Below are 55,780 nucleotides of genomic sequence, written 5' to 3'. Positions count from 1 at the left end.
TAGATCTTGGCCGGCAACTGGCGCAGGCGCGCCTGAAGGCCGCCGAAGATCAGTCCACGGTCGAAGGCGAGGGTGGTCGACCCCACCGCGAGGCCATAGATCACCCCGGCCAGCGGCGAGGCACCGTTGGCGAACAGCAGGTCGTAGAGGAGCCCGGCGCCGCTGCAGGCGACGAGAATGAGGATCCAGAACCAGCGGTGCGGCGGCAGCATCAGACACCACCCCGGTCTGGCTCGTCACGAAGACGATGGCGTCGCGCGGGGAGAAGCAAGGCGTGGCATCCTTCGGAAGGCCATCGTCGGAGGGCGCGGACGAGGAACCGCGCCGAGACGACCGGCCCACCCTGAACAACGGTCCATGATGGCGCGATTAAGGCCATGGGCCGTTAAGCCTGCCCTCGAAATTCATTGACCGCCCGGAAGACCGTGAGATCTCCGTAACCGGGTACGCTTTAGGCTCGTTGTCAGACAGGCAGACCTCACCGCTGCAATGCGGCTCAACCGCTTCAGAAGGCGCGCATCGCGATGAGCATGACCAGTGCGAACTCAGACCCGACCGCTTCCGGGACGCCGGCCATACGCCCGCTGGTCGCCCCGCGCGACATCCGCGCCATCGCGCGCGACCTCGGCTATTCGCCCGACTGGAACTGGAGCTGGGAGAACTACAAGAACACGATCGTCGCCCTCACCAACGAGTACGGCCTTCGCGACCATCTCGAGATCGGCGGCGGGCGCGACCCGGTCTTCCAGCCCCCGGAACTGGTCCGGCATGGCATCAAGGTGACGATCAACGACATCTCGCAGAAGGAGCTCGACCTCGCGCCGCCCGAATTCGCGAAACTCTGCTGCGACATCGCCTCGCCCTCCACCATCGACGCCATCGGCCGCAACCGGTTCGACTTCGCCTATTGCTCGATGGTGATGGAGCATGTGCCGGACGTGGCGCAGATGTGGCGCAACATCCATGGCCTCCTCGCGCCGGGCGGCGCGGCATTGAGCTTCTTTCCCACCCTGTTCGCCCCGCCCTTCGTCGCCAACCAGCTCATGCCGGAGGCCCTGTCGCGCGCCGTGCTCCACACCCTGTTCCCGGACCGCAGGGACGATGGCGGCAACCCGAAATTCCCGGCGCATTACAATTACTGCCGGGGCAGCGAGGCGGTGATCGTGCCGCTCCTGAAGGAGATCGGCTTTCGCGAGATCGTCGTGCTGCCGTTCTACGGCTACAGCTACTTCCACAAGCTGCCCGGCCTGCGCCAGATCGACGACGCGTTCACCCGCCTCGCCCGGAGCCGGGACTGGCGGACCTTCACGAGCTTCGCCTTCGTCATCGCCCGTAAATGACCATCACCCGGTCCGATGCGGTCATGAATGTCATCATCGTCGCCGATCACGCCTTCATCAACGGCGGGCAGGCGAAGGTCGCCATCGAGAGCGCGCTGGGCCTCGCCGGGCGTGGCCATCGGGTCGTGTTCTTCGCAGCCGTCGGCCCGGCCGATCCGCGTCTCGCGGCCGCCGACATCGCGGTGATCGTGCTTGGCCAGACCGACGTGGCGCTCACCACCTCGCTCGCCAGTTTCGGCGTGCAATGGCTCTGGAACCGGCCGGCGGCGCTCCGCCTCCAAGCGCTCCTCTCCGGCTACGATCCGGAAGACAGCGTCGTCCACGTCCATGGCTGGGCCAAGGCCCTGTCGCCCTCCATCGGACCGGTGCTGAAGGCGACGAGGGTGCCGGTGGTGTTCACCATGCACGAATACTATCTCGCCTGCCCCAATGGCGGCTTCTACGATTACCCGATCTCGGCCGCCTGCCACCGGACCCCGCTCTCGCCCGCCTGCATCGCCTACAATTGCGATTCCCGGAGCTACGCCCGCAAACTGATGCGGGTCGGCCGTCATGCGTTGATGCGGGGGTCGGGGCTGGTGGGCAGCGCGGCCACCGTCATCACCATCAGCCGGCTGCAGAAGACCGTTCTCGCCCCCTACCTGCCGAAACGGACGCGCTATTTCGAGGTCTCGAACCCGGTCGACGCGGAGCCCCTCGGGCGGAAGGCGGATCGGCCGCTGGGCGACATCGTCTTCGTCGGGCGGGTCTCGCCCGAGAAGGGCGCGAACGTCTTCGCCGAGGCCGCCCGCCTCGCCGGGCAGACGGCCGTCTTCATCGGCGACGGCCCGCAGCGGGCGCAGCTGGAGTCGGACTATCCGGAGGCCCGCTTCCTCGGCTGGAAGAACCCGGCCGAGGTCAAGGCGCTCATGCGCGCGGCCCGCGCCCTCGTCTTCCCCTCGGTCTGGTACGAGGGCCAGCCCCTCACCGTGCTCGAATCCCTGGCGGCGGGGACGCCGGTGATCGTCAGCGACATCTGCGCCGGGCGGGAAGCGGTGGAGGACGGCGTCAACGGTCTCTGGTTCGCGTCCGGCAAACCAGATTCCCTCGCCGCCGCCCTCATGCGTCTTTCCGACGACGCGGAGGCGCGCCGGATGTCGGATGCGGCCTACGACCTGTTCTGGGCCGATCCGCTGACCCTCGACCGGCATCTCGACGGGATCGAGGCGGTCTACCGAAGCAGCCTCGCTTACGCGCGCTCCCCCTCGACCATCCGGGCCATCCACGCCTGAACCGCCGTGACGTCGGCCTGGCCGAGCCCGTGCCCCGCCGGCTGGATGTCGTGCGCCACATCCGCCCCGGCCCGGCCGAGGATTCCGGCGAGACGCGCGGCGTTCTCGGCCGGCACGATCGGATCGGCCATGCCCGACAGCATCAGCACGGGCGTGCCGGTCAGGTCGGGAACGGGCGGTTCCGCCAGCGGCATCATCGGCCGGAGCAGCGCCGCTCCCGCCAGCACGCCCGGATGGAGCAGGAGAAGGGCGGCGGCGATGTTGGCGCCGTTGGAGAAGCCGAGCGCCACCGGTGCGGCGATGCCGTAAGCCTCACGGGCCTCCGCGATGAAATCCGCGAGCTCCCGCGCACGGCGCCGGAGGTCGGCCTCGTCGAAGACCCCCTCGGCGAGACGCCGGAAGAAGCGCGGCATGCCGTTCTCCGGGACGGGTCCGCGCGGCGACAGCAGGGCGGAGCCCGGCGAGACGGCGCGACCCAGGGGCAGTAGGTCGCTCTCGTCGCCGCCGGTGCCGTGGAGCAGCAGGAGCGGAGGGGAGCCGGCCACGGTCGCGGGCTCGAAACGGTGAGTGAAGGACAGCTTGGTCATGACGGCCTCGCGAAGAGTGCGTGGGAACCGCCCCTCCTCGCGAAGGGGCGGCCGTGTCAGGCGATGACGGGGAGAACCTCCTCGATCCGCGCGCGGTGCGCTTCGAGGAAGGCGGGGAGCTTGAGCGCCTCGCCCAGGGCCTCGGCCGGCTCGTCGACGGCAAAGCCCGGGATGTCGGTGGCGATCTCGAACAGCACACCGCCGGGCTCGCGGAAGTAGACCGAGCGGAAATAGGCGCGGTCGCGCTGCTCGGTCACCTGCAGGCCGTGGGTGCCGGTGAGATCGGCCACCATGGACGCCTGCTCGGCATCGTCCTTCGCCCGGAAGGCGATGTGATGGACCGAGCCGGCTCCGGGCCGGCCGCGCAGGAACTCGCCCACCGCCCGGAGGGTGACGAACCCGCCGAGAGCACCGCCATTGGCGTAGCGGGTCATCGCACCGTCGCGTCCGGCCTCGGAGAAGCCGAACACCCCGGTGAGGATCCGCGCCGTCGGCTCCGCCTCTTTGAGGAGCAGGGTGACGCCGTGGAAGCCCCGGATGGCGTGCTCGGCCGGAACCTCGGCACCGGTCCGGGAAGGCGCCCCCTCGGTGGCCTCGTCGACCCCGACCAGGGCCAGCACCATCCCGTCGGGATCGCGCAGGCGGAGGACCGGCTCGCCGAAGAGTTGAACCAGGGCGTCGTGGTCGACGCCCTTCTCGATCAGCCGGTGGGTCCACCAGCCGATGGAGGCGCGGGGAACGCGGAAGGCGGTCTCCTGCGTCTCGCCGATCCCGACCCGTCCCCGCGCGGCATGGGCGACGGGAAAGAACGTCAGGATCGTGCCGGGCCGGCCGGCCTCGTCGCCGTAATAGAGGTGATAGGTCGAGGGATCGTCGAAGTTGACGGTCTTCTTCACCAGGCGCAGGCCGAGGACGCGCCGGTAGAAATCGAGGTTGCGCTGGATGTCTCCGGCATAGGCGGTGACGTGGTGCAGGCCGTTATCGGACATGATCGTGTCTCCCGGACGCGCTGGCCGGTGGATGGCCACCGCGCCGCTTCGTGATGACGACAATCTGGGGCTTGGCATGCCGCATGAAAACAGAAACGATGGAAACCTATCGTTTCTGGAAATGCGCCTATGAAACTGCCGGATTTCGAAGCCTGGGCGATCTTCGCCAAAGTCGCGGAGACGGGTGCATTCGGGCGGGCGGCGGATGAACTCGGCCTGTCGAAGGCCACGGTCTCCAAGGCGATCACCCGCCTCGAAGGCCGGATCGGCGGCCGCCTGTTCCATCGGACCTCACGCAAGATCGCCCTGACGGAACTTGGCCATGCGGCGCGGGAGGGGGCCGCGCGCATCCTCGCGGAGGGTGAAGCGGCGGAAGCCCAGGCCACGGCCTCGTCATCGGTTCCGCGCGGCATGGTGAGGCTCGCCGCCCCCATGTCGTTCGGGATCCTCCACGTCGCCCCGATCCTTCCGGATTTCCTGGGCCAGTATCCGGAAGTCTCGGTGGATCTCCATCTCAGCGATGCGTTGGTCGATCTCGTGGGCGGGGGCTTCGATATCGGCCTGCGCATCGCCGCGCTGGCGGATTCCTCCCTGCGGGCGCGGCGCCTCTGCCTCGTGAACCGCGCCCTCGTGGCATCGCCGGATTATCTCGACCGGCATGGCCGGCCGGAGCATCCGCGCGACCTCGCCCGCCATCCCTGCCTCGGCTACGCCTACCTGCCGAGCCCAGACCGCTGGATCTTCACCAGCCGCGAGGGCGAGGAAGCGGCCATCGTCCCTGCCGGGCCGCTGCGGGCCAACAATGCCGACGCCCTGACCCCCGCCCTTCGCGCCGGACTCGGTTTCGCCGTCCAACCGGATTTCATGGTCTGGGAGGATCTTCGGGCTGGGCGGCTCGAACGGGTGCTGCACGGTTGGGACCTGCCGCCCATCGCCCTGCATCTGGTCACGCCGCCGGGCGACCCGCGCCCCGCCCGCGTCCTCGCACTCATTGCCTTCCTGGCGGCCCGGTTCGCGGCGGCCCCCTGGTCGAACGGAGCCGCCGTACAGCCCTGAGGCCGCGATCAGAGCACGACATGCGGGCCGACCGCGTCCGCGTGGAGCGGCGAGAGGAAGGCCGCGCCGATGCCGTTGTCGAACCGGCGGGCGACCTTGGCCCTGGTCCTGCCGATGACGATCAGCGTGCCGACGTCGAGGGGTTCTTCCATGGAGACGGCGACCCCCGATGCCGAGATGTTGATGACACGGCCCGGCAGCATCGATCCGGCCTCGGTCGTGACCAGCACGTCCTGGATTTCCGGCACGATGCGCGGAAAGGCGCGTGTCACCAGGGGTGGGGGATTTTGCGATTTCGCGACGCTGAGGAGGCTCTGCACCACGAGCCCGAGGGGATGGTCGGCGCTCAGAACCCGTATGGCGAAAGCGGATGTCTCCGCTCGCACGACGATGGCTTCGATAGATCCGGCATGGCGGATACTGCAGGTCAGTCGCTCATCGACGGCGGGCACGACCGAGGATTTGAAACGAATTCCGTCCGAGGAGAGATCGTCGGTGACCGCATAGAAATTCTGCCGATGCCGCCCCCAGCAAAGAGCTGGCAGGATGACCTTGTATCGCGCCTCCGACCGCCTGTCGCTCATCGCATTCCTTGTTGCGTCGAGCCTTCCTATGCTGGCGAGTCTTCAGGCGAAGCTTTCACGATCGAGAGAATTCGATTCAATATCCTGCATCAACAACTCGGTCCACAGCCATTACACGCAAGGCGAGTGAGGCGGATCGGATCAGGCTCCGCCGCCCGACCGGCCGACCCCCGTCAGGCCATGCACTTTGATGCGGGAGGCGAGCGTCGTCGGCTTGACGCCGAGCAGTTCGGCCGCCCCTCCGGCCCCGAAGACGCGGCCCTTGCTCAAGACCAGGGCGGCCGAGATGTCGGCCCGGTCGCGTGCCCTCCGCTCGGCCTCGGTGGCAGGGGTGGCGCCGGTCACGACCTCGCCCTGCGGGCGCCGCCCCTCGACGGGACCGCTGCCCTCGGCTTCGGGCAGGTCGAACCGCAACCGCCCGCGCACGGCCAGGATCGCCGCCCGCTCGACGATGTTCTCCAGCTCGCGGACATTGCCGGGCCAGTCGTAGCGCGCGAGGCGGCGGACATCGCCTTCCGTGAGACGCAGGTCGGGCATGGCGAGGCGCCGGGCCACGCCCTTCAGGAAGTGCTGGGCGATGAGGGGAATATCCTCGGGCCGCTCGCGCAGGGGCACGGCCGCGATGGGGAAGACGTTGAGGCGGAAGTAGAGATCCTCGCGGAAGCGCCCCCGCTTCACCTCAGCCTTGAGGTCGCGGTTGGTGGCGGCCACGAGGCGAACGTCGACGAGGCGGGTCCGCTCCTCGCCGACCCTCTCGAATTGCCGCTCCTGCAGCACGCGCAGGAGCTTGCCCTGCAGGTCGATGGGGATTTCCCCGACCTCGTCGAGAAACAGGGTGCCGCCATCGGCGAGCTCGAACCGCCCGACCCGGTCGCGCAGGGCGCCGGTGAAGGCGCCCTTGGCGTGGCCGAAGAACTCGCTCTCGAACAGCTCGCGCGGGATCGCCGCGCAGTTCACCCGGATCAGGGGTCGGTCCCGGCGGCGGCTCGCCTCGTGGATGGCGCGGGCGATGAGCTCCTTGCCGGTGCCGGATTCGCCGGTGACGAGGACGGTGGCGTCGGTGCCGGCCACGAGGTCGATCTGCCGGAGGGTCGCCTCGATGGCCGGAGAACGGCCGATGATGCCCTGGTGGTGCCCGCCCTCGCGGATTTCCTCGCGCAGATAGGCGTTCTCGAGCTCCAGGCGCTGGCGCAGGGAATCGACCTCCGCCAGTGCCTGGCGCAGGCGCTCGTCGGCCTCCCGCCGCTGGCTGATGTCGCGGAACACGATGACCGCGCCGAGGAGCCGGCCCCGGTCGCGGATCGGCGTCGAGGTGTATTCCACGAAGATCGGGGCGCCGTCCCGGCGCCAGAACACCTCGGTGTCGACCTGATGCACGGCCCCGTCGCGGAAGGCGGCGTAGATCGGGCAATCCTGGTGCGGGTAATGGCAGCCATCCGGGTGGCTGTGGTGGACGGTGGCATGCATGTCGCGCCCGACGAGATCGGCCGCGTCCCAGCCCAGCATCCGCTCGGCCGCCGGGTTGATGAAGGTGGTGATGCCCTCGGCATTGACCCCGTAGATGCCCTCGCCGGCCGCGCGCAGGATCAGCTGGTTCTCGCGCTCGATATCGCGAAAGATCCGCTCCATCCGCTGCCACTCGGACAGGCCGGCCCGCATATGCGCATCGGCCTCCGTATCCACGAGGCGGCGGCGACGCTCGTCGAGGTCGAACAGGCTGACGAGGAGGAGCGCCGGCTCACCCGGCAGGATCGTCCCGCTATATTCCACATGGAGGCCGTGCCCCTCGGCGTGCCTCGGCGAGAGGGCGTGGGTCCAGTCGCGGCCCCGCGCCTGCACGGCCTGGGTGAAGACGATCAGCGTCGGCACCTGGTCGGGATGGAGGCCGGTGACGCGCATGCCCCGCAGGACATCGGGATCGTAGCCGAGCAGGCGCGCGGCGGCCGGGTTGGCGTCCCGGATCTCGTCGGCCACCGGATCGAGCACCAGCATCGCCTCCGCCGCCCTGTCGAAGGCGGGGCCATAAGGCGAGGCGGGCGGCGCGACTGATCTTTCCATCGCGATATTTCGTAGCACAGGTCACGAAAAACCGTAATCGACGATATTTCGTAGCGTGCGTCTTTATCTCAAACCTTTGTTTAGGCTACGCTTTTTATCGGAATTGCGGCTGGCACAGCGTTTGCCATGAAGAGAGCGTCTCCGCAGAAAGGTCCGCGACATGGCGCTCTTCGACGATCCGTTCAACGCCCGGCTGACCTTGAAGCGCGGCGGCTGCTCCTGCGGAAACCATCGCGATCAAGCCGCGCACGACGCCGAAGCCTTGTCCGGCGACGCCGCGATCACGCGGGCCGTCGAAGGCGCGGTGATGCGGGCCCTGTTCCCCGAGGATGCCCAGCGGCGCGCCTTCCTCAGGAGCGTCGGCGCGGCGACGGCGCTGGCCGCCGTCAGCCAGTTCTTGCCCACGAAATTCGTGGCCGAGGCCTTCGCGCAAGGGGCGAAGCCCGAGAAGACCGATCTCAAGGTCGGCTTCATCCCGATCACCTGCGCCACGCCGATCATCATGGCGAAACCCATGGGCTTCTACGAGAAGCAGGGGCTGAACGTGGAGGTGGTGAAGACCGCCGGCTGGGCGGTGATCCGCGACAAGACCCTGAACAAGGAATACGACGCCGCCCACATGCTGGCGCCGATGCCCATCGCCATCTCGCTCGGCGTCGGATCGAACCCCGTTCCCTACACGATGCCGGCGGTGGAGAACGTCAACGGCCAGGCGATCACCCTGGCGATGAAGCACAAGGACCGGCGCGACCCGAAAAGCTGGAAGGGCTTCAAGCTCGCGGTGCCCTTCGACTATTCGATGCACAATTACCTGCTGCGCTACTACCTCGCGGAAGCCGGGATCGACCCCGATACCGACGTGCAGATCCGCGCCGTCCCGCCGCCGGACATGGTCGCGAACCTGCGGGCCGACAACATCGACGGGTTCCTCGCCCCCGACCCGGTGAACCAGCGCGCGGTCTATGATGGCGTCGGCTTCATCCACATCCTGTCGAAGGAGATCTGGGACCGGCACCCGTGCTGCGCCTTCGCGGCCTCGCAGGATTTCGTCACCCAGACCCCGAACACCTACGCCGCCCTCCTCCGCGCCGTGATCGAGGCGACGGCCTACGCCTCGAAGATCGAGAACCGCAAGGAGATCGCCGCGCAGATCGCGCCGGCCAACTACCTCAACCAGCCGGTGACGGTGGTGGAACAGGTGCTCACCGGAACCTTCGCCGACGGCCTCGGTAATGTCCGCAAGGTGCCGGACCGCGTCGACTTCGACGCCTTCCCGTGGTCGTCCTTCGCGGTCTGGATCATGACCCAGATGAAGCGCTGGGGTCAGATCAAGGGCGATGTCGACTACAAGGCGGTGGCCGAGAAGGTCTATCTCGCCACCGACGCAGCCCGGCTGATGAAGGAGGCCGGCCTCACCCCGCCGACCGCCACGTCGAAATCCTTCTCGGTGATGGGCAAGGCCTTCGATCCGGCCAAGCCCGAAGAGTACCTGAACTCCTTCGCCATCAAGCGGGCGGGCTGAGCCATGAAGGCCTCACTCTCGCTCCGCGCCGGCATCGTCTCCCTGGCCGTCCTCGCCGCCTTCCTGCTGCTCTGGCAGATCGCGGTGGGCGGGGTCGCCAAGACCGAAGCCATGGACCCGGAATACGCGGCCCTCATGGGTGCGAGCGCCACAACCGGCAAGTCGGCGATGCCGGGGCCCCTCGACGTCGCCGCCACCGCCTGGAAGCACCTGAAGGACCCGTTCTACGATCGCGGCCCCAACGACAAGGGGCTCGGCATCCAGCTCGCCTATTCCATCGGCCGGGTGGCGCTGGGCTACGGTCTCGCGGTGCTGGTGGCCATCCCCATCGGCTTCCTCATCGGCATGTCGCCGCTGATGGGCCGGGCGCTCGACCCCTTCATCCAGCTCCTGAAGCCGGTCTCGCCGCTCGCCTGGATGCCGCTCGCCCTCTACACGATCAAGGATTCGAGCCTGTCGGCGATCTTCGTGATCTTCATCTGCTCGCTCTGGCCGATGCTGATCAACACCGCCTTCGGCGTCGCCGGAACGCGCAAGGAATGGCTCAACGTCGCCCGGACCCTGGAGGTCGGGCCGATCCGGCGCGCCTTCACGGTGATCCTGCCGGCCGCCGCCCCGACGATCCTCACCGGCATGCGCATCTCCATCGGCATCGCCTGGCTCGTGATCGTGGCGGCCGAGATGCTCGTGGGTGGAACCGGCATCGGCTACTTCGTGTGGAACGAGTGGAACAACCTCTCGATCACCAATGTGATCGTCTCGATCCTGGTCATCGGCCTCGTGGGCATGATCCTCGACCAGTTGCTCGCCCGGGCGCAGCGCCTCGTCACCTTCCCCGAGTGAGGCCGCGCCATGAGCAAGCTCATCCCTTTCGCGCGGCGCTCCGCGAGCGCCGCTCCCGACCCCGCCGCCGGGACCAGCCGCATGTCGTCCTCCGAAAAGTTCATCTCCATCGAGGGGATCGCCCGGCGCTATCCCGCCCCCGGCGGCAAGCCAAACACCGTGTTCGAGAACCTGTGGCTGCCCATGCGGCGGGGCGAGTTCGTCTGCATGATCGGCCATTCCGGCTGCGGCAAGACCACGGTGCTCAACATCCTGGCCGGGCTGGAGGCGCCGAGCGAGGGCGTCGTCATCGTCGACGGGCAGGCGATCGAGGGAACCAGCCTCGACCGGGCCGTGATCTTCCAGGGCCATGCCCTGCTGCCCTGGCGCACGGTGCTCGGCAACGTCGCCTATGCGGTCTCCTCGCGCTGGCGCAAGGCGTCCCGCGCCGAGGTGGAGGAGCGCGCCCGCAAGGCCATCGCCACGGTGGGACTCGCCGGCTCCGAGCATAAGCGCCCGTCCGAACTCTCGGGCGGCATGAAGCAGCGTGTCGGCATCGCCAGGGCGCTGGCCATCGAGCCCAAGATCCTGCTCATGGACGAGCCGTTCTCGGCGCTGGACGCGCTCACGCGGGGCACCCTGCAGGACGAGGTGCGCCGCATCTGCATCGAGACCGGCCAGACCGTCTTCATGATCACCCACGATGTCGACGAGTCGATCTACCTCGCCGACCGCATCGTGCTGATGACCAACGGCCCCGAGGCCAAGGTGGCGGAGATCGTCGAGAACCCGCTGCCCAAGCGCCGCGAGCGCGCGAACCTCCATCACGCGCCGGGCTATTACGCCCTGCGCAACCACCTGATGGACTTCCTCGTCAGCCGCTCGAAGAGCCTGCGGGACGCCATGCCGGCCGGCTACGACCAGCGCCACCCGCCCGTGGTGCGGCCGGGTTCGGACGGGCCGGAGCCGATCCCCGTCCCCGCCGCCTCCTAGATCGGCGCCTGTCAGATCCGCGCGCCGCCTCTCACCCACCTTCCTTCATCGGAGACCTCACATGAAGCGCGAAGACCTCACGGAAAAGCTCCTCGACATCAAGCGCGAGAAGGGCTGGACCTGGAAGCACATCCAGGCCGAGATCGGCGGACTCTCGCCGATCCTCATCACCGCCGCCTGCATGGGGCAGATGAAGCTGCCGAAGGCCCAGGCGAAGAAGGCGGCGGAGCTGTTCGGCCTGACCGAATCCGAGGAGCGGATGCTGAACGAGGCGCCCTATCGCGGCTCAATCCCGCAGATGCCGCCCACCGACCCGCTGATCTACCGCTTCTATGAGCTGGTGATGGTCTACGGCACCACCTGGAAAGAACTGATCCAGGAGGATTTCGGTGACGGCATCATGTCGGCGATCGATTTCAACATGACCATGGAACGAGAGCCCAACAACAAGGGCGACCGGGTGAAGATGAACCTGTCCGGAAAGTTTTTGCCGTATAAATATTATGACAACGAAGAAGGCGTGCCGGATTACGGCTTCAAGGAGCCGTAAATCTGGAGCCATGCTTCGAAAGCATTCTGGACTGTAGCGGCACCGCGGCTTCAAAAGAGGCCGCGGTGACTTTTCTCACGCGCGGCGAGTCGACGGCGGAGGGGGTTTCGTGCTGATTGCGGAGGCTTGGCCGCACGCACGGCCCTCCCCCTCGGAGATTGTTTCCGCATGAACCTCAACGCGATCTCGTCAACCTGGGGCCCCCGGCTTCTCAGCGTCCTGCGCATCGTCGCCGGCGTCCTGTTCCTGGAGCACGGCACGCAGAAGCTGTTCGGATTCCCCGTGCGCCTAGACGGCGGGGTGGCACCGGCGCTGTTCACGCTCTTCTGGTTCGCGGCCGTTCTCGAAATCGTCGGCGGCGCGCTGATCGTCCTCGGCCTGTTCACGCGGCCGGTGGCGTTCATTCTCTCCGGCCAGATGGCCTTCGCCTATTTCATCGCTCATGCGCCCAAGAGCCAGTTCCCGGCTCTCAACGGCGGCGACGCGGCCATCCTGTTCTGCTTCCTCTTCCTCTACCTCGCCGCGGCCGGCGCCGGTCCGTGGAGCCTCGACGCGCGGCGCCGCGGGCGGTTCTGAGCCGGGGCTCGGGGCTCGCGCCGGCGATGCCCGGCCGGATCGATCGGAGGGGCCGCGCTCCGTCCGATCGAGAGACGATTCCTATCATACGGCCTCCCCTGAAGCCGGCGGGCGTGTCGCCATCTCGCTCGCGCCGGTCGCAGCCGATACCGGGTGGTCGAGGTGACGGAGGCGGGTCGCATGGCGCCTGACGACACTCCGGGGCCGCGCGTCGGGGGGCCGGCGTGATGACGGAAAAGCCTACCGACGACCGCCGCATCCGCGTCGTCGCCGTGGCCGTGCAGAAGGGCGGCACCGGTAAGACGAGCCTCGCCGCTTCCCTGTCCGTGGCGGCGGCGGAGGACGGCGAACGCGTGATCGCCTTCGACCTCGATCCGCAGGGGTCGCTGGCCGGCTGGGGCGCCCTGCGTCGCAAGGACGGAGTGACCGTCGAGCGCATCCAGGCCTGGGAGATCGGGCAGATGCCCGAGATCCTGGAAGGCTGCCGCGAGAACGGAACCCCCCTCGTCGTCATCGACACCGCCGGCACCGCCACGGGTCTGGCCCCGGCGCTGCGCACGGCCGACCTCGTGGTCGTACCGGTGCGCCCGTCGCGGCTCGACCTCGTGGCCGCGAGGCCGACCCTCCAGACCCTCGTGGGCCTCGGTATGCGGAGCCGGCTGGCCCTCGTCCTCAACCAATGCCCGCCCCCGCCCTCCCCGCGCACGGATGCCTATGCGGCGCAACTCCGCTCGCTGGGCGTGCTGGCCGAACCCAGCATCGTGCACCGGGTGGATCACCAGGACGCCGTGGCCTCCGGCCTCGGCGTCACCGAATACGCGCCCTGCGGCCGGGCCGCCGAGGAGATCCGCGCCCTGTGGGGCTGGCTCGACGCGAAGATGAGCCGACCGGAGGTGGAAGCGTCCTGAGCGGGCCCACATCGGCCAACCGACCTTTCACCTCGCCCTAATAATTAAAGCCTGCCTGATCGGCTCTCTCGGCGAATACTCATTGCAGAGTCGATTATCCCACCAGACCACCTCATCCTGAGGTGCCCGTTGCTTAAGCAGCGGGCCTCGAAGGAGCCCTCCAGTCGTCTCGCGATCCCTGGAAGCCTCCTTCGAGGCCGCTACGCGGCACCTCAGGATGAGGTAATGCCTTGGAAAAACACCTCAAACAGGCTTTGTAGGTATCTCGGGTTTCAGGACGCGAAACCCGCTCAGCGCTCCCCGAATGCCGCCAGGATGCGCGCCCAGGAGCGGGTGCCCTTGTGGAAGCTCCTGAGATCGTACTTCTCGTTGGGCGAATGGATGCGGTCGTCATCCAGGCCGAAGCCGATGAGGAGCGTGTTGCGATCGAGCAGCCGCTTGAAGTCGCCGACGATGGGGATCGAGCCGCCCGCGCCGATGGTGACGGCGGGAACGCCCCATTCCTCGGCGAGTGCCCCCCTCGCGATGTCCAGTTCGGGCATGTCGAAGGGCAGGCTGATGGCGCGGCTGCCCTTGTAGCAGGTCACCTCCACCGAGCAGTCCGACGGGATTCTTTCGCGCACGAAGGCCTCGAAGGTCCGGGCGAGCTGTTCCGGGTCCTGGTCGTCCACGAGGCGGAACGAGACCTTGGCACTGGCCTCCCCCGCGATGACCGTCTTGGTGCCCTCGCCGGTATAGCCGCCGATGATGCCGTTGACGTCGCAGGCCGGGCGCGATTGGATCAGCTCGATCAGCATGCGCCCGCGCTCGCCGGCAGGCTCCTTGAGGCCGATTGGGCCGAGGAACTTCTCGGCCGTGAAGTCGAGCCCGCGCCACTGCTCCAGGATGTCGGCGGGCGTCTCGCGCACGCCGTCGTAGAAGCCCGGCAGGGCCACTCTTCCATCCGAATCGTGCAGGTCGGCGATGATTGTCGACAGGACGTGGATCGGGTTGCGCGCGGCACCTCCGAAGAAGCCCGAATGCAGGTCACGGTCGGCGCAGGTGACCTTCACCTCGAAATAGGCGAGGCCCCGCAGCGACGTGGTGATGGCCGGCGTGGTCGGGTTCCACATGCTGGTGTCGCAGACGAGGACGATGTCGGCGGCAAGCTTGTCGCGGTTGGCCGCGACCCATTCGGGCAGGCCTTGAGAGCCATTCTCCTCGGCGCCCTCGATCAGCAGGGTGACGCCGCAGGGCAGCTCGCCCTCCATGGCGATGAAGGCGCGGCAGGCCTCAACGAAGGTCATGACCTGACCTTTGTCGTCGGAGGCGCCGCGCGCCACGATCTGCTTGTCGCCCTTGGCGTTCAGCGACAGACGCGGCTCGAAGGGCGGCGTCTCCCAGAGGTTCAATGGGTCCACCGGCTGCACGTCGTAATGGCCGTAGAACAGCACGTGCGGCTTGCCGGGTTTCGGCGCATGGGCCAGCACCACCGGATGCAGCGAAGTCTCGTGGATGGCCGTCTCGAACCCGAGCGCCGTCAGATTGCCCTCGAGCCACTGCGCCGCGTCGCGGCAATGCCCGGCATAGGCCGGATCGGTGGAGATCGACGGGATCCGCAGGAAGGCGAACAACCGCTCCAGGGCATTGTCGAGGTCGCGGTCGATGTCGTTGAGAACCGGGTCGAGGGCGGCCATCGCGCGTCCTTGTGGCAAGCGGGGATGGCGACAGGGTTAGCCGAGGGGATGGGCGGGCGCAAACCAAGTCGGTGAGCGTCGTGGGCTCGGATGACACTCCAACGCCGCTCGCCACGCTTTCGAGGATCGACACGGAAACCACCCTTCCGGGAACAGGCACAGATTGGAACGGTTATCGAGTGGACCGGCGCGGGGCGTGGACGTTTCTTCCCCTCGTGCCTCCGCCCATACGAGAAACGCGGCCGGTGCTCTGCCCGGCCCCTGATCCTTCAGGACACGCCCATGCTCATCGACAGCGGATCGCCCGGCGCTCCGGCCACCATCGGCATCAGCCTGACCATCAACGGCGAGGTTCGTGAGCTTCAGGTGGCGCCGTGGACCACCCTCCTCGACCTGCTGCGCGAGGATCTCGACCTCACCGGCACCAAGAAGGGCTGCGACCACGGCCAGTGCGGCGCCTGCACCGTGCTGGTGAACGGCACGCGCATCAATTCCTGCCTCGCGCTCGCCGTGATGAAGGACGGCGCCGAGGTCGTCACCGTCGAGGGGCTGGCCAAGCACGGCGGCCAGGACGGCGCGATGCATCCGCTCCAGGCCGCCTTCGTGGAACGCGACGCCTTCCAATGCGGCTATTGCACCCCCGGCCAGCTCTGCTCGGCGGCCGGCATGATCGCGGAAGGTCACGCCACGTCGCGCGAAGAAATCCGCGAGGCCATGAGCGGCAACATCTGCCGCTGTGGCGCCTACACCAACATCGTCGATGCCATCGAAGACGTGATGCACGCGGGAGCTGCCCGATGAACCGCTTCGATTACGTTCGTCCGACCACGGTCGAGGAGGCGGTGCGGGCCATCGGCTCCGCCGCCAATGCCCGCTTCATCGCCGGCGGCACCAACCTCGTCGATCTGATGAAGTACAATGTCGAACGGCCCGAGCGCCTCGTCGACATCACCCGCCTGCCCTTGGAGGCCATCGAGGAGCATGACGGGGGCCTGCGCATCGGCGCCCTCGTCACAAACTCTACGGTGGCCTACGACGAGCGCATCAAGGAGCGCTACCCGCTTCTGTCGAGCGCGATCCTGGCCGGTGCCTCGGGCCAGCTGCGCAATGCCGCCACCACGGGCGGCAACCTCAACCAGCGCACCCGCTGCTATTATTTCTATGACGAGGCGACGCCCTGCAACAAGCGCGAGCCGGGCTCGGGCTGTCAGGCGATCGGCGGCGTCAACCGCATCCACGCCATCTTCGGCACCAGCGAGGCATGTATCGCCACCCACCCGTCCGACATGTGCGTGGCGCTGGCGGCCCTCGAGGCTGAGGTCCGCGTCACCGGACCGGGCGGCGAGCGCCGCATCCCCTTCGCCGAGTTCCACCGCCTGCCGGGGGACACACCGCAATACGACACCACCCTGAAGGCGGACGAGATCGTCCTCTCCGTCGATCTTCCGGACGCGGATTTCGCCGGCCACCACACCTACCTGAAGCTGCGCGACAGGCTCTCCTACGCCTTCGCCCTGGTTTCGGTGGCCGCCGTGATGAAGCGCGACGGCGACACGATCACCGAGGCCCGCTTCGCCCTCGGCGGCGTCGCGCACAAGCCTTGGCGCAATACCGAGGCGGAGGCCTCCCTCAAGGGCAAGTCCGCCACCCGCGAGAGTTTCGAGGCCGCCGCCGAGATCGTGATGCGGGAGGCCAAGCCCCAATCCGAGAACGGTTTCAAGATCGAGCTCGCCCGGCGCGCCATCATCCGGGGCCTGACCCAGGCCGCTGCCGGCACGCCCCAGTCGCAATCCGACAAGCGCATCGCCTGAGGACCCGTCCAGACATGGCAAACAGCATCTCCTCCACCGGCACGGACAGCTTCGTCGGCACCGCGCGTAGCCGCGTCGACGGCCCCGCCAAGGTCACCGGCCTCGCGAAATACGCGGGTGAATTCACCGCCGCCGATCTCGCCCATGGCTACGTCGTCTCCGGTGGGATCGCCAAGGGCCGCATCACCGCCATCGACAGCGCGGCGGCGGAAGCCGTGCCCGGTGTGCTCAAGGTCTTCACCCACGAGAACCGGCCGCGCACGGCCTGGCTCGATTACAATTACCAGGACGCCGTGGCGCCCCCCGGCTCACCGTTTCGTGCCTTCTACGACGACAAGATCCATTACAGCGGCCAGCCGGTGGCCCTTGTGGTAGCCGAGGATTTCGGCACCGCCCGCTATGCCGCGTCCCTGGTGAAGGTCTCCTACGAGGCCGAGGAGCCGCTGACCGACGTCGAGCGCCAGCGCGAATTCGGCTACGAGCCGCCGAAGAAGCGCGCCGGCATCAAGCCGCCGCCCGAGCCCTGGGGCGATGCCGATGCCGCCTTCGCTTCGGCCCCGATACAGCTGCGAGGCGACTACACGCTCGCCGTGGAGCACCACAACCCGATGGAGCCGCACGCCTCCACGGTGGTATGGGACGGCGACGGCGCGATCACCGTCTACGACAAGATCCAGGGTGTCTCGAACAGCCAGGGCTACATCGCGGGCGTGTTCGGCATGGACAAGGACAAGGTGCGGGTGCTCAACCCGTATCTCGGCGGCGGCTTCGGCCTCGGCCTGCGCCCGCAATACCAGCTCTTCCTCGCGGTCATGGCCGCGCGTGAGCTCGAACGTTCGGTGCGGGTGACCCTCACACGCGACCAGATGTTCACCTTCGGCTACCGCCCCGACGTGCGCCAGACCATCTCCCTCGGCGCGGACGAGGGGGGCAAGCTCCGGTCGATCAAGCACGATGCCCTGTCGGGTACCTCGCGGTTCGAGGATTACCAGGAGGTCGTGGTCAACTGGTCGGCCATCCTCTACGGAGCCTGCGAGAACGTCTCCCTCGACTACAAGCTGACGCAGATCGACACCTACACCCCCGCCGACATGCGGGCGCCGGGGGCGGTGACGGGGGTGTTCGCCCTCGAGATCGCCATGGACGAACTGGCCCATGCCACCGGCCAGGACCCGATCGCGGTACGCCTCAAGAACTACACCGACCGCGACCCCACCGAGGACAAGCCCTTCGGCTCGAAGGCCCTGCGCGCTTGCTACGAGCAGGGCGCCGAGCGCTTCGGCTGGTCCGAGCGCAATCCCGAGCCGCGTTCCATGCGCGACGGCAAGGAACTCGTCGGCTGGGGCATGGCCACCGGCGTGTGGGAAGCGCTGATGCAGAAATCCGCGGCCCAGGCGACGCTCACCGCCGACGGCAAGCTGGTGGTCGGTAATTCCACCGGCGATATCGGCACGGGCACCTATACGATCCTTACCCAGATCGCCGCCGATGCCCTCGGCCTGCCGATGGAAGACGTGACGACGAAGCTCGGCGACACCGACCTCGCCGAGGCGCCCGTGGCCGGCGGCTCGTGGACGGCGGCCTCGTCCGGCACGGCGGTGATGAAGGCCTGCCGCAAGATCGCGGCGGATGTCTTCGCCATGGCCCGTGCCATGGACGACTCGCCGCTCGCCAATGTCGATCTCGAGCGCGTCGTCTTCACCGGCGGCCGGATCGAGATGGCGGGCGACCCGTCGCGCAGCGTCTCCCTCGTGGACGCCATGAAGGCGGCCGGCGTCGACAAGGTCGAGGCGACCGAGAGCGCCGGTCCGGATGCGGGCCACATGAAGGAGTTCGCCTCCTACACCCACTCGGCCGTGTTCGCGGAAGTGAAGATCGACGAGGAGTTGGGCCAGGTCCGCCTCACCCGGATCGTCTCGGCCATCGCGGCGGGCCGGATCATCAACCTCAAGACCGCCCGCAGCCAGATTCTCGGCGGCGTGGTCATGGGGATTGGCTCGGCGCTGGAGGAAGAGTCCATGCTCGACCATACGGTCGGCCGGTTCATGAACCACAATTTCGGCGAGTACCATGTGCCGGTGAATGCCGACATCCACGACATCGACGTGATCTTCGTGGAGGAAGACGACAAGGCCAACCCGATGGGCGTCAAGGGGCTGGGCGAGATCGGCATCGTCGGCACGGCGGCGGCGATCGCCAACGCGGTGTTCCACGCCACCGGCAAACGCATCCGCGACCTGCCGATCACCATCGACAAGATCATCGGGTGATCGAAGCGACGGAATGATGGAACCACCAAGCGATCCGGGCCATCCGCGGCGGTCCGGGTCGTTCGCTGACGGCAGTCGGCTCAACTCGCCAACGACAGCGACTCCCCGACAGAGCGTTTCGCCCGCAACTCCACCACCCGCTCGGCCAGATACTCCGTATCCCGCGCGATCCCGGAGAAGCGGCCGGAGCCCCAGGTGTGGAGCCAGGGTAGGCCGACGACATAGAGGCCGTCCACCGGGGTCACGCCGCGCGTGTGGATCGGGAGGCCGCGCCCGTCGAAGGCGGGGGCGTCGATGAAGCCGTAATCGGCGCGGAAGCCCGTCGCCCAGATCACGCTGCCGATGCCGGCCGCCTCGGCATCGAGGCTCGGTGCGTGAGGTCCCGGCACCCAGAGCGGGGTATAATGCGCCTGTTCGGGAGCGGCGATCCCCTTGGCGGCGATGTGCCTGTCGATGGCGCCCTGGATGCCGGTATAGACCGCATCCGCGTTATCGAGATTCCGAGCGAGATCGTCGGCGAAACGGAGCACCGGGCCGTCGATGGATTCGAGGCGGCCGTGGAGGCTCATGCCTTCCAGGGCGAAGTGGCGCAGGTCGATGTCGCGGCCCCCGTCCCGGCCGGTGAGGTAGTGGTTGGCCTTGCGCCGCACATCCTCCTTGAGCGGATGGTCCTCCACGGGGAGGTCGTACTGGCCCATATCGGCGAGCCAATCGACGGCATCGCGCCCGCGATGAACGCGCGGGCAGCGCGGAGCCGAGCCCACCACGAGATGGACCTTGCGGCCGGACAGGTGAAGGTCCTCGGCGATCTGGCAGCCGGACTGGCCGGAGCCTACCACCAGCACCGCGCCGTCCGGCATCTGACTCGGATTGCGATAGGTCGAGGAGTGGATCTGCCGTAATCCGGCGGGCAGGCGTGCGGCGAAGGCCGGGATCGCGGGCACGTGATAGCCGCTGATTGCCATCACCACCTGATCGGCGGTGTGTTCGCCCCGGCTCGTCGCCACGCTGAAGCCGCCCTTAGGCCTGCGCCGGATCGCGGTCACCGCCACGCCCTCGGCCACGGGGGCCTCGATCGCCCTTGCATAGGCCTCGATGTAGCCGACGATCTCGTCCCTGGGCATGAAGCCGTGGGGCTCCTCACCCGGATAGGGGAAGCCCGGCAGCTGGCACTGCCAGTTCGGCGTCACCAGGCAGAAGCTGTCCCAGCGCTGGGTCTTCCAGGCATGGGCGATGGTGTTCTTCTCGAACACGATGTGGTCGATGCCGTGCCGGCGGAGCTGATAGCTCATCGACAGGCCGGCCTGGCCGCCGCCGACGACGATGACCGGATGGTGCGAGGGGGGCGTCGGGGTCTGGTCCATGGGGGCGTCCTTCCGGCTCGGGCCGCTATTCCTCGAAGGCTTCGACGGTGACGCGGGCGTCGGGCGTGGCGGAGAGCGCCGTCGCCCGCGCCTCGATCCGGGCGAGCTGTCCGAGGGCGAGGCTGCAGGGGAAGCCGTAGCGGGCCTCCACGCGCGCGCTGGCGATGGTCAGCGCCGCCCGGCTGCGGGCGACGAAATCGGCGACGGCATAGGTCTCGCCGACCCCGAAATGCTCCTTGATCACGAGGGAGGGCGAATAGCAGGCCTCGCGTTGGCCATCGGGCCAGCGCACGTGAAAATGCATTTCAGGCATCCGACATCTCCTGTTTGCGGGCGGCGAGGGACGCGTAAACCGGGCGGTGCTTCTCGGCGCAGGCGCGCCAGGAATGCGCTTCGGCGACGGCGAGGCCCGCTTTGGCCAACCGCTCCCTGGCGGAGGGCCGGAGGGCGGCGCGCATGCCGTGGAGGACCGATCCCTCGTCGTCCGGGTCGACGAACACCGTGTCCGCGGCCGTGAGATACTCGGTGAAGGGAGCCCGGTCGGAGACGATGGTCGGCGTGCCGCTCGCCATCGCCTCGAGCACGCAGAGGCCGAATCCCTCCCTGAGGGAGGGAAACACCAGGGCGTCGGCGAGGCGGTAGAGGGCCGGCATCGCGGCCTGGGGCACCGGCCCCGTCTGCACCACCGGACGGCCGGGGCCGACATCGAGGCCGTTGCGGTCGAGGGCCGCGCGGCAGCGGGCCTGATAGCCGGAATGGTCGAGGAGCGAGGCGCCGCCGACGACGAGGAGCTGCGCCGCCGGCCGCTCCTGCCTCAGCCGGGCGAAGGCCTCGATGATGGCGAGGCTGTTCTTGCGCTCCTCGAACCCGCCGACGCTGAGGAGGATCGGCCCCTCGCCGAGGCCCCACTCGCTCCGCAATGCAGTGTCCCCCTCCCCCGGCTCGGGCCCGAAGGCGTCGGTATCGACACCGTTGCCGACATTGAGGGCGGCGAGCCCGTAATCCCGCGTGAGCGCGCCCTGCCACAGGCTGCTGACGCAGAGGAGCGCGGTGGCGTCGAAGATCGCCCGGTCGTGCCAGTAGGCGAGCTGCGGATCGGAGAAGAGGTCGACGTGGTGGACCGTGCGGACGAAGCCGGGGATCAGGCGGCGGCGGGTGAGGGTGGAGAGCGCGTTGCCGCTGATCGCGTCCTGGGCATGGAAGACGTCGTAGTCGCAGGCCGCCGGCGACGCGAAATGGCGCAGGTAATCCTCGATCCGGGTGCGGACGAGGTCCACCGTCGATCCCGAGACCGGCCGCGCCGCCACCGAGATCACCGGACAGGACGTCTTGCGGAAAAAGCCGGTCCCCGAAGGATCCGGCGCATGGACCGTCGCGCTGTGGCCGAGGGCGGCGAGCGCTTCGCCCAGCGCCAGGGCGTGGACCACCCCGCCGCGCGGATGGGTGGAATGCGCGAGGATCGCGATGCGGAGAGGCCCGGTCATTCTCGTCACGTCTCCTGCCCGCAGCCGATCAGGGGGCTCGCGGCGAAGTCCCAGACCACGGCCTCTTCCGTCCCGTCGGACACCGTCGCGATGCGGCCCGCATCGACGCCGCCGATGACGGAGGCGGCGATCCCGCGATCCGTGAAGCGCCGGAGGACCGGCGCGACGTTCGACGGCGGCACGCTGAGGAGGTAGCCGAAGCTCGGAAAGGCGGTGAGCCAGCGGGCGAGACCGATCCCCTCGGGGCGCGGGATGCGGTCCAGCCGGATGGCGGCGCCGACGCGGGAGCATTCGAGCAGCATCAGCGCCGTGCCGACGAGGCCGGCCATGCTGATGTCCTTGGCGGCCTTGGCGAGGCCGTCCTCGGCGATGCCGGCGAGGATCGCGGTGTCAGCGCGCAGGCGCTCGGCCGGGGCACCGGTGGCCGCATCCCAATAGGGGTGCGGATCGCGAAAGCGGCCGCGCAGGTCGATCGCCGCGACGAGGCTGTCGCCGGGCATGGCGTCGAAGCTGGTGAGGAGGCGCTTTGCCCGGCCGAGGATGGCGACAGCGAGATGCTCGCCCGCGTTGCGGGTGTTGCTGTGCCCGCCGACCACCGGCACGCCGAAGGTCTCGGCCCCCGCCCTCAAGCCGGCCAGGACCGGATCGGCATGGGACTGGTCGCGGCTCCACAGGGCATCGACCACCGCGATGGGGCGTCCGCCCATGGCGGCGATGTCGCTGACATTGACCATCACCCCGCAGAACCCGGCGAAATACGGATCGGCGGCCACGAACCCGTCCATGAACCCCTCGATGGCCAGGAGCAGGTAGCCGTCCCCGTCGGGGATCGCGGCGCAATCGTCGCCGAGCGGTACGGCGGCGGCGCGCCCGCCGAGGCCGAGCCGGCCGATCACGGCGTCGATGTCCCGCTTGTGGGCGAGGCCGCGCCCGTTGCGGATGCCGTGGGCGATCTCGGCGAGGGAGGGCGGCAGGGTCATGGTCAGGCCGTCCGCCGGAGGAGCGTGACGAGGCCGCGCTCGGGGTCGACCATGGGCGGGAAATGCGCGAGATCGGCCTGCATCAGGTGATGGGCGCGGCCATGCAGTTCGACCTCGGTGAGGCTCGTCCAGTGCAGCGCCTGGAACAGGGGCGCGTTGGCGCTCTGCACATGGGCGAGGAAGCGGGTGCAGCCCCGCGCATGCGCCGAGGCCACCGCCACATGGATCAGGCCGGCGCCGAGCGCCCCGACCCGGCGGTAGTCGCGGGCCACCGCGAGGCGCGAGCCCCACCATTCGCCGGGCCGGTCGGCGGTCTCGTGGATGCGCACGGTGCCGACGACGGCATCCGGGGCGCCACCGAGGGTCGAGAGGGCGCAGATCGGGATCGCCACCGCGTCGACGGCATCGCGGTCGTCGCCCTCGAAGATCCCCTGCTCGGCGCAGAAGACCTGCCGTCGCAGGGACGCCGTGCCGGCCCGCTCCCAGGGAGCGGTGGCGAACTTGATCCGGAAATGGCTCGACCGGTAGGCCGGAACGGGCTCGAACATCGTCCCGCTCACCGCTCGTAGGTGGAGAGGGCCGAGCAGGCGCCGCAGCGTCCGCAGCCGGCCTTGATGTCGGTGGAGCGCAACCCCGCCCCCGCCAGCATCGCCGCGAGCGGCTGGAGCACGGAATGCATGAAATCCGGCGAGGGGGCGGGATGGTCCTCCAGCGGCGTGCCGGAAATCGGCACGAACGGCACCACGAACGGGTAGACGCCCATGCCGATCAGGCGCTCGGACATCGTCAGGATGGCTTCCGCCGTGTCGCCGAGACCGGCGAGGATGTAGGTCGAGACCTGACCCTTGCCGAAGACCGGCACGGCGGCGGCGAAGGCCTGGACGTAGCGATCCAACGGCACGCTCGCCTTGCCGGGCATGATCGCGGCGCGCACCTCCGGCGTCACCGCCTCGAGATGCAGGCCGAGCGCATCGACGCCCGACGCCTTCAGCCTGGCGAACCAGCGGTCGTCGTCCGGCGGCTCGCACTGGGCCTGGATCGGCAGGTCGACGGCCGCCTTCACCGCGAAGGCGCTCTCGCACAGGACCGCGGCGCCGCGGTCGGTGGCGTTGGGCGTGCCCGTGGTCATCACCATGTGCTTGACGCCGTCGAGGAGGACGGCGGCGCGGGCAACCTCGGCGAGTTGCTGCGGCGTCTTGTGGGCGATGGTGCGGCCGGCCGCGAGCGACTGCCCGATGGAGCAGAACCGGCAGGTCTTGGTGCGGCTCTGGTAGCGGATGCAGGTCTGCAGCACCGTGGTGGCGAGCACGTCGCGACCGTGCAGCACGGCGATCTTCGAATAGGGCACCCCGTCGAGGGTCTGGAGCCCGTAGAAGCGCGGCTTGCCCGGAAACGTCACCCGGCCGATCACCGTGCCGTCATGCTCGATCACGCTCGACCCGTCGGCATCGGGCCGGCGCACGAGGTAGGGTGAATCGAAGGCGCCCGCCGTATGGACCGGCACCATCACGGTGCGGCCGGCGATGGTCATCGCCTTGTGGTCGGAGGGCCCGGCCCCGCCCCGGCGGCTGGCGACACCGGCGCGGGTGTCAGCCAGCCTGACTCCGTAGGATTGCAGGGCGTTGATCAGGTGCTCCGTCGGCATCCCCTGGTAGACCGGGGACGGCGCCGGCGACGAAGCGGCCGGGGAGGTCAGCAGCGGAGAGTCGCTCATGGTCGGTGCTCCGGGGATGCGGGATGTCCGATGCGGGCGTGGTCACCACCGTGCGGGCGGGACGCGCGTCGTGGTTGAGGCTGAGGAGTTCGGGGCGGGCGTAGTGGCCGACCGAATCCATCATCCGCTTGCGCTTGGTGACGAGCGCCATGTCCATGTCGGCGACGAGGATGCCCTCGCCTTCCGTCATCGGCGGAACGAGATGCTTGCCCTCGGGCGAGACGATGGCGGTGCAATTGCCGCCGCGCAGGGCCCCGCGCATCCGCTCGTCGGGAGAGATTTTTGCGATCTGCGCCTCGGTGAGCCAGCCGGTGGCGTTGACGACGAAGGCGGCGGCCTCCAGGGCGTGGTGCCGGATCGTCACCTCCATCTGGTCGGCGAAGATCTGACCCACCATGGAGCCGGGGAACTGGGCCGCGTGGATCTCCTCGTGCTGCGCCATCAGGGCGTAGCGGGCGAGCGGGTTGTAATGCTCCCAGCAGGCGAGAGCCCCGACCCGGCCAACCGCCGTCTCGACCACGGTGAGGCCGGCACCGTCGCCCTGCCCCCAGATCATGCGCTCGTGATAGGTCGGCGTGATCTTGCGGCGCTTGAGCAGGAGCGTCCCATCCGCGTCGAAGATCAGCTGCGCGTTGTAGAGCGAGCCGTGGTCGCGCTCGTTGATGCCGAGCACGATCACCGCGCCATGCCGGCGGGCTGCCGCCGAGACCGCCTGCGTCACCGGCCCCGGCACCGTCACCGCGCCCTCGTAGAGCCGCAGGTGCTCCGGCCCCTGCGCCGCCGGCGGGGCGATGAAGGAAAAGTACGGGTAGTACGGCACGAAGGTCTCGGGGAACACGATGAACCGCGCGCCCTTGCCCGCCGCTTCGTCTGTCGCGGCGAGCACTCTTTCCAGCGTCCCGCCCGGCCGCTCCAGATCGGGGGAGATCTGGACGGCGGCGGCGCGCACGATGCGTGGCTCGGACAAGCGTGACTCGGACATGGGTCCGTTCCTCGTTCGACATGGTACGCGCGCATTCCCTCTCCCCTCTGCGGGAGAGGGTGGCCCACGAAGTGGGTCGGGAGAGGGGAGCGCCATCTCCGGAGAGGTTGCCCCCTCTCCCGCCTGCTCCGCAGGCACCCTCCCCCGCAGAGGTGGGAGGGTCGTCCTGTCTCACACCGTCCAGGTGTCGATCACCACGGCGTTGTCGCGCTTGTGCAGGAGGACGAGGTCGAGGACGTCGGTGGGGGCGATGGGGCGGATACCCTCGATCAGCGAAGGTTCGCCGTGGCCGTAAAGGGCCTGGAGCGCGAAGCGGCAGGCATAGACCTTGCCGCCTTCGGAGAGGAACTTCACGATCTGGTTGTTCATGTTCATGTGGCCGGGGAAGGCCTCGTCGCCGAGCGTCGGGAAGCCGCGCTGGACGCCGAGCGTCACGCCCGGCCCGTAGAGCAGGACGGAGGTCTCGAACCCCTTGCGCAGCAGACGGGTGGCCTGCAGCAGGTTCACGAAACCGATGGAGCCCTCGAACGCCACCGTGTGGAAGGTGACGAGGGCCTTCTGGCCCGGCTCGGCCTTCACGTCCTCGAAGACCTTCTCTTCGTAATCGACGAAGTAATCGCCTTTCTTATGGTGCTCGGCACTGACGGCTGGCATCGGAAACACTCCCTGATATCGCGATGTCCGCCGCGATCATTGCCGGCGACGGCCTATCAGGGGATGGCAATCCGTGTGCCAGCGTCGAAGACAATGCGATCCAGCCAATTCCACGCTGGGCAATTCATACAATCATGCAGTCAATACGCAGTGAGATGCGCCATCTCTCTCGCTCGCGACGATGCCTAAAAACCGAACACCGGATGCATAGATGCTGGACACATGCATCCGGATACTGCCGACTTATTTGACTGTATTGACTGGAATTCCATGCGGAACCAACTCAGGGGTTCGGCGGCACGACGATTGCTATCCATACAATCCAACATGGGATGGATATTGACTGGATCTGCGATGGCAATCGGACGAGGATCGAGGAAGCCGGGCCGCAGCGCCGGGCCGACGACGAGCCCATCTCCGCCGCCGGACGGCTGGACGCCGGATCTCGGGCGCTGGGGCAAGCCGCATTACCTCGCCATTGCCGAGGCCATCGCCGACGATATCCGCACCGGACGGCTCGCCGTCGCCGAACGCCTGCCGCCGCAGCGCGCGCTCGCCGAGCGGCTGGAGCTGAACTTCACCACCGTGGCGCGCGGCTATGTGGAGGCGCAGCGCCGTGGCCTCGTGGAGGCGAGGGTCGGCCAGGGCACGTTCGTGGCCGGTCCGGCGATGCCGGTGCCGGCACTCAGGATCATGGCCCCGCGCCGGCACGGCCCCGTCGACTTCACCATGAACCTGCCCCCCGAACCCGACGACCCGGCCCTGCTGGCACGGATGCAGGGCGGCCTCGCTTCGGTCTCGGAGGACCTGCCGAACCTGCTGCGCTACCAGGGCTTCGGCGGTACCCCCGAGGACAAGGACGCGGCGATCGAATGGCTGCGCCGCCGCGGCCTCGAAGCGTCCCGCGACCGCCTGCTGATCTGCCCCGGCGCCCATGCCGCCATCGGCGCCGTGATGAGTCTCGTGGCGCAACCGGGTGACACGATCTGCTGCGAGACGTTGACCTATCCCGGCGCGCGGGCGCTCGCCGCCCATCTCGGCATGCGCCTCGTCGGGTTGCCCATGGATGCGGAGGGGATCGACGCCGCCGCCTTCGCGGCCACCTGCACCCGGCACGCGCCGAAGGCGCTCTACCTCAACCCGACCCTGCAGAACCCGACCACGATCACCATCTCGCCGGCGCGGCGCGCGGACATCGTCACCGTGGCACGACGCTACAACGTGGCGATCATCGAGGACGACGCCTACGGTTTCGTGCCGGTGACACCGGCGACGAGCTTCTACCAGCTGGCACCGGAGATCACCTATCACGTGGCCGGCCTCGCCAAATGCCTCGGCGCCGGCCTGCGGCTCGCCTACATGCTGGCGCCCAGCGCGCGGGCGGCGCTCCAGCTGACGGCGGCCCTGCGCGCCTCCACGGTGATGGCCTCGCCGATCACCACGGCCCTCGCCACGCGCTGGATCGGCGACGGCACCGCCGAGGCGATCCTCGCCTTCGTCCGCTCGGAATCCCGGGTCCGCCAAGGCATCGCCACCGGGATGCTGGGGCGGCACGGCGCGACCGCCGACCCCGCCGGCTTCCACCTCTGGCTATCCCTGCCCGAGGGCTGGACCCGCTCGGCCTTCGCCAGCCAGGCCCGCGCGGCGGGGATCGGCGCGGTGGCGAGCGACGCCTTCCTCGCCGCCGGCGAAGCCCCGGAAGCCGTGCGGATCTGCCTCGGCGGCCTGGCCGGCCGCGCGGAAATCGCGCAATCGCTGGAAATCCTGGCCCATGCCCTGTCGCACTCGCCTGCGCTGGCTTCGGCTTATATCTAGCGGATCACATCGGACGCTTCGTGCCCACTTGGGGTGTTCGTGATGGCTGTTGACGGAGGATCAGTCGCCGGGCGGCTCGAACCATCCGACGAGCTCGGCCCAAGCGTTGGCGCCTTCGACAATGATATCGAACACAGGGTCCTTGATATCGTAGTAGGCCTCGGCATCAGCCGGAAAACGTTCTGCTAGACGCTGCTTTATCAAAGCGTAAGAAGCGGCGGCAACGGGCCGGGCACGCAGAAAGTCTCGACAGACCAGGGCGAAACGCTGGTTGAAGCGGCCCTTCTGTCGGACGTGCACGTTCGCTGCTCGACCCTGGCCTCGATAGGATCGCTTTTCCAACTCCCGAGCAGGAAGCTCGAGTCTCGGAGGGCAGTGGTCGCTCAGGATGCGCGTACTTTGGAAGCCCTCTCGCTCGAATGCCGCGTCTTCCACCCGTTCAAGGTCGTCTACTGTCAGTTGAACGTCGATCACATCCTTTGCCGCCAATCCTGGCACCGCCGTCGAGCCAATATGATGGATGTACGACCCGGCCGGTGCCGCCCGAAGCAGAGCAGGTTTCAAAGCAGCAAACTCGGCCGACCAACTGGCCTGAGGAGGAACGATAAGGATCTGCATGGTCTGCCATGGTGGAACTGGTGGCTCTGTTCCGCAATCGGAATGTCGTGGCCCAGCTCCGTCGGCTTCCGGCCGCCAGCCAAAGCAGGGTCTCGGTAGATCCGCGGCAAGTCGCTCTCAAGATGTGCCTAGCGGATCGCACGATGAGTTCGGAGCAATGTATGAAACAAGACCAATCGGCCCAAATCAGAGCCGGCAATGGATCGGCCCTCATCTTGGCTGATCTCGGGAAATCCTGTGGACAGCGACGACCTGTCCCTGCACGGGGCGGAACCTCCCCGGCGGCGATCGGTTTGCCATGTCCTCCTCGGGGTCAGCCTCGACCGACGACGATCCGGAGCCTCATGCTGTTTCCCACCGACGATTCCGTGCATCCCCTCGCGCTGAAATTCCACGCCTTCATCAAGGATCAGCCCTTCCCTTGCGTCGGCGCGAAATCCGCCCTTGCCAAGGGCCAGCTGAAGGTGCTGGTCGCCCGCGACGTCGCCTCGGGCTGGGACGACACACGGATCTATCCGGCGCTCCTCGCCTTCATCTGTCGCTATCGGGCGAACCCGAAGCTGTTCCAGAGCTTCGCCGTGGTGTTCGAGGATGCGTCGCCCCTGTCCGAGGAGCGGTTCGAGGGGCACCTCTGGGATCGCGTGCAATCCCTGTCCGACAAGGACGCTTTCCTCGGCCAGCGCTACGACAAGCGCGTGCAGGCCGACCCGGATGACCCGCATTTCGCCCTGTCCTTCGGTGGCGAGGCATTCTTCCTCGTTGGGATGCATCCCGGCGCGAGCCGGCCGGCCCGCCGCTTCTCGCATCCCGTCCTCGTCTTCAATGTGCGCGCACAGTTCGAGCAGCTGCGTGAAGAGGGCCGCTACGAGGGGCTGCGCTCGGCGATCCTCGCCCGCGACGAGGCGCTGGCCGGCTCGATCAACCCCATGCTGGCCCGGCACGGCGATGCCTCCGAGGCGCGCCAGTACAGCGGCCGCGCCGTCGGCGGCGACTGGGTCTGCCCGTTCCAGGGTCGGGCCAAGGGCGACAACGACCGCCTCGCCGAGGATGGCCGCGATGCCGCCTGACACCGCCCTCCCCCCGATCCGTCGCCAGGAAATCGCGCCCCGCAGCGGCGTCGCCTTCGAGCTCGCCAAGGGCGACCGCCTGACCATCATCGACCCTAAGGGCGAACAGGTGGCAGACCTCCTCGCCTTCTCCGTGGCCGACCGCGACGAGGTGATCTCGTCGGGCCGCACCCTCGATTACGCCAGCCGCATCTACCTCACGACGGGCGATCCGATCTATTCGAACCGCTCCAACGTCCTCCTGCGCATCGTTGAGGATACGGTGGGGCGGCACGATTTCCTGCTTACCCCGTGCTCGGCCGACACGTTCCGGATCATCTATGGCGACACACATCCGCACCACGGCTGTTTCGGCAACCTCGCCGCCGCGCTCGCGCCCTACGGCATCGAACCGGACCGCATCCCGGTGGCCTTCAACGTGTTCATGAACGTCGTGGTGAACGGCGAGACCGGGGAATTGAAGGTCGAGCCGCCCCTGAGCCGGGCCGGCGATCACGTGACCTTCGAGGCCGAGACCGACCTCATCATCGGCCTCACCGCCTGCTCGGCCCTGCAATCGAACAACAATGCCTTCAAGCCGATCCATTACGAGATCCGGCCCGCAGATGCGGCGCCGCAATCGCCCTGACCCTGCGCCTCGTGCTAGGGGCCCCGCTGCCCCGGACACGAGACCAGCGCCATGACGACCACGAAGCCCGCCCTCGCCCGCGCCGTCGCCTATGCCGATGGCGGCTGCGATCCCAATCCCGGCCCCGGCGGCTGGGGCGTGGTGATCGAGGGCCCGGAGGGCAAGGTCGAACTCTGCGGCGGTGATCGTGCCACCACCAACAACCGCATGGAACTGACGGCGGCGATCAAGGCCCTGTCGCATTTCCCCCCCGGCTCGGCGATCGAGATGCGCTGCGACAGCCAGTACGTCATCAAGTCGGTCACCGAATGGATGCGCGGCTGGAAGGCGAAGGGCTGGCGCACCAGCACCGGGCCGGTGAAGAACGTCGAACTGATGCAGGAACTCGACGCCCTCAACGCCGCCCGCGACGTGAAATGGACCTGGGTGCGGGGCCATACCGGCAATGTCGGCAACGAGCGCGCCGACCGGCTGGCGGCACAGGGCCGGCGGCAGGCCCTCGGACTGGCTCCGGCGAGCGAGCCGGTTCCGTCCCCCGCCGTCCCGGCGGTGGTGCCTCCTCCGGGCGTGGCGGCGGAAGCACCGGCTCCTGCCCCCCGCACGACGCAGGTGGCGATCGATCTCGGCCTCGGCCTCGACGTGTCGCGGGGGGCCAAGCTCGCCGGCCTCACGCCCCAGGCCTTCGTCGAACGGGCGATCCGCGTGGCGCTGAAGCTCGGGCCAGACGGCATCGCCCGCGTGCTGGATGGCGGTTCCGCCAAGCCGTGAGCCTTGGGCAAGCCGTGAGCCTCGGGGCGGATTTCTATGCGCGGCCGGCGGCGGCGGTCGCCTCAGACCTGATCGGATGCCGCCTCCTCGTCTCCGGGATCGGCGGGCTCGTGGTCGAGACCGAGGCCTATGACCGGAGCGACCCCGCCTCCCATAGTTTCAACGGCCCGACCCGGCGCAATGCGAGCATGTTCGGGCCGCCGGGCCATGCCTATGTCTACCGCTCCTACGGCATGCATTGGTGCCTCAACCTCGTCTGCGAACCGGGGAGCGCGGTACTGATCCGCGCGCTCGAGCCGGGCCAGGGGATCGAGACCATGCGCGAGCGGCGCGGGCTCGACGCGCTCCGCCTCCTCTGCGCGGGGCCGGGCCGCCTGTGTCAGGCCCTGGCGGTGTCGAGCCTGCACGACGGCCTCCCCCTCGACCGGCCGCCCTTCCAACTGGAGCGACGGAGCGCAACGCCGGACATCGTGGCCGACCGCCGCATCGGCATCACGCGTGGGGCGGATACCCCCTGGCGCTTCCTCCTCGCGGGATCGGCCTATCTCAGCAAGCCGGTGTCGCGCCGACGGGAATAGGCCGGCGGGAACAGGGCGGAAGTGCCTTCGATGTCGCGGTAATTCCCGGAATCTCGCGGCTCTCCGCCCTCGCCACGTCTGATGTTGCAGCCTATACCGCAGCTTATCCGCGCGAGCGCTCCGCTCTTCGCTTCGCCGGGATCCCCTCCACACCCCATGGATGGCGGTCCCGCCCAACGAGGGTCTTGCCCGAGCCGATGCCGCCTCACCTGCTCCTCGCCACCGCCGCCATCCTGCCCTTCCTCGGCAGTGTCGTAGCGATCTGCCTGCCGGGCCACGCACGCAACGCCGCCGCGATCGTTGCGGGTGTCGTGATGGTGACCTGCCTCGCCTGCATCGGGCTGCTCTACCCCGCCGTCGCCGGCCCGGCCCCCGTCATCTGGGCGGTGGACTGGCTGCCGACGCTGGGCGTCCGGTTCGTGCTGCGGCTCGACGGGCTGTCCTGGCTGTTCGCCGTCCTGGTGCTCGGAATCGGCGCGCTCGTGGTGCTTTATGCGCGCTACTACATGGCGGAAGCGGACCCGGTGCCGCGTCTGTTCTCGTATTTCCTCGCCTTCGTCGGCGCGATGCTGGGCATCGTGCTCTCGGGCAACCTGATCCAGCTCTTCGTCTTCTGGGAATTGACGAGCATCGTCTCGTTCCTGCTCATCGGCTATTGGTCCGACAACGCCTCCGCACGGGACGGCGCGCGGATGGCGCTGACCATCACGGCGGCGGGCGGCCTCTGCCTGTTCGTCGGTCTGGTGCTCATCGGGCAGATCGTCGGCAGCTACGACCTCTCGGCGGTGCTCGCCTCGGGCGACGCGATCCGCAACAATCCGCTCTACCTGCCGGCCCTGGTCCTGGTGCTGGCCGGCGCGCTGACGAAGTCGGCGCAGTTCCCGTTCCACATCTGGCTGCCGCGCGCCATGGCGGCACCGACGCCGATCAGCGCTTACCTGCATTCGGCCACCATGGTGAAGGCCGGCATCTTCCTGATGATCCGGTTCTGGCCGGTGCTGGCCGACACCGAGGCCTGGTACTGGATCGTCGGCACCGCCGGCATGATCACGATGCTGGTGGGCGCGTGGAGCGCGATCTTCCAGCACGACCTCAAGGGTCTGCTCGCCTATTCCACCATCAGCCATCTCGGGCTGATCACCCTGCTCCTCGGCCTCGATTCACCGCTGGCCGTCGTGGCGGCGATCTTCCACACGGTGAATCACGCGACGTTCAAGGCCTCGCTGTTCATGGCGGTGGGCATCATCGACCACGAGACCGGGACGCGCGACATGCGCCGCCTCAGCGGCCTGTGGCAGGCCATGCCCTATACCGCCACCCTGGCGATGGTCGCCGCCGCCGCGATGGCGGGCGTGCCGCTCCTCAACGGCTTCCTGTCGAAGGAGATGTTCCTGGCGGAGGCGGTCGACAACGCGGACGGCCACCTGCTCAACCTCGCTTTGCCGGTACTGGCGACGTTGGCGAGCGCCTTCACCATGCTCTATTCCGTGCGCTTCATCCGGCAGGCCTTCTTCGGACCCGCCCCGCACGACCTGCCGCACGCGCCCCACGAGCCGGTCCGCTGGATGCGCATCCCGATCGAGCTCCTCGTCCTCGTCTGCGTCGCCATCGGCCTCGTGCCGAACCTGACGATCGGCCCCCTCCTTGCAGGCGCGGTCCGGGCGGTCCTGGGTGAGCGGACCCCCGATTACGACCTCGCCATCTGGCACGGCTTCAACGCGCCGCTGGCGCTCAGCATGGTGGCGCTGCTGGGCGGCATCGCGCTCTATGTTGCGTTCGGGCGGCGGATCAACACCAACCCCCGCGGCGGACCCTGGCTGATGGACCGGATCGACGGCGGCTGGCTGTTCGAGCGGACCATGACCGGCCTCGTGAACGGCGCGCGCCGCCTGGAAGCCGGGCTCGGCGCCGAGCGCCTCCAGGCGCAGTTGCGCATTCTTTTCCTCACCGTGCTCCTGGCCGCCGTAGTGACGGGAGCGGCACGGGGCCTCGACCTGTTCGCGCCGGGCAAGACCACGGAGTTCGATCCGGCCTTCGCGCTGATGTGGCTCGTGGGCGCGGCCTGCGCCATCGGCGCGGCGGAGCGGGCGAAGTACCACCGGCTGTCCGCCGCCATCTTCGTCGGCGGGGCGGGGCTCGTGAGCAGCCTCACCTTCCTCTGGCTCTCCGCCCCGGATCTCGCGGTGACGCAGATCCTGGTGGAGATCGTCACCACCGTGCTGCTGCTTCTGGGCCTGCGCTGGCTGCCCAAGCGCAACGCAGCGATTCCGACGCCGGCTTGGGAGAGAACGCGGTCCCGCCGGCGCCGGCTCATCGATCTCGGCATCGCCGCCTTTGCCGGCATCGGGCTCGCCGGGCTGGCCTACGCGGTGATGACCCGGCCCGCCGTCGACGGGATCGCCCGCTGGTTCATCGAGGAGGCCTACCCGCAGGCGGGCGGGCGCAACGTCGTCAACGTGCTGCTGGTGGATTTCCGGGCCTTCGACACGCTCGGCGAAATCTGCGTGCTGGGCATCGTCGGCCTGACGGTGTTCGCGCTCCTTCGCCGCTTTCGCCCCGCTTCGGACAGTCTCGGTCCTCCCAAGCAGCAGGTGAACCACGACGCCTATGACGATGCCCGCGAGGGTCGCGAGCTCGGCGACACCACCGCCGATGCTCTCCTCGTCCCCCGCGTGGTGATGACGTGGCTGTTCCCTTTCATCGTCCTCCTCGCCCTGCACCTGTTCCTGCGCGGCCACGACCTGCCGGGCGGCGGCTTCGCAGCGGGCATCGCGCTCACCATCGCCTTCATGCTGCAATACATGGCCCAGGGCGCGCAGTGGGTCGAAGAGCGGCTGCGGATCCAGCCGATCTCGTGGATCGGCATCGGCCTGCTGGTCTCCGTCTCGGTCGGCGCCGGCTCCTGGCTGTTCGGGCGTCCGTTCCTGACCGCCTATTTCGCCTATTGGAAGCCGCCGCTCCTGGGCAAGGTCCCGGTGGCGAGCGCGCTGCTGTTCGATCTCGGGATCATGGTGCTGGTGGTGGGCGCGAGCGCGCTGATGCTCGTCGCCCTGGCGCACCAATCCCTGCGGCGCACCCGCCCCGTCGAGGCGGCGGCGGAGCGGGCCGTCGAGAAGGAGCCCGCCTGATGGAGATCGTGCTGTCCCTGGGGATCGGCGTCTTCGCCGCCTCGGGCATCTGGCTGATGCTGCGTCCCCGCACCTTCCAGGTCGTGCTCGGCATCTCGCTGCTGAGCTACGCCGTCAACCTGTTCATCTTCGCCATGGGCCGGCTGACGGTGGGCGCGCCGCCGGTGCTCGGGGCCGGGGCCGACATCGTCTCCGTGGACGATCCGGTGCCGCAGGCCCTGGTCCTCACCGCCCTGGTGATCGGCTTCGCGCTCACCGCGCTCTTCCTCGTCGTGCTGCTCGCCGCCCGCGGCATCACCGGCAGCGACCATGTGGACGGCCGCGAGCCGCACCTGGCGGAGCCGAATCCAGAGAACCCGCATCCATGAACGCCACGGTTCTGAATGCCCCCCTGGTCAGCGACTGGACCGACCATCTCGTCGTCCTGCCCATCGTTCTGCCGATCGCGGTGGCCGGGGCGATGTTCCTCATGGACGAGCGCCGGAGTCGGCTGAAAGGGGCGCTCAGCCTCGCCACGGTGCTGGCCCTCCTCGGCATATCCCTCATCCTCGTCTGGCGCGCGAGCGAGGCCGCGCAGATCTACCGCCTCGGCAACTGGGCCGCGCCCTACGGGATCGTGCTGGTGGCAGACCGGCTGTCGGCCCTCATGCTGGCGCTCGGCAGCGTGCTGGGCCTGTGCGCCCTGGTCTTCTCCTTCGCCCGCTGGGGCCGGGCGGGGCCGCGCTTCCACGGCCTGTTCCTCCTGCTCCTGATGGGCGTCAACGGCGCCTTCCTCACCGGAGACCTGTTCAACCTGTTCGTATTCTTCGAGGTGATGCTGGCCGCCTCCTACGGTCTCGTCCTGCACGGATCGGGCGAGACGCGGATACGGGCCGGCCTCGGCTACATCGCGGTCAATCTCGTCGCCTCGCTGTTCTTTCTCGTCGGCGTCAGCCTCATCTACGGCACGATGGGGACCCTCAACATGGCCGACCTCGCCCGGCGGCTCGCCGCGCCGGAGGCGGGGGAACTCGCCCTGTTCGAAATCGGCTGCGCGATCCTCGGCATCGCCTTCCTCATCAAGTGCAGCGCCTGGCCGCTCGGATTCTGGCTGCCCACCACCTACGCGGCGGCGAGCGCGCCGGCGGCCGCGATTCTCGCGATCCTGAGCAAGGTCGGCATCTACGTGGTGGTGCGCCTGAGCCTGCTGCTGTTCGGGGCCGGCCTGTCGGAGGGGTTCGGACAGACCTGGATTCTCGCCGCCGGGCTCGCGACGATGGCCTATGGCGCCATCGGCATCCTGGCCGCGCGCGACCTCACGCGGGCGGCGGGCTATGCGGTGATGATCTCGTCGGGCACGGTGCTGGCGGCTTTAGGGAGCGGCAACGACGGGGCGCTCTCGGGCGCCCTGTACTACCTCCTCGGCTCCACCCTCGCGGCGGGCGCCCTGTTCCTGCTGGCCGAGATCCTCCAGCGCGGCCGCGACCCGCTGGAGGCCGCCCAGGCCGTCTTCGCCGACGAGTACCGCGACCCGTTCGACGATGCCGACGCCACCGAGATCGGCCGGGCGATCCCGGCGGCCGTGGCGCTCCTCGGGAGCGGCTTCCTCGTCTGCACGCTGATGTTGGCGGGGGTTCCCCCGCTCTCCGGTTTCGTCGGCAAGCTCGCGATCTTCACGGGGCTCACCACGGGCACGATGACCGCGTCCGCCTGGTGGCTCATCACCGCGCTGACCCTGTCGAGCTTCGCCACGCTGATGCCGATGGTGCGGCTTGGGATCAAGAACCTCTGGGTTCCGAGCGACGACCCGCCGCCGGTCCTGCGCCTCTCGGAATTCACCGCTCTCGCCGGCCTGCTCGCCGCCTGTGTGGCCCTCGCCGTCTGGGGCGGCCCGGCCCTCGCCTATGCCGACGACACCGTGCGCTGGCTGGCCCAGCCGCAGGATTACGTTCGCGCCGTCCTCGGGCCGACGCGGGAAGGCGGTGGATCGTGAGCCGCCTCCTGCCCTACCCCATCCTGTCGGCCTGCCTCGCCGCGACCTGGCTCTTGCTGAACGCGCCGCTCTCCCCGGGCAACGTCCTTCTGGCGCTGCTGGTCGGCCTCATGGTTCCCGCCGTCATGCTGGCGCTACGGCCTCCCTCGGTGCGGGTGCGCGCGCCCGGCATCCTCGCGCGGCTCGCCGTGATCGTGCTCTACGACATGGTGCGCTCGAACATCGATGTCGCCCGCATCATCCTCGGGCTTCGCGGGGGCGAGCGGCGGACCGGCTTCGTCACGATCCCCCTCGACATGCGCGCGCCGTTCGGTCTCGCGATCCTGTCGATCATCCTCACCGGCACGCCCGGCACCCTCTGGGTCCAGTACGATTCCGACACGGGCTGCCTACTCATCCACGTGCTCGACTACACGGATGGCGAGGAATGGGTGCGGCGGGTGAAGGACCGCTACGAGCGCCCCCTGATGCAGATTTTCGCCCCATGAGGTTCCTCCCATGAGCGCCAACACCGTTCTCGATTGGGGGCTCGGCTTTGCCCAGGGGATGCTGGTTCTCGCCATGGCGCTCGCCGCATGGCGGATGCTGCGCGGCCCCCGCGCGCAGGATCGCATCCTCGGTCTCGACACCCTCTATCTCAACGGCATGCTGGCGGTGGTGGTCCACGGCATGCGCACCGGCAGCGGCCTCTATTTCGAGGCCGCCCTGATCCTCGGCATGATCGGCTTCACCGCCACCGTGGCGCTGGCGAAGTTCCTGATGCAGGGCGAGGTGATCCAGTGAACGGCGCCGAATTGCCCGTATGGGCCGCGTGGCTGGTGGTGGCGCTGGCGATCGTCGGCGCGGGGTTCTCGCTCACCGGCGCCTTCGGCCTCATCCGCCTCCGGACGTTCTACGAGCGCGTCCATGCCCCCACCCTGGGCGCGACCCTGGGCATGGCGCTGATCCTCATGAGCTCGATGCTGCTCCTGTCCCTGATCGAGGGCCGCCTCGTCCTGCGCGACGCGCTAATTGGCGTGTTCCTCACCGTGACGACCCCGGTGACGTTGCTGCTCCTCGCCCGCGCGGCGGCGCAGCGCGACCGCCAAGAGCGCAATCCCGACGCTCCGCCGGAGGTGTGAGACCCCACGCCTCAGGCCTCCACCGCATTCCCCCGAATCAGGTCGCGCCCGGCATAGATCCCGCCCACGGTCTCCATATCGAGCCGCTCGGCATCGCGGCGGCGGACTTCGGCCATGACTGCGCTGGCGGAATCCGGCTCGTCACCGATGGCCAGGAGCGCCTGCTCGCCGAAGGCCAGGGCGGATTCCAGCGTCTCGCGAAGCTGGTAGGCGACGCCGGCATGGATGAGCTCGATCGCGTGCTCGCGGTCGCGGGCGCGGGCGAGGACGGGCACGAGGGGGAACTCGGCCTTCGCCAGTTCGGCGATGCGCCGAGCGGCCTCGCGGTCGTCGATGCAGATCAGGATCGCCCGTGCCGTGGCGGCCCCGGCCGCGTGCAGGATGTCGAGACGCGTGCCATCGCCGTAATAGACCTTGAAGCCGAATTGTTCGGCGACACGGATATAGGCGGGGTTGGTGTCGATGATCGAGACCGAGCAGCCGCGCGAGATCAGCGGCTGGCTCACCACCTGCCCGAAACGGCCGAAGCCGATGATGAGGGCGCTGCCCACGAGGTTCTCCGGCACCTCGACACCCTCCGTGGAGACCGAGGCCTTGGGGCCGAAGCGGTCGAAGGCGATCACCATCAGCGGCGTGAGGGCCATGGAGAGGATGATCGTCGCCGTCAGGATCGCGTTGGTGGTGCCGTCGATGATGCCGGCGCTCGCGGCGGCGGCATAGAGCACGAAGGCGAACTCGCCGCCCTGAGCCATCAGGGCCGCACGCTCCATCGCCTCGGGATGCGAAGCGCGCAGGAGGCGGGCGACGGCGTAGATGACGACGCTCTTCACCACCATGTAGGCGGCGACGCTCGTGAGGATGAGCGCCCAGTTCGCGGCGATGACCGTGAGGTCGAGGGACATGCCCACGCCGAGGAAGAACAGGCCGAGCAGGATGCCCCGGAACGGCTCGATATCGGCCTCCAGCTGGTGCCGGAAGCTCGATTCCGAGAGGAGGACGCCCGCCAGGAACGCGCCCATGGCCATGGACAGCCCGCCGAGCTGCATGGCCAGGGCCGAGCCGAGCACGACGAGGAGGGCCGCCGCCGTCATCACCTCGCGGGCCTTGGCCGCGGCCAGCAGGCGGAACAGCGGGTTGAGCAGCCAGCGCCCGGCCGCCACCAGGGCGGCCACCGACCCGAGGGCGACGCCGATGCCATAGACGCGGTCCATCGTGCCGGTCGCCTGCCCGCCGGGGGCCAGCAGCGCGACGATGGCGAGGAGCGGCACGATGGCGAGGTCCTCCAGCAGGAGGATCGCCACGATGCGCTGGCCCTTCGGCGTCGAGAGCGACCCGCGCTCTTCGAGAAGCTGCATGACGATGGCGGTGGAGGTGAGGACGAAGCCGGTGCCGGCCACGAACGCGATGGCAGGCGAGAACCCCATGGCGATGCCGACGAGCATGAGCGCGGCGATGCAGACGCCGACCTGGGCGAGGCCGAGGCCGAAGATCTCGCGCCGCATGCCCCAGAGCCGCGACGGCTCCATCTCCAGCCCGATGATGAACAGGAACATCACCACGCCGAGTTCCGCCACATGCAGGATGGCTTGGGCATCCGAGAACAGGCCGAGGCCGAACGGGCCGATGGCGAGCCCCGCCACGAGGTAGCCGAGGACGGAGCCGAGGCCGATCCGCTTGAACACAGGCACCGCGACGACGCCGGCGGCGAGCAGCGCCACGACCTGGACGAGTTCACTCGCGGCACCGGATGCTTCAACAGCCATGATGTCGACATGTCCTCTCGGAGGGGATTCGCGGGCGAGGCCCCATCGGCCCCGCCCGGTTTTCACGCATCAGGGGTAGCGCACGGGCGGAGGCGATTCGGGTAAGGGGATGAACTCGGATTCGCCGGGCACGGTGTCGAACCGGGCCTGGCGCCAGTCCTCCTTGGCCTGCTCGATCCGCTCCGGCCGCGAGGAGACGAAGTTCCACCAGAGATGGCGCGGCCCGTCCATGGGCTCGCCGCCCAGGACCATGAAGCGCGCGGCCTCGGTGGCCCGCACGCTGATGCGGTCGCCGGGATTGAAAACGAGGAGCTGGCCGGGGCCGAACCCGTCGCCGGCAATGTCGATGGCGCCGGAGACGGTGTAGATCGCGCGCTCGTCATAGGTCGGGTCGAAGGGCAGCACGGCGCCGGCCTCGAGCATCACGTCGGCATAGACCATCGGGCTCGACGTCCGCACCGGCGATCTGGCGCCGAAGGCCTCGCCGGCGATCAGCCGGACGATCTTGCCCTCGCCGGAAAGGATCGGCAGCGCATCCGCGTCGTAATGTTCGAAGGCGGGGGCGGTCTCCTCGTCCTTGCCGCTGAGCGCGACCCAGGCCTGAATGCCGAACAGCTTCGAGCCGGTCCGGCGCAGCCCGGCGCCGGTCCGCTCCGAATGGGTGATGCCGCGACCGGCCGTCATCCAGTTGAGCTCGCCCGGACGGATCGGCAGTTCGGTGCCCAGGCTGTCCCGGTGCATGATCTCGCCGTCGAACAGGTATGAGACGGTGGAGAGGCCGATATGCGGATGCGGCCGCACGTCCATGCCCTGGCCGAGCAGGAACTCGGACGGCCCCATCTGGTCGAAGAAGATGAAGGGACCGACCATCCGGCACTGCGTCGACGGCAGGGCCCGCCGGACGGAGAACGAGCCGAGATCCCGCGAGCGGGGAACGATCAGGGTCTTGATCGCGTCGCAGGAGAAAGGATCGCCCGGAGCCGGGTCGTCCGCACTGTGCCAGCTCATCGCCCGTTTCCCTTCTGCTCGGTCCGACTCAAATGTATCGCGGCTCACAGGGCAAGCTCGGCCTGGATCCACACGACCGTCTCCATCGGCCCTCACGATCGGGCCGGGAAATACGCTCGCATGGGGCACCAGGTCTTGAAGAAAGCCGGCATGTCCGCACCGGCATCGTTATCCGGCCCATTCGAGCGGAATGAAATAGAAACGATGGAAACCGATCGTTTCCGGAAACGCATTTTCCGGTCTTGGTCGTGGAGACTGCGGGTGAGGTTCAAAGAGCGGCAATCACGATTCAAGCCGCCACGGCCGAGCGGTTAACATTCCGCTATGATCTCAAAACCCGAAAACGATCCGGGTTAGGAACCCTTAAACCCGCCGTATTTACCGTGCGGTACCTGAGCCTCTCGGATCACGAGGCGCTCACAGGTTCAGACGAAACGCATGGCGAACGGACGCAAGGGACGCGGGCGGGAGGAGCCGAACTTCGACGTGCCCGAAGGGCGCATCGGTGGGCGCGGCGACCTCGACCTACGGCTCAGCGGCGACGATCGCGCCGGAGGCGGTGTGGGCAGACGCGCGACGAGCAGCAACGGCCAGGGCGAAGGCCCCCGGCGCCCCTCGGCGCGGGCCAAGACACCGGCCCGGAAGCCGCGCCGGCGCTCGTTCCTGGGCGGTCTCTTCTATGGCACCCTCGTACTCGGCCTGTGGGGCGTCATCGCCATCGCGGGGCTGGTGGCCTACCACGCCTCGCAACTGCCGCCGATCGACCAGCTCGCCGTTCCGAAGCGCCCGCCCAACATCGCCATCCTCGCCAGCGACGGTTCGCTCCTGGCCAATCGCGGCGAGACCGGCGGACGGGTGGTGAGCATCGGCGAGTTGCCGCCCTATCTGCCGCGCGCCTTCGTGGCGATCGAGGACCGGCGGTTCTACAGCCATTTCGGCGTCGACCCGGTGGGCATCGCCCGCGCCGTGGCCCAGAACGTCACCCGCCGCGGCGTCTCGCAGGGCGGATCGACCCTGACGCAGCAGCTCGCCAAGAACCTGTTTCTCACGCCCGAGCGCTCCGCATCGCGAAAAATCCAGGAGGCGATCCTCGCCCTGTGGCTGGAGCACCGCTACACCAAGGACGAGATCCTCGAACTCTACCTGAACCGGGTCTATTTCGGCGCCGGCGCCTATGGCATCGAGGCCGCCGCCCAGCGCTATTTCGGCAAGCCCGCCAAGGCGGTGACGCTGGCGGAAGCCGCCATGCTCGGCGGCCTCGTCCAGGCGCCCTCGCGTCTCGCGCCCAACCGCAACCTGCCCGCCGCCCAGGCGCGGGCGGCCCAGGTGCTCGCGGCCATGGAGGAACTCGGTTTCGCCAAGCCCGCCGAGGTGAAGCTGGCGCTGGCGACACCGGCACGGCCGGCGAGCAGCCGTGGCGGCGGCTCGGCCAATTACGTGGCCGATCTCGTCATGGACGTCCTCGACGACTTCCTGCCGAAATTCGACACCGACATCGTCGTCACCACCACCGTCGACACCCGCCTTCAGGGCGCGGCCGAGAAGGCACTGGTGGACGAGCTGAACCAGAAGGGCTCGCGCTACAACGTCGCCCAGGGGGCCGTGGTCTCGATGAGGCCGGACGGCGCGATCCGGGCGCTCATCGGCGGGCGCGATTATTCCCAGAGCCAGTTCAACCGGGCCACCACCGCCAAGCGCCAGCCGGGCTCCTCGTTCAAGCCCTTCGTCTATCTCGCCGCCGTGGAGCGGGGCCTGACCCCGGACACCGTGCGCGACGACGCGCCGATCAGCATCAAGGGCTGGAACCCGGAGAACTATTCGCGCGACTATCGCGGGCCGGTCCCCTTGCGCGAGGCGCTGGCGCTGTCGCTCAACACCGTGGCCGTGCGCCTCGGCCAGGAAGTCGGCCCGAAGGCGGTGGTGCAGGCGGCCCAGCGCCTGGGCATCTCCTCGCCGCTGCAGGCCAACGGCTCACTGGCGCTCGGCACCTCGGAAGTGACCCCGCTGGAAATGGTGGGCGCCTACGCCGCCTTCGCCAATGGCGGCACGGGCGTGAACCCCTACGTCATCGCCAACGTGAAGAGCACGACGGGCAAGGCGCTCTACCAGCGCAAGGACACCAATCTCGGCCGGGTGATGAATGCCGAGACCGTCTCGATGATGAACGCGATGATGCACGAGACCTTCGTCTCGGGCACCGCGAAGAAGGCCGAGGTTCCGGGATGGGACCTCGCCGGCAAGACCGGCACGAGCCAGGATTTCCGCGATGCCTGGTTCATCGGCTACTCGTCGACCCTCGTCACCGGCGTCTGGCTCGGCAACGACGACGGCGAATCCACCAAGAAGGTCTCCGGCGGCAACCTGCCCGGCGAGATCTGGAAGACCTACATGACCGTGGCCCTCAAGGGCCAGACTCCGACGATGCTGCCGGGCGCCAACCATTGGCGCAACCGCGCCCCGGCGGAGGTTCCCGCCACCACCGGCACCGCACCGGGAGGCCTCATCGGCGCCCTCCTCGGCGAGCCGCAATCCGCCGCCCCGCCGCCTCGCGTCGCCGCCAACCAGCGCGCCCGCGGGCCGAGCCAGGACGACCGGAATTTCCTGGAGAAGCTGTTCGGCGTGGGGGAATAGGCGCGGGAGAGAAGCACTTTCCGGCAGCCGCGAGCTGTCGGAACCGGGCCGGTCTCTACAGTCCGGCGATGCCCTTCAGCGCCGCGTTGATCCGGTCCTGCCAGCCTGGGCCGTCCTTCTGGAAATGCTCCAGCACGGCGCGGTCGAGGCGCAGGGACACCATCTCGCGGGCACCGGGCGGGCTGAGCGGCGCGGCGGGGGCGCGCTCGACGGGTTTGGGAGTGTCGGGCGCCTTGGTGGTGGCGGCCTTGAAGGCGGCTTCCGCCGCCTGGCGGGGGTCGCTGGCGCGACGGGTCCGATCGAATGCCATGGGTCGGTTTCCTGGTAAGGCTGTCTGGCTCAGCTCGCGGAGCGCTTGCGTTTGGGGGCCGGCGCGGGAGCGGCAGCCTTCTCCGCGGCCTCGGCGGCTTCCTTGGCGAGGCGAAGGGCGCGCAGCTTCACGGTGCGCTCGTCGATCTCCTTCACCGATTGCAGATGCTCCGCCATGGCCTGCGCGCCTTCCTTGGCCATCCGCTCCGCGCGCTCGGCGCGCTCTTCGGACCGGGTCCTGGCGTCGGTTTCGTCGCTCATCGTCGTCCTTCCTGGCTCCCCTCGCCCCGCCGCCCGCGCAACGACCGCATCATTCGCCGGGGCGGAGGCGGCAGCGGCGGATGAACCGCTCGTGCCCGCTCGCGCGGCGCATCATGTCGACGATCGAGACGAGTGCCGGCGGACGTGAAATTCCGCGATCGGCAGCGAGGAAGGGTGATCCACACACCCTTCGCACGGGACCGGCTTCAGGCGGGATCGCCGGGACATAGCACGTCCGGGCACCAAAAAGCGAACCCTGGCAAGGACTCGCGGGGGTCGCGCAGGTAAATCCCGGTGGATGTCCCCGTCAAAACGCCGCGATGAGGACGATTCCAGCCACCATGAGCCCGGCGCCCGCGATCCGTGCCTTGCCGGCGCGGTGCTTCGGCATCCCGAGCCAGCCGAAATGGTCGATGGCCAGCGACGTCAGCAGGTTGGCGGTGATGAGCAGCCCGTTGAAGGCGCCGGCCCCCACCTTGTCGACGAAGAGGAGGCCGCCGAACACCGCCACCGCCCCGGCGATGCCGCCGAGCGGCGCCCACCACGGCATTCCCGCGAGGTCGTCGCGGGTCGGGAGCGGGACCGGACGGATCGCCAGCATCGCGACGAAGACGAAGACGATGGGCAGGAACGAGACCGCCGCCGCGAGCCACGGATTGACGAGCGCGCCGCGAAGCGCCGCGTTCATGGTGACGCCGATGGCCTGAAGGGCGCCGGCGACGAGGATGAAGGGATAGAACAGGGGGCCGATCATGAGCGTGGGATCTCCATCGGTGCGGACGGGAGGCCTCAGAACCGGGCGATGAGGACGATGCCGCCCACCATCAGGCCGCCGCCGAGGAGGTGCAGCAGCCCTTGCGGATTCGCCTGCATGCCGAGCCAGCCGAAATGATCGATGGCCAGCGATGTCAGGATGTTGGCGGTGATGAGCAGCCCGTTGAACGGCCCGGCTCCGACCTTGTCGACGAAGGCGAGGCCGCCGAACACCGCCACCGCTCCGGCAAGCCCGCCCAACGGTGCCCACCACGGCATGCCGCCGAGCTGTTCCAGGCTGGGCAGCGGCGTCGGCATCACCACGAACAGCGTGACGAAGACGAAGACGATGAGCGAAAACGAGACGGAGGCCGCGAGCCACGGATTGACCAGGGCCACGCGCAGGCGCGCGTTCATGGAATTGCCGGCCGCCTGAAGCGCGCCGGCGACCAGGATGAAGGGATAGAGCAGGGCCGCGTTCATGTCGGGTCGACCTCGGAACGGAGGGGGATCAGGGCAGGAGGAGCAGGCCGGCCAGGGCGAGGATGAGGGCCGGCGGCATCACCAGCAGGCCGAGCTTGAGGAAGCGCCAGAAGCCGACATCCTCCCCTTCGCGGCGGATGGCGGTGAGCCACAGGATGGTGGCGAGCGATCCGGTGACCGACAGGTTGGGGCCGAGATCGATGCCGATGAGGATCGCCCCGGCGACCTTCTCGGAGACGTCTGCCTGCTGCACGGCCGCCCCCGCGATCAGGCCGGCCGGCAGGTTGTTGACGAGGTTGGAGAGCACCGCCACCAGGGTTCCGCCGCCCCAGGCCGCGGCATCGGGCGAGGCTTGTGCCGCCCGCTTGAGGTGATCGGCGAGCAGGGTCAGGACACCGGTCTTCTCCAGGGCCTCGACCAGCACGAACAGCCCGGCCACCAGGGGCAGCACGCCCCAGGACACGTCCTTGACGACCTCCACCGCTCCGCCCCGCTTGATCGCGAGGACGAGGAGCGTGGTGGCGAGGCCGGCGACGAAGGTCGGCAGGCCGAGTTCGAGATCGTAGGCCGAGGCGGCGATGAGGGCCCCGGCGGTGGCGACGATGCCGAGACCGGCGACCTTGCCGGTGCCCGAGAGGGGCGTCGCCTCGACGTCCCGGGCGAGCAATTGCTGCCGCAGGACGGAGTTCTGGGTCAGGCGCAGGACGATGTAGGTGGCGACGATGGCCAGGATCGAGGGCAGCGCGAACCGCGCCAGCCATTCGCTGAGCGGCGGCATGTGCGCGGCATAGACGACGAGGTTGGCCGGGTTCGAGATCGGCAGCACGAAGCTCGCCGCATTGGCGATGAAGGCGCAGATGAAGAGGTAGGGCAGCGGCTCGGCCTCCGCCGCCTTGGCCGCGGCATAGACCGCCGGGGTCAGCACGACGGCGCAGGCATCGTTGGAGAGGAACACCGTGACCACGGTGCCGACGAGGTAGACCAGCAGGAACAGGCGCGTCGCCGACCCCCTGGCCTGGCGCACGGCGATGCCGGCGAGCCAATCGAACAGGCCCTCCTTCCTGGCGATCTCTGCGAGCAGCATCATGCCGACGAGGAACAGGTAGACATCCGTCCCCTTGCGCACGCCGTCCCAGGCCGCTTCCGGCGAGATCAGGCCCAGCACCAGCAGCGCCCCGGCTCCGAGCACGGCCCAGACAGCCTCCGGCCAGGCGAAGGGCCGGGTGATGACCCCGATTGTCGCCAGTCCGGCGATGATCCAGGTCGCCAGATGCGGCGTCACGGGGAGTGCGAACATGGGCGGGCGAAATCCTGTCAGGGTCGAGGGAGCGGCGTGACGACTACCAGTGTCGGCCGTTCCGATTGGGTCCGAGCTGGGTACCGAGGAGGCCCTTCTCGGGCCAGGCGCCGATGGAATCCGCGTCGCTGCCGATCCCCTTCGAGACCGGCAAGCGGGACCGGTCGGTGGCGGGCTCCACGACGTCCTGCCCCGTGCCCCCGGCCGCGTCCGAGGCCCGCACGGTGAGGCGGCGCCCCGCCGCGTCCCAGGGGATCGACGCACGGTAACGCCGGTCGCCGTCGGCGCGGGTCATCGCCTGCCACGGCCCGCCATCGACGCTGACCTCGCAAGCGGTGACGGCGGAGGCACCGAGGACGAGCGCGCGCACCTCCACCGTGTCGCGCACCCGGTGCGCGTCGTCATGGGCGAGGCGCCGGTCGGCGGGGGCGGTGACGAGGACGAAGGGCCAGGGCTCGGCCAGTTCCTTGAAGCGCCAGCTGACGACGCCGCCATCGATCGCCGCGATGGCATAGCCGACCGGCCCTTCCTCGACCTGCCCGGTGGAGCGCGTGGCCGCGAAGATGGTGCGACCGTCATTGGCGAGCTCGTTGTAATGGGTGTGGCCCATTTCCACGAGGCGCACGCGCGACTGCGAGACGAGATGGCCGACGCGGACGGCCTCGCCCTCGCCTTTCAGGTCTGCGGGGTAGCTGTGCATGAACAGTGCGCAGTCGAGACCGTCGCGCTCGGCCAGCTGGATTTCGCCTTCGAGCCAAGCGAGCTGTGCGTCGCCCAGGCGGAAATCCGGACCGCCGGTTCCCGGCCCGCACATGTCGAGGAAGAGGCAGCGAATGCCGGAGATGTCGGTGGCGTAGGGAAGTGGCCGTGCGCCGAGGCCGGCATGGAAGGCATCGAGGCTGCCGCCCTCCATGTCGTGATCTCCCGTGATGACATGGACGGGGAGCGAGAATCCCAGGAGGCCCTGGCGGACGAGGGCATATTGCTCGGGCAGCCCGTTCTCGGCGTTGTCGCCGGGCAGGTACGCGAAATCGAGCCCCTCGACCGCGCCGAGTTGTGCGACGATGGCGAGGAAATCGCGGGCGTTCTCGAGATGCCCCTCGGTGAGGTGCAGATCGCCGATATGGGCGAAGGCGAGGATATCGTCCCGTGCGCTCGCGGGATGGGTCATGGCGGGATGGGTCATGGCGGGATGGGTCATGGCATGTCTCGCTTCACGGCCCGTCATGTGACGCGCCCGGCCACGGCTCGAGCCGGCGGGGTGATGAAAAAAGGGGGGCGCGTCGTCTGAAAACTCGGAGGGTTTGGACGGCTTCGGTCCTGCCGGACTCGCCGTCAGGCGGGGGAGACCGCCATCGCCTCCGACCCGCCCGAGCCCGGGGGCTTCGAGGCCGAGGTCGGTGGCTCGAACCCGTAGGTCTCCGGCATGGCGACGAGGTAGAGGACGAACCCCGCCGCCGCGATTGCCGCCAGGACCAGGAACGCTGTCGAATAGCCCGCCGACACGATGATGAGACCGGCCAGCGTCGCCGAGAACGAGGCGCCGAGCCCCTGCGTCGTCGCGACGGCCCCCTGCGAGACGTTGAACCGTCCGGTGCCTCGGGTGAGGTCGGCGACGACGATGGGGAAGAGCGCGCCGTAGATGCCGGCACCGATCCCGTCGAGGAGTTGCACGGCGACGAGGTAGAACGGGTTGTCCGAGAAGGTGTAGAGCACGCCCCGGATGGCGAGCACGCCGAAGGCCACGAGGAAGATCGGCTTGCGCCCGATCGCGTCGGCCTTGGCGCCGACGAAGACCGCCACCGGCACCATGACGAACTGGGCGGCCACGATGCAGACCGAGATGAGCGAGGTCGCGCTCTCCTTACCCGAAAGCTTGGTCAGCAACTGGCCCACCGAGGTCAGCATTGCGGCATTGGAGAGGTGGAAGATCGCGGCCAGCAGGGCGAACAGCATCAGGGTGCGGTTCTGCAGCAGGGCCTTGATCCCGGATGCCTGTTCGCCGCCCTCCCCCGCCGTCTCGTCGAGGCCGCGGGCGAGGTCGTCGTCGATGTCCTTGGCCGGCACCATCAGCATGGCCCCGACGCTCAGCACCGCCAGCACGGCCATCAGCCAGAACACCACGATGGGCCCGAAGAAATAGGCCGTCGATCCGGCAATGGCCGCCGAGACCGCGTTGCCCGCATGGTTGAAGCCCTCGTTGCGGCCGATGCGCTTGGAGAACATCTTCGGCCCCACCACGCCGAGGGTGATCGCGGCGAGCGCCGGCGGGAACACCGCCCCGGCGATGCCGGCGACGGACTGGGTCGCGGCCACCAGATAGAAATTCGTGACGAAGGGAAGGAGCAGGCAGCTCGCCGTGACAGCCAGCGCCCCGGCGATGACGATGGCGCGCTTGTGGTTGGTCCGGTCGATCAGCGCCCCGGCCGGCGTCTGCGCGATCAGCCCGGCAATGCCGGCGATCGTCATGATCATTCCGGTCGTCGCCTCATTCCAGCCCTGGTCGGGACCGCGCACGGCGATGAGGTAGATGGCGAGATAGGGGCCGAGCCCGTCCCGGACGTCGGCGAGGAAGAAGTTGAGGGCATCGAGCCCGCGCAGCGTCCGCTGCGACGGGGCGCGACCCCGATCCTGGTCGGCGGCGGGCACGCTCGTCATCCGATCGATCTTTCGAAGCAGGTCATGAAGGGGACCGATCGGCACGTGTCACTGGCTCGGGAGCCAAGGCCTCGGGTCGATCGGAGCGGCAAACCCCAGCCCGAAATGAAGGTTCCTCGGCGGGGATTGAATTCTGCGTGAGCGTCGAAGCCCCGGCACGGCAGACAAGATCAGCAGTGTATTCGGTATGTGGAATACTCGGCTTCTAGACCGCGATACGCTTTTCTTTCCGGATTCCGTGGTCGTCATGGACATGGACGTCGAAGGTCTCTCCGTCCCGGATGCCGCGAATCTCGAAATGCCTCGGCTTGCGAACCGGCGGTCCTTCGACGCGGTAACCGGCATCGCGGACGAGGCGCAGCGCCGTGTCCGGATCGCCCTTGCCGTGCCCCTTTTCCGGCCACGCGATGATGCGCACCGCGCCGTCGGCGAGGACGAGGCGGGACACCTTGATTTCGCAGGGCGTGACCTCGCCCTCGACGGTGACGGTGTCGCCGACCCTCGGCATCCCTTCCGACACCGCTTTGGGACCGAGATCGGCGAGACTCCTCGTGCCGTTCCCCTCCAGCGCGAGGCGATGGCCGAAGACGGCCCAGACGATTCCAGTGGCGGTCGCGGTCTTTGGCATTGTCGTCGATCCCGATGATGGAGAAGGCCTCAAGCCCTCCCCCGGAGGTCCGAGGGAGGGAAATGTCATCGTCAGAAGCTGCGCTTCTCGCGAATGTCGCCGTCGAACCCGACATGGAGCAGGCGCTCGCGCCCGTCCTGGCCCTTGGCCGCCATGTCGAGATGGCGCGGACCGCGCCCGGTGACGCGGATGTCGGAATAGCCGGCCGCCTCGACCTTCGCGGTGAGCGCGGGTGCATCGATCTCGGGGCCGAGGCCGACCTTGTCCTTCGCCCAGTCGAGGCCACCGGGCTTCGGACCGCGCGCCGGACCGAGCACCACCGTCTTGCCATCGGCCAGGGTGAGGAGGGTAGCGTGGAGGAAGCCGTTCTCGAAGCGGCCCTGCACCGTGACTGCCTCACCCTTGGTAACGAGCGTGCCGCCTTCACCCTGCTTGCCGGTCTCGACCAGGGCACGGCCGGAGCCGTCCTGCAGGATGAACTTGTTGCCGAAGATTTCCGCGACCTCGCCCTTGGCCGCGATGGCGGCGGAAGGAGCGAGCTGTGCGACGGTGACCGGCGCGACGGGGGTGAGGGTCACGCCGGTATTCTGCGCCAGGGAAAGGCCGACGGCCCCGAAAGCGAGGGGAGCGGCGATGGCGCCGACGATCCAGCCGCGGCGCGAGCGGCGCGGGGCGGCGGCGGGGCTCGGCATCTCGGTGGCGGTTCCGTCGATGGTCTTCTCGGTCGTCATGGTGTCGATGTCCTGGAAAAGCGGATCCCCTCTCGGGTTGACGCCGTTCTAGGCTCGCCCCTCCAACCCGATCTGAACCGCGCGGTTCAGCCCCGGTTAAAGCGCGGCGCGTAGGCGCCGGGGCTGCCCCTGCATCCCCAAGGATACGGATTCCGATGAAGCTCCTTCTGGTGGAGGACGATGCGGCCCTCGCCGCCGAGATCGCCAAGGCCCTGCGCGCCGAGAACTTCGCCCTCGACCACGCGGTCAACGGCGAGGACGGCCAGCATCTCGGCGAAACGGAGACCTACGACGCCGTGGTGCTCGATCTCGGCCTGCCCAAGCGCGACGGCGTCTCGGTGCTTCAGGCCTGGCGGGCCGCCGGGCGGACCGTGCCTGTGCTGATCCTCACCGCGCGGGACGGCTGGAGCGACAAGGTCGCGGGCTTCAAGGCGGGGGCGGACGATTATCTCGTGAAGCCGTTCCGGGTGGAGGAACTCGTCATCCGCCTGCGGGCCCTGGTGCGCCGCGCCTCGGCGCACGGGGCCAACCGGATCGTCTGCGGGCCTCTCACCTACGATGCCGGCCTCGGCACGTTCGAGCGGGATGGCCTACCCCTGAAATTGACCGGGCTCGAATGGCGGGTGCTCTCCTGCCTGATCCTGCGCAAGGACGGGGTGGTGCCCCGTGGCCAGCTGATCGAGCGGGTCTATGACGGCGACGCGGAGGTCGATTCGAACTCCGTGGAGGTCATCATCACGCGCCTGCGCCGCAAGATCGCGCCGGCCCGGATCGAGGGCGTGCGCGGCCACGGCTACCAACTGGTGCCGGGGGAGGCGGCATGACCCGGCCGCGACCTCCCCACGGACCGGCTCCCCACGGGGCGCCTCATGCGCATCGCGGCTCCCTGCAGCGGCGGCTGATCCTCGCCGCCCTCGTCCTCGTCACCGTGGCCCTCGTGGTGGCGGGGGTCGCCATCGGCTTCATCCTGCACCGCTTCGTGCGCGGCCAGCTCGACAGCCGCCTCGACAGCCAGATCGTCGCCATCGCCTCCAGCCTGGAACGGGGCCGCGACGGCCGCCTCGCCCTCGGGCGCAACCTCGACGGCCCGCCCTTCGACCGCGACCGGTCGGGCTGGTCCTGGCAGGTCCGGCAGGGCGACGCGCTCCTCCGCTCCGGCTCCCTGGAAGGCCGCGACCTCACCGTTCCGGAAGACGACCGGCCGGATGGCGGGGGCCGCCACCGCGACCGTCCCCGCCCAGGCGACGCCGTCGACCCCTGGGGCAACCCGGTGATCCTGCGCATCCTCGCCCTGCCGGATGCGGCGGGGATCGGCCCGGCGACGATCGTCGCTTCCGCGCCCGTGGCGGCCCTGCGCGGCCCCGTCCGCGAGGCGAGCCTCACCCTGGCGCTGATCCTGGCCGTGCTCGGCCTCTGCCTTCTCGCCGGCCTCGTCGTGCAGGTGCGCCTGGGCCTCCGACCGCTGGAACGCCTGCGCCGGGACCTCGCCGAGATTCGCGCGGGCAAGCGCGCACAGGTGCCGGAGACGCAGCCGGCGGAGATCCGCCCCCTGGTCCGCGAGGTGAACGCGCTGCTCGGCGAAAACGCGGCGAATCTCGAACGGGCACGCACCCATGTGGCCAACCTCGCCCACGGATTGAAGACGCCGCTCGCGACCCTGACCATGGCGCTGCGGGACGGGGAGCGCGATCCCGACGGCCGGCTCACGACTCTGGTTTCGGGCATGGACGGGCAGATCCGCCATCATCTGCGCCGCGCCCGCTCGGCGGCCCTGGGCGGGGCCACCCGCGAGAGGACGGCGCTGGAGGCGCCCGTGGCCGATCTCCGCTCCACCTTCGCGCGGCTCTATGCCGAGAAGGGCATCGCCTTTTCGGTGGAGGTGGCGGACGGCATCGCGGTGGCCTGCGACGGCCAGGACGTCGACGAGATGCTCGGCAACCTCATCGACAATGCCTGCCGCTGGTGCCGGGCGCGGGTCCGGATCGCTGCCGCGCTCAACCAACGGGGCGTCACCATCACGGTCGAGGATGACGGGCCGGGCCTCGACGCGGACGCAGCCGCCGGGGTTCTCGGGCGCGGCAAACGCCTGGACGAGACCGTGCCCGGCCACGGGTTCGGCCTGTCGATCACCACGGAACTGGCCGAACTCTATGGCGGCACGCTTCGTCTCGACCGCGGAAGCTTCCATGGTCTTCGCGCGCGGCTCGACTTGCCGAGGTAACTCGCCGAGGTAACTCGCCGACGTAACTTGCCGGCCCGGCTCGAAACTGCAGTGTTAACCGCACGGATTCTTTAGGCTGACGGCGCACCTTGATCGGGACGGAGCGGGCGGCATATGCCCTGCTGCGAGGGGTTGTCCCGACCCGCCTGCGCCGCGAATGGGTGCCAAAATGGCACGGCAGACGCACGGGGCGGAGGAGAGGCGGCCCATTCGGGCTCGGGCGGGAGGTTCTGGATGTCTGAGATCCACCACGACGTCATCGTCATCGGAGCAGGCCTCGCCGGGACTACCGCGACCATTGCGCTCACCAGGGCCGGTTACGACACGGCGATCATCGACACTCACGCGGTCTATCCCCCCGACTTCCGGGCGGAAAAGCTCGGCGTGCCGCAGATGGACCTGTTCGAGAAGCTCGGCTTCGGCGAACTGGCGCGGGCCGTGACGACGCCGGTGGACGAGGTCTGCGTCACGCGCTTCGGCCATCTGGTCTCGCGGCATGCCGTGCGCGAATACGGCGTCCATTACACGCCCCTCATCAACGACCTGCGCGGCGCCCTGCCCGCCTCCTCGCCCCTGGTGATCGGGCGCGTGGCGGAGATCGAGACCGGCCCGGAACGGCAGACGGTCACCCTCGCCGATGGCAGCGTGCGCACCGCGCGGCTGGTTCTCCTGGCCACCGGCCTCGGCGACGTGCTCCGGCGCAAGGTCGGTATCGGCAGGACCATGATCAGCGAGAAGCACTCCCTGTGCTTCGGCTTCGACATGGCGGCCCCGCCCTCGTCCTTCGGCTTCGAATCCCTCACCTATTACGGCGAGAGCGCGGACAATGCGGTGGCCTATGTCACGCTCTTTCCCATCGGCGCGACGATGCGGGCCAATCTCTTCGTCTACCGCGCACTCTCCGATCCCTGGGTGAAGGAGTTCCGCAAATCGCCCGAGGCGCTGATGCGGCAGGCCATGCCCGGCCTCGCCCGCCTCTGCCCGGACCTCACGGTCACGGGCCCCGTGGAGATGCGCCCCATCGACGTCGTCCAGGCGGCCGATGCGGAACGCGACGGGGTCGTGCTCCTCGGCGACGCCTTCCTGACCCCCTGTCCGATCCCCGGGACCGGGATCGGAAAGGTGCTGACCGATGTCGACCGGCTCTGCTCCGAGCATCTGCCGCGCTGGTTCGCCACCCAGGGAATGGGCAAGGACAAGATCGCCGAATTCTACGCCGACCCGATCAAGCAGACCTCCGACCGGCAATGCCTTCAGGCGAGCCTCTATGCCCGCCAGATCACGGTCGGCAGCGGTGCGGTATGGACCCTGCGGCGCCTGCGCAACCGCGTGGGCCGCTACGGCCTGCACGCCCTCCACCTGCTGCGCACGGCCTTCGCCAAGCCGCGCGGACCGGCGATCGGGCGCACCAAGACCGTCTGAGCCGGGCTATCGCCCCCTGCGCCAACGGGGGGAGCGGGCCGAGCCGTCGATGAACTCGAAGGTCGAAGTCCGGTTGAGGGTGTGGAGACGGGTGCCGGGAAAGAGCGGGCCCGAGCGCAGGATCGTCTCCACGGTCTGCGCGTAACCCTCGTCGTCGAGGCGGTCGATCCGCGCCAGCGCCAGGGCCTCGCCATAACCCAGGCGGCAATCCTGGACCGGGCGGATCAGGGCGCCGTCCCGTTCGACGATGCGTCCCGCCGGCCGCGCCGAGGCGATGTCGATGAGGACCGGATTGCGGGCGTGCGGCGTCCAGGGACCTCGGAAGTCCGGCGCCGACCAGAGATGCAGGCTGTCGTGGTAGGAGCCGAGCACCGTCCCTCCGCCGACATCGGCGGCCTGATCGCGCACCGTCGCGAACATCCACCAGCGGCCGTCCCGCTCCAGCAGGGTCGGATCGCTGGCGGTGATGCCGCTGAGCAGCGTCGCTTCCTTGACCCAGCCGCCCGGAAAGGCCGTGGCCCGGTAGAGGTCGACCGTGCCGTTGGCGCAGCTCTCCGGGATCATCCAGAACGACCCGTCGCGCTCGAACACGAACGGATAGGACAGGTGATACGGCTCCTCCAGCACGGGGACCGGCGTTCCGATGGGTCCGTTCCCATCGAAGGCCACAGCCGAGATCAGCGCCTTGCCCGTCGCGTGCGGGAAATCCTCGACGAAGAGGATGGTACGGCCCTCGTGCTCGATCCCGAACGGATCGGCGTAGAATCGCAGGCCGTCATCCGCCAGGTCGTGCCAGCCGGACGAAGGATGCGCACGCAGGTCCACGAGATCCGGGCCGGCCAACCGACGCCAGCCGACGCGCCAATGGGGGGCGCGATAGCAAAGGTAATAGAGGCGGCGGACGACGAGCCGCGCCGCCATCTTCGCGGCGCGGGTGCCGATCGTCTTCACGGTCAGGGCGGGCGCCTCCGGCGCCACCGGGACGCCGTCCCGGAGAAGCGGCCGGGCGCCCGAAAGCGCGCCGACGATGAGCGTGATACTGCGGATCAGCCCGTCCTCGAACGCGGTGAGCATGGTGCCGCGATCCTCGGCGCCGAAGCGCCCGGAGGCGATGATCCTGCCATCCGTGGAAAGGGCCGCCACGGGGGAGCGGCCGGCGAGAAGCGCCGCGAGAAGCGCGCCCTCTCCCGCCACGCCGTCGAAGCCGAGGCGCCAGACCGGAAGGTCCGGGCCGCCCTCCGCATCGCCGCAAAGATCGAGGATGCAGGACGCGCCCGCCGTGGGCTCGGGATAAGCAGCGAATGCGCTTCCCGGGACGGGGGCGGACAGACCGCCGAGGGACAGCCGGTTCAGCAGAGCTTCGAGGCGGAACAGCAGCGCGGCATTGTCCGGCAGCCCCCCCGGCCCCGGCGAGCGGTCGACTTCCACTTCGAGCCCGGTAAGTGCTGCGAGCCGTTCCAGAAGGCGGAGATGCCAGCGGCGGGGGGCGCGTCCATCCAACCTCAGTCGCAGGCGCATCGTCGTCGGTCCCCGGACAGTCGAAATCCGAGGCCGAAAGCCACCGGATGGCGGGATCGGTCCGACGCGGGACGCCCCCTCATGTCTTCCCGTTACACCATCGCGATTGAGAAACCCTTCACTGCCCTCGGAATAAGCACCGGCGGCGGGATTACTTTAGAGCGCCTAACAGAACGGCACCGAACGTTGCTTTCAGCGTTGGTTTGGCATG

General features: G+C 68.8%; 52 protein-coding genes and 1 pseudogene (1 of these 53 cut by a window edge). 27 read left to right on the top strand and 26 right to left on the bottom strand.

The annotated features are described in order from the left end of the window. Window positions 1-212 carry the 5' portion of an adenylate/guanylate cyclase domain-containing protein gene (locus MBTS_RS15310; protein WP_018041868.1) on the bottom strand. It extends 880 nt beyond the left edge of the window, so the window shows 212 of its 1,092 coding nt (coding positions 1-212); it begins with the start codon at window positions 210-212; its stop codon lies beyond the left edge, outside the window. Window positions 213-524: 312 nt separating this feature from the next. Here MBTS_RS15310 and MBTS_RS15305 point away from each other — a divergent pair, with 312 nt between their 5' ends. Both MBTS_RS15305 and MBTS_RS15300 read left to right on the top strand, forming a co-directional pair. Beyond that, window positions 525-1,340: a class I SAM-dependent methyltransferase gene (locus MBTS_RS15305; protein WP_056147633.1), complete on the top strand. Its 816-nt coding sequence runs from the start codon at window positions 525-527 to the stop codon at window positions 1,338-1,340. Between the two features lie 23 nt (window positions 1,341-1,363). Next, window positions 1,364-2,611 (top strand): glycosyltransferase family 4 protein, encoded by a 1,248-nt coding sequence (locus tag MBTS_RS15300; protein WP_147832513.1) that lies wholly within the window; start codon window positions 1,364-1,366, stop codon window positions 2,609-2,611. Here the strand turns inward: MBTS_RS15300 and MBTS_RS15295 are convergent. Further along, window positions 2,569-3,198, bottom strand: a complete 630-nt coding sequence (locus tag MBTS_RS15295; protein ID WP_018041865.1) for an alpha/beta hydrolase — start codon at window positions 3,196-3,198, stop codon at window positions 2,569-2,571. The genes MBTS_RS15300 and MBTS_RS15295 overlap by 43 nt on opposite strands. A gap of 56 nt (window positions 3,199-3,254) precedes the next feature. Next, complete coding sequence (locus MBTS_RS15290) at window positions 3,255-4,187, bottom strand: ring-cleaving dioxygenase (protein ID WP_192215963.1); 933 nt, start codon at window positions 4,185-4,187, stop codon at window positions 3,255-3,257. Between the two features lie 129 nt (window positions 4,188-4,316). Between MBTS_RS15290 and MBTS_RS15285 the strand changes: the two genes are divergently transcribed. Continuing rightward, window positions 4,317-5,243 (top strand): LysR family transcriptional regulator, encoded by a 927-nt coding sequence (locus MBTS_RS15285; protein WP_192215962.1) that lies wholly within the window; start codon window positions 4,317-4,319, stop codon window positions 5,241-5,243. Between the two features lie 8 nt (window positions 5,244-5,251). On the opposite strand, the gene MBTS_RS15280 is transcribed toward MBTS_RS15285, so the two are convergent. Continuing rightward, a complete protein-coding gene (locus MBTS_RS15280; RefSeq protein WP_018041862.1) occupies window positions 5,252-5,827 on the bottom strand; it encodes a PilZ domain-containing protein in 576 nt (191 codons plus the stop codon). Between the two features lie 141 nt (window positions 5,828-5,968). Next, window positions 5,969-7,885 (bottom strand): sigma 54-interacting transcriptional regulator, encoded by a 1,917-nt coding sequence (locus MBTS_RS15275; protein ID WP_192215961.1) that lies wholly within the window; start codon window positions 7,883-7,885, stop codon window positions 5,969-5,971. A 160-nt stretch (window positions 7,886-8,045) separates the two neighbouring features. On the opposite strand from MBTS_RS15275, the gene MBTS_RS15270 reads away from it, so the two are divergent. The 6 genes from MBTS_RS15270 (at window position 8,046) to MBTS_RS15245 (ending at window position 13,256) form a co-directional block, all read left to right on the top strand. Then, a complete protein-coding gene (locus MBTS_RS15270) occupies window positions 8,046-9,407 on the top strand; it encodes a CmpA/NrtA family ABC transporter substrate-binding protein (protein WP_056147642.1) in 1,362 nt (453 codons plus the stop codon). Window positions 9,408-9,410: 3 nt separating this feature from the next. Next, a complete protein-coding gene (ntrB, locus tag MBTS_RS15265; protein ID WP_027170993.1) occupies window positions 9,411-10,250 on the top strand; it encodes a nitrate ABC transporter permease in 840 nt (279 codons plus the stop codon). 9 nt (window positions 10,251-10,259) lie between these two features. Beyond that, entirely contained in the window at window positions 10,260-11,222 is a 963-nt protein-coding gene (locus tag MBTS_RS15260; protein WP_147833427.1) for an ABC transporter ATP-binding protein, read from the top strand. A 61-nt stretch (window positions 11,223-11,283) separates the two neighbouring features. Continuing rightward, entirely contained in the window at window positions 11,284-11,772 is a 489-nt protein-coding gene (gene cynS, locus MBTS_RS15255; RefSeq protein ID WP_018041857.1) for a cyanase, read from the top strand. Window positions 11,773-11,940: 168 nt separating this feature from the next. Continuing rightward, window positions 11,941-12,348, top strand: a complete 408-nt coding sequence (locus MBTS_RS15250) for a DoxX family protein (protein WP_147833428.1) — start codon at window positions 11,941-11,943, stop codon at window positions 12,346-12,348. Between the two features lie 227 nt (window positions 12,349-12,575). Continuing rightward, window positions 12,576-13,256, top strand: a complete 681-nt coding sequence (locus MBTS_RS15245; protein ID WP_192215960.1) for a nucleotide-binding protein — start codon at window positions 12,576-12,578, stop codon at window positions 13,254-13,256. A 290-nt stretch (window positions 13,257-13,546) separates the two neighbouring features. On the opposite strand, the gene MBTS_RS15240 is transcribed toward MBTS_RS15245, so the two are convergent. Then, window positions 13,547-14,932 (bottom strand): dipeptidase, encoded by a 1,386-nt coding sequence (locus MBTS_RS15240; RefSeq protein ID WP_192215959.1) that lies wholly within the window; start codon window positions 14,930-14,932, stop codon window positions 13,547-13,549. Between the two features lie 282 nt (window positions 14,933-15,214). Between MBTS_RS15240 and MBTS_RS15235 the strand changes: the two genes are divergently transcribed. The 3 genes from MBTS_RS15235 to MBTS_RS15225 are packed head-to-tail and all read left to right on the top strand — an operon-like array spanning window position 15,215 to window position 19,013. Then, on the top strand, window positions 15,215-15,733 hold the full coding sequence (locus MBTS_RS15235) for a (2Fe-2S)-binding protein (protein WP_147831032.1): 519 nt from the start codon (window positions 15,215-15,217) through the stop codon (window positions 15,731-15,733). After that, window positions 15,730-16,743, top strand: a complete 1,014-nt coding sequence (locus MBTS_RS15230; RefSeq protein WP_056248300.1) for an FAD binding domain-containing protein — start codon at window positions 15,730-15,732, stop codon at window positions 16,741-16,743. The genes MBTS_RS15235 and MBTS_RS15230 overlap by 4 nt, the downstream gene beginning before the upstream one ends. A gap of 14 nt (window positions 16,744-16,757) precedes the next feature. Beyond that, window positions 16,758-19,013 carry a xanthine dehydrogenase family protein molybdopterin-binding subunit gene (locus tag MBTS_RS15225; RefSeq protein ID WP_192215958.1) on the top strand — a complete coding sequence of 752 codons (2,256 nt, stop codon included), beginning with the start codon at window positions 16,758-16,760 and terminating at the stop codon, window positions 19,011-19,013. 80 nt (window positions 19,014-19,093) lie between these two features. On the opposite strand, the gene MBTS_RS15220 is transcribed toward MBTS_RS15225, so the two are convergent. The 8 genes from MBTS_RS15220 to MBTS_RS15185 all read right to left on the bottom strand — a co-directional run bounded on the left by MBTS_RS15220 (window position 19,094) and on the right by MBTS_RS15185 (window position 26,191). Further along, window positions 19,094-20,377 carry an MSMEG_0569 family flavin-dependent oxidoreductase gene (locus MBTS_RS15220; RefSeq protein ID WP_192215957.1) on the bottom strand — a complete coding sequence of 428 codons (1,284 nt, stop codon included), beginning with the start codon at window positions 20,375-20,377 and terminating at the stop codon, window positions 19,094-19,096. Between the two features lie 25 nt (window positions 20,378-20,402). Next, window positions 20,403-20,690 carry an MSMEG_0570 family nitrogen starvation response protein gene (locus MBTS_RS15215; RefSeq protein ID WP_056248311.1) on the bottom strand — a complete coding sequence of 96 codons (288 nt, stop codon included), beginning with the start codon at window positions 20,688-20,690 and terminating at the stop codon, window positions 20,403-20,405. Further along, a complete protein-coding gene (locus tag MBTS_RS15210) occupies window positions 20,683-21,861 on the bottom strand; it encodes an MSMEG_0565 family glycosyltransferase (protein WP_147831040.1) in 1,179 nt (392 codons plus the stop codon). The genes MBTS_RS15215 and MBTS_RS15210 overlap by 8 nt, the downstream gene beginning before the upstream one ends. A 5-nt stretch (window positions 21,862-21,866) precedes the next feature. Further along, complete coding sequence (locus tag MBTS_RS15205) at window positions 21,867-22,841, bottom strand: sll0787 family AIR synthase-like protein (protein ID WP_056147676.1); 975 nt, start codon at window positions 22,839-22,841, stop codon at window positions 21,867-21,869. 2 nt (window positions 22,842-22,843) lie between these two features. Then, a complete protein-coding gene (locus MBTS_RS15200; RefSeq protein WP_056147680.1) occupies window positions 22,844-23,389 on the bottom strand; it encodes an MSMEG_0567/Sll0786 family nitrogen starvation N-acetyltransferase in 546 nt (181 codons plus the stop codon). An 8-nt stretch (window positions 23,390-23,397) separates the two neighbouring features. Continuing rightward, window positions 23,398-24,486, bottom strand: coding sequence for an MSMEG_0568 family radical SAM protein (locus tag MBTS_RS15195; protein ID WP_056147683.1), 1,089 nt, complete (start codon window positions 24,484-24,486; stop codon window positions 23,398-23,400). Further along, window positions 24,431-25,522: a Nit6803 family nitrilase gene (locus MBTS_RS15190; protein WP_187273373.1), complete on the bottom strand. Its 1,092-nt coding sequence runs from the start codon at window positions 25,520-25,522 to the stop codon at window positions 24,431-24,433. Before MBTS_RS15190 ends, MBTS_RS15195 begins: the two co-directional genes overlap by 56 nt. 186 nt (window positions 25,523-25,708) lie before the next feature. After that, a complete protein-coding gene (locus tag MBTS_RS15185) occupies window positions 25,709-26,191 on the bottom strand; it encodes an MSMEG_0572/Sll0783 family nitrogen starvation response protein (protein ID WP_018041839.1) in 483 nt (160 codons plus the stop codon). A gap of 354 nt (window positions 26,192-26,545) precedes the next feature. Here MBTS_RS15185 and MBTS_RS15180 point away from each other — a divergent pair, with 354 nt between their 5' ends. Further along, window positions 26,546-28,006 (top strand): aminotransferase-like domain-containing protein, encoded by a 1,461-nt coding sequence (locus MBTS_RS15180; RefSeq protein ID WP_056147688.1) that lies wholly within the window; start codon window positions 26,546-26,548, stop codon window positions 28,004-28,006. 60 nt (window positions 28,007-28,066) lie between these two features. On the opposite strand, the gene MBTS_RS15175 is transcribed toward MBTS_RS15180, so the two are convergent. After that, window positions 28,067-28,624 (bottom strand): GrpB family protein, encoded by a 558-nt coding sequence (locus MBTS_RS15175; RefSeq protein ID WP_056147693.1) that lies wholly within the window; start codon window positions 28,622-28,624, stop codon window positions 28,067-28,069. A gap of 344 nt (window positions 28,625-28,968) precedes the next feature. Between MBTS_RS15175 and gntA the strand changes: the two genes are divergently transcribed. The 10 genes from gntA (at window position 28,969) to mnhG (ending at window position 37,886) form a co-directional block, all read left to right on the top strand. Next, window positions 28,969-29,691: a guanitoxin biosynthesis heme-dependent pre-guanitoxin N-hydroxylase GntA gene (gene gntA, locus MBTS_RS15170; protein WP_056147696.1), complete on the top strand. Its 723-nt coding sequence runs from the start codon at window positions 28,969-28,971 to the stop codon at window positions 29,689-29,691. Next, window positions 29,672-30,319: a DUF1989 domain-containing protein gene (locus MBTS_RS15165; RefSeq protein WP_056147698.1), complete on the top strand. Its 648-nt coding sequence runs from the start codon at window positions 29,672-29,674 to the stop codon at window positions 30,317-30,319. The genes gntA and MBTS_RS15165 overlap by 20 nt, the downstream gene beginning before the upstream one ends. A gap of 51 nt (window positions 30,320-30,370) precedes the next feature. Then, on the top strand, window positions 30,371-31,087 hold the full coding sequence (rnhA, locus tag MBTS_RS15160) for a ribonuclease HI (protein ID WP_018041834.1): 717 nt from the start codon (window positions 30,371-30,373) through the stop codon (window positions 31,085-31,087). A gap of 14 nt (window positions 31,088-31,101) precedes the next feature. Further along, window positions 31,102-31,665, top strand: coding sequence for a DNA-3-methyladenine glycosylase (locus MBTS_RS15155; protein WP_192215966.1), 564 nt, complete (start codon window positions 31,102-31,104; stop codon window positions 31,663-31,665). Window positions 31,666-31,862: 197 nt separating this feature from the next. Next, complete coding sequence (locus MBTS_RS15150; protein WP_192215956.1) at window positions 31,863-34,793, top strand: monovalent cation/H+ antiporter subunit A; 2,931 nt, start codon at window positions 31,863-31,865, stop codon at window positions 34,791-34,793. Beyond that, a complete protein-coding gene (locus tag MBTS_RS15145) occupies window positions 34,793-35,161 on the top strand; it encodes a Na+/H+ antiporter subunit C (protein WP_018041828.1) in 369 nt (122 codons plus the stop codon). The genes MBTS_RS15150 and MBTS_RS15145 overlap by 1 nt, the downstream gene beginning before the upstream one ends. Next, window positions 35,158-36,765: a monovalent cation/H+ antiporter subunit D gene (locus tag MBTS_RS15140; RefSeq protein WP_056147709.1), complete on the top strand. Its 1,608-nt coding sequence runs from the start codon at window positions 35,158-35,160 to the stop codon at window positions 36,763-36,765. Before MBTS_RS15145 ends, MBTS_RS15140 begins: the two co-directional genes overlap by 4 nt. Continuing rightward, entirely contained in the window at window positions 36,762-37,253 is a 492-nt protein-coding gene (locus tag MBTS_RS15135) for a Na+/H+ antiporter subunit E (protein ID WP_056147712.1), read from the top strand. Before MBTS_RS15140 ends, MBTS_RS15135 begins: the two co-directional genes overlap by 4 nt. 10 nt (window positions 37,254-37,263) lie before the next feature. Further along, window positions 37,264-37,548, top strand: coding sequence for a K+/H+ antiporter subunit F (locus MBTS_RS15130; RefSeq protein ID WP_018041825.1), 285 nt, complete (start codon window positions 37,264-37,266; stop codon window positions 37,546-37,548). Continuing rightward, entirely contained in the window at window positions 37,545-37,886 is a 342-nt protein-coding gene (gene mnhG, locus MBTS_RS15125; RefSeq protein WP_018041824.1) for a monovalent cation/H(+) antiporter subunit G, read from the top strand. The genes MBTS_RS15130 and mnhG overlap by 4 nt, the downstream gene beginning before the upstream one ends. An 11-nt stretch (window positions 37,887-37,897) precedes the next feature. Here mnhG and MBTS_RS15120 read toward each other — a convergent pair whose 3' ends face one another. Next, window positions 37,898-39,649 (bottom strand): monovalent cation:proton antiporter-2 (CPA2) family protein, encoded by a 1,752-nt coding sequence (locus tag MBTS_RS15120; protein ID WP_056160868.1) that lies wholly within the window; start codon window positions 39,647-39,649, stop codon window positions 37,898-37,900. A gap of 69 nt (window positions 39,650-39,718) precedes the next feature. Beyond that, on the bottom strand, window positions 39,719-40,657 hold the full coding sequence (locus tag MBTS_RS15115; protein WP_056160867.1) for a pirin family protein: 939 nt from the start codon (window positions 40,655-40,657) through the stop codon (window positions 39,719-39,721). A 438-nt stretch (window positions 40,658-41,095) separates the two neighbouring features. Between MBTS_RS15115 and MBTS_RS15110 the strand changes: the two genes are divergently transcribed. Continuing rightward, entirely contained in the window at window positions 41,096-43,288 is a 2,193-nt protein-coding gene (locus tag MBTS_RS15110; protein ID WP_192215955.1) for a transglycosylase domain-containing protein, read from the top strand. Between the two features lie 55 nt (window positions 43,289-43,343). Here MBTS_RS15110 and MBTS_RS15105 read toward each other — a convergent pair whose 3' ends face one another. The 8 genes and pseudogenes from MBTS_RS15105 to MBTS_RS15065 form a co-directional block, all read right to left on the bottom strand. Further along, window positions 43,344-43,598: a BrnA antitoxin family protein gene (locus MBTS_RS15105; RefSeq protein ID WP_056147723.1), complete on the bottom strand. Its 255-nt coding sequence runs from the start codon at window positions 43,596-43,598 to the stop codon at window positions 43,344-43,346. A gap of 29 nt (window positions 43,599-43,627) precedes the next feature. Then, window positions 43,628-43,858, bottom strand: a complete 231-nt coding sequence (locus MBTS_RS15100; protein WP_018041817.1) for a hypothetical protein — start codon at window positions 43,856-43,858, stop codon at window positions 43,628-43,630. 307 nt (window positions 43,859-44,165) lie between these two features. Continuing rightward, a pseudogene (locus tag MBTS_RS24255) lies at window positions 44,166-45,094 on the bottom strand (DMT family transporter). A gap of 28 nt (window positions 45,095-45,122) precedes the next feature. Beyond that, window positions 45,123-46,391, bottom strand: a complete 1,269-nt coding sequence (locus MBTS_RS15085) for an arsenic transporter (RefSeq protein ID WP_192215953.1) — start codon at window positions 46,389-46,391, stop codon at window positions 45,123-45,125. A gap of 43 nt (window positions 46,392-46,434) precedes the next feature. Continuing rightward, complete coding sequence (locus MBTS_RS15080; RefSeq protein ID WP_238254275.1) at window positions 46,435-47,592, bottom strand: metallophosphoesterase; 1,158 nt, start codon at window positions 47,590-47,592, stop codon at window positions 46,435-46,437. A 134-nt stretch (window positions 47,593-47,726) separates the two neighbouring features. Further along, complete coding sequence (locus MBTS_RS15075; RefSeq protein ID WP_192215952.1) at window positions 47,727-49,049, bottom strand: MFS transporter; 1,323 nt, start codon at window positions 49,047-49,049, stop codon at window positions 47,727-47,729. A 205-nt stretch (window positions 49,050-49,254) separates the two neighbouring features. Continuing rightward, on the bottom strand, window positions 49,255-49,677 hold the full coding sequence (locus MBTS_RS15070) for a type 2 periplasmic-binding domain-containing protein (protein ID WP_147831063.1): 423 nt from the start codon (window positions 49,675-49,677) through the stop codon (window positions 49,255-49,257). 71 nt (window positions 49,678-49,748) lie between these two features. Continuing rightward, on the bottom strand, window positions 49,749-50,408 hold the full coding sequence (locus MBTS_RS15065) for a DNA-binding protein (protein WP_147831065.1): 660 nt from the start codon (window positions 50,406-50,408) through the stop codon (window positions 49,749-49,751). A 155-nt stretch (window positions 50,409-50,563) separates the two neighbouring features. Here MBTS_RS15065 and MBTS_RS15060 point away from each other — a divergent pair, with 155 nt between their 5' ends. The 3 genes from MBTS_RS15060 to MBTS_RS15050 all read left to right on the top strand — a co-directional run bounded on the left by MBTS_RS15060 (window position 50,564) and on the right by MBTS_RS15050 (window position 54,051). Further along, the gene (locus MBTS_RS15060) at window positions 50,564-51,232 is read left to right on the top strand and encodes a response regulator (RefSeq protein WP_056147747.1); all 669 of its coding nucleotides are present in this window, start codon (window positions 50,564-50,566) and stop codon (window positions 51,230-51,232) included. Then, window positions 51,229-52,629 carry an ATP-binding protein gene (locus tag MBTS_RS15055; protein ID WP_192215951.1) on the top strand — a complete coding sequence of 467 codons (1,401 nt, stop codon included), beginning with the start codon at window positions 51,229-51,231 and terminating at the stop codon, window positions 52,627-52,629. Before MBTS_RS15060 ends, MBTS_RS15055 begins: the two co-directional genes overlap by 4 nt. A gap of 234 nt (window positions 52,630-52,863) precedes the next feature. Further along, window positions 52,864-54,051 carry an FAD-dependent oxidoreductase gene (locus MBTS_RS15050; RefSeq protein WP_192215950.1) on the top strand — a complete coding sequence of 396 codons (1,188 nt, stop codon included), beginning with the start codon at window positions 52,864-52,866 and terminating at the stop codon, window positions 54,049-54,051. Window positions 54,052-54,057: 6 nt separating this feature from the next. On the opposite strand, the gene MBTS_RS15045 is transcribed toward MBTS_RS15050, so the two are convergent. After that, window positions 54,058-55,569: a glucosamine inositolphosphorylceramide transferase family protein gene (locus MBTS_RS15045; protein WP_192215949.1), complete on the bottom strand. Its 1,512-nt coding sequence runs from the start codon at window positions 55,567-55,569 to the stop codon at window positions 54,058-54,060. Window positions 55,570-55,780: the final 211 nt, after the last annotated feature.

The organism is Methylobacterium bullatum (assembly GCF_014845095.1).
GTDB classification, from domain to species: Bacteria; Pseudomonadota; Alphaproteobacteria; order Rhizobiales; family Beijerinckiaceae; genus Methylobacterium; species Methylobacterium bullatum.
This window is presented reverse-complemented; position numbering and strand designations above follow the sequence as displayed.

Coding starts and splice junctions, on each gene's coding strand:
- MBTS_RS15305 (WP_056147633.1), top strand. CDS start 525: ATGAGCATGACCAGTGCGAACTCAGACCCGACCGCTTCCGGGACGCCG.
- MBTS_RS15300 (WP_147832513.1), top strand. CDS start 1,364: ATGAATGTCATCATCGTCGCCGATCACGCCTTCATCAACGGCGGGCAG.
- MBTS_RS15295 (WP_018041865.1), bottom strand. CDS start 3,198: ATGACCAAGCTGTCCTTCACTCACCGTTTCGAGCCCGCGACCGTGGCC.
- MBTS_RS15290 (WP_192215963.1), bottom strand. CDS start 4,187: ATGTCCGATAACGGCCTGCACCACGTCACCGCCTATGCCGGAGACATC.
- MBTS_RS15285 (WP_192215962.1), top strand. CDS start 4,317: ATGAAACTGCCGGATTTCGAAGCCTGGGCGATCTTCGCCAAAGTCGCG.
- MBTS_RS15280 (WP_018041862.1), bottom strand. CDS start 5,827: ATGAGCGACAGGCGGTCGGAGGCGCGATACAAGGTCATCCTGCCAGCT.
- MBTS_RS15275 (WP_192215961.1), bottom strand. CDS start 7,885: ATGGAAAGATCAGTCGCGCCGCCCGCCTCGCCTTATGGCCCCGCCTTC.
- MBTS_RS15270 (WP_056147642.1), top strand. CDS start 8,046: ATGGCGCTCTTCGACGATCCGTTCAACGCCCGGCTGACCTTGAAGCGC.
- ntrB (WP_027170993.1), top strand. CDS start 9,411: ATGAAGGCCTCACTCTCGCTCCGCGCCGGCATCGTCTCCCTGGCCGTC.
- MBTS_RS15260 (WP_147833427.1), top strand. CDS start 10,260: ATGAGCAAGCTCATCCCTTTCGCGCGGCGCTCCGCGAGCGCCGCTCCC.
- cynS (WP_018041857.1), top strand. CDS start 11,284: ATGAAGCGCGAAGACCTCACGGAAAAGCTCCTCGACATCAAGCGCGAG.
- MBTS_RS15250 (WP_147833428.1), top strand. CDS start 11,941: ATGAACCTCAACGCGATCTCGTCAACCTGGGGCCCCCGGCTTCTCAGC.
- MBTS_RS15245 (WP_192215960.1), top strand. CDS start 12,576: ATGACGGAAAAGCCTACCGACGACCGCCGCATCCGCGTCGTCGCCGTG.
- MBTS_RS15240 (WP_192215959.1), bottom strand. CDS start 14,932: ATGGCCGCCCTCGACCCGGTTCTCAACGACATCGACCGCGACCTCGAC.
- MBTS_RS15235 (WP_147831032.1), top strand. CDS start 15,215: ATGCTCATCGACAGCGGATCGCCCGGCGCTCCGGCCACCATCGGCATC.
- MBTS_RS15230 (WP_056248300.1), top strand. CDS start 15,730: ATGAACCGCTTCGATTACGTTCGTCCGACCACGGTCGAGGAGGCGGTG.
- MBTS_RS15225 (WP_192215958.1), top strand. CDS start 16,758: ATGGCAAACAGCATCTCCTCCACCGGCACGGACAGCTTCGTCGGCACC.
- MBTS_RS15220 (WP_192215957.1), bottom strand. CDS start 20,377: ATGGACCAGACCCCGACGCCCCCCTCGCACCATCCGGTCATCGTCGTC.
- MBTS_RS15215 (WP_056248311.1), bottom strand. CDS start 20,690: ATGCCTGAAATGCATTTTCACGTGCGCTGGCCCGATGGCCAACGCGAG.
- MBTS_RS15210 (WP_147831040.1), bottom strand. CDS start 21,861: ATGACCGGGCCTCTCCGCATCGCGATCCTCGCGCATTCCACCCATCCG.
- MBTS_RS15205 (WP_056147676.1), bottom strand. CDS start 22,841: ATGACCCTGCCGCCCTCCCTCGCCGAGATCGCCCACGGCATCCGCAAC.
- MBTS_RS15200 (WP_056147680.1), bottom strand. CDS start 23,389: ATGTTCGAGCCCGTTCCGGCCTACCGGTCGAGCCATTTCCGGATCAAG.
- MBTS_RS15195 (WP_056147683.1), bottom strand. CDS start 24,486: ATGCCGACGGAGCACCTGATCAACGCCCTGCAATCCTACGGAGTCAGG.
- MBTS_RS15185 (WP_018041839.1), bottom strand. CDS start 26,191: ATGCCAGCCGTCAGTGCCGAGCACCATAAGAAAGGCGATTACTTCGTC.
- MBTS_RS15180 (WP_056147688.1), top strand. CDS start 26,546: ATGGCAATCGGACGAGGATCGAGGAAGCCGGGCCGCAGCGCCGGGCCG.
- MBTS_RS15175 (WP_056147693.1), bottom strand. CDS start 28,624: ATGCAGATCCTTATCGTTCCTCCTCAGGCCAGTTGGTCGGCCGAGTTT.
- gntA (WP_056147696.1), top strand. CDS start 28,969: ATGCTGTTTCCCACCGACGATTCCGTGCATCCCCTCGCGCTGAAATTC.
- MBTS_RS15165 (WP_056147698.1), top strand. CDS start 29,672: ATGGCCGCGATGCCGCCTGACACCGCCCTCCCCCCGATCCGTCGCCAG.
- rnhA (WP_018041834.1), top strand. CDS start 30,371: ATGACGACCACGAAGCCCGCCCTCGCCCGCGCCGTCGCCTATGCCGAT.
- MBTS_RS15150 (WP_192215956.1), top strand. CDS start 31,863: ATGCCGCCTCACCTGCTCCTCGCCACCGCCGCCATCCTGCCCTTCCTC.
- MBTS_RS15145 (WP_018041828.1), top strand. CDS start 34,793: ATGGAGATCGTGCTGTCCCTGGGGATCGGCGTCTTCGCCGCCTCGGGC.
- MBTS_RS15140 (WP_056147709.1), top strand. CDS start 35,158: ATGAACGCCACGGTTCTGAATGCCCCCCTGGTCAGCGACTGGACCGAC.
- MBTS_RS15130 (WP_018041825.1), top strand. CDS start 37,264: ATGAGCGCCAACACCGTTCTCGATTGGGGGCTCGGCTTTGCCCAGGGG.
- MBTS_RS15120 (WP_056160868.1), bottom strand. CDS start 39,649: ATGGCTGTTGAAGCATCCGGTGCCGCGAGTGAACTCGTCCAGGTCGTG.
- MBTS_RS15115 (WP_056160867.1), bottom strand. CDS start 40,657: ATGAGCTGGCACAGTGCGGACGACCCGGCTCCGGGCGATCCTTTCTCC.
- MBTS_RS15110 (WP_192215955.1), top strand. CDS start 41,096: ATGGCGAACGGACGCAAGGGACGCGGGCGGGAGGAGCCGAACTTCGAC.
- MBTS_RS15105 (WP_056147723.1), bottom strand. CDS start 43,598: ATGGCATTCGATCGGACCCGTCGCGCCAGCGACCCCCGCCAGGCGGCG.
- MBTS_RS15100 (WP_018041817.1), bottom strand. CDS start 43,858: ATGAGCGACGAAACCGACGCCAGGACCCGGTCCGAAGAGCGCGCCGAG.
- MBTS_RS15085 (WP_192215953.1), bottom strand. CDS start 46,391: ATGTTCGCACTCCCCGTGACGCCGCATCTGGCGACCTGGATCATCGCC.
- MBTS_RS15080 (WP_238254275.1), bottom strand. CDS start 47,592: ATGACCCATCCCGCCATGACCCATCCCGCCATGACCCATCCCGCGAGC.
- MBTS_RS15075 (WP_192215952.1), bottom strand. CDS start 49,049: ATGACGAGCGTGCCCGCCGCCGACCAGGATCGGGGTCGCGCCCCGTCG.
- MBTS_RS15070 (WP_147831063.1), bottom strand. CDS start 49,677: ATGCCAAAGACCGCGACCGCCACTGGAATCGTCTGGGCCGTCTTCGGC.
- MBTS_RS15065 (WP_147831065.1), bottom strand. CDS start 50,408: ATGACGACCGAGAAGACCATCGACGGAACCGCCACCGAGATGCCGAGC.
- MBTS_RS15060 (WP_056147747.1), top strand. CDS start 50,564: ATGAAGCTCCTTCTGGTGGAGGACGATGCGGCCCTCGCCGCCGAGATC.
- MBTS_RS15055 (WP_192215951.1), top strand. CDS start 51,229: ATGACCCGGCCGCGACCTCCCCACGGACCGGCTCCCCACGGGGCGCCT.
- MBTS_RS15050 (WP_192215950.1), top strand. CDS start 52,864: ATGTCTGAGATCCACCACGACGTCATCGTCATCGGAGCAGGCCTCGCC.
- MBTS_RS15045 (WP_192215949.1), bottom strand. CDS start 55,569: ATGCGCCTGCGACTGAGGTTGGATGGACGCGCCCCCCGCCGCTGGCAT.